46 protein-coding genes (1 of these 46 only partly in view) are annotated in these 57671 nt (G+C 49.7%); 23 read left to right on the top strand and 23 right to left on the bottom strand.

What is annotated here, in order from left to right; all coding sequences use genetic code 11:
• A protein-coding gene (locus K2G41_RS07280; RefSeq protein ID WP_300116841.1) for a DUF177 domain-containing protein crosses the window boundary here: on the bottom strand, positions 1-62 show its start. 544 nt of this gene lie to the left of the window's left edge; 62 of the gene's 606 nt are visible here — the first part of the coding sequence; it begins with the start codon at positions 60-62; the stop codon falls past the left edge of the window.
• 451 nt (positions 63-513) lie between these two features.
• Between K2G41_RS07280 and K2G41_RS07275 the strand changes: the two genes are divergently transcribed.
• Positions 514-1962, top strand: a complete 1449-nt coding sequence (locus K2G41_RS07275) for an amidophosphoribosyltransferase (protein WP_300116839.1) — start codon at positions 514-516, stop codon at positions 1960-1962.
• A gap of 225 nt (positions 1963-2187) precedes the next feature.
• On the opposite strand, the gene K2G41_RS07270 is transcribed toward K2G41_RS07275, so the two are convergent.
• Positions 2188-3396 carry an acyloxyacyl hydrolase gene (locus K2G41_RS07270; RefSeq protein ID WP_300116837.1) on the bottom strand — a complete coding sequence of 403 codons (1209 nt, stop codon included), beginning with the start codon at positions 3394-3396 and terminating at the stop codon, positions 2188-2190.
• A 22-nt stretch (positions 3397-3418) separates the two neighbouring features.
• Positions 3419-4570 carry a hypothetical protein gene (locus tag K2G41_RS07265; RefSeq protein WP_300116835.1) on the bottom strand — a complete coding sequence of 384 codons (1152 nt, stop codon included), beginning with the start codon at positions 4568-4570 and terminating at the stop codon, positions 3419-3421.
• Positions 4571-4885: 315 nt separating this feature from the next.
• On the opposite strand from K2G41_RS07265, the gene secD reads away from it, so the two are divergent.
• The 4 genes from secD to K2G41_RS07245 all read left to right on the top strand — a co-directional run bounded on the left by secD (position 4886) and on the right by K2G41_RS07245 (position 11218).
• Positions 4886-7765: a protein translocase subunit SecD gene (gene secD / locus K2G41_RS07260; protein WP_300116833.1), complete on the top strand. Its 2880-nt coding sequence runs from the start codon at positions 4886-4888 to the stop codon at positions 7763-7765.
• A 248-nt stretch (positions 7766-8013) separates the two neighbouring features.
• Positions 8014-8802, top strand: coding sequence for a pyrroline-5-carboxylate reductase (proC, locus tag K2G41_RS07255; RefSeq protein ID WP_300116830.1), 789 nt, complete (start codon positions 8014-8016; stop codon positions 8800-8802).
• A gap of 16 nt (positions 8803-8818) precedes the next feature.
• Complete coding sequence (gene proB, locus K2G41_RS07250; protein WP_300116829.1) at positions 8819-9907, top strand: glutamate 5-kinase; 1089 nt, start codon at positions 8819-8821, stop codon at positions 9905-9907.
• Between the two features lie 57 nt (positions 9908-9964).
• Positions 9965-11218 carry a glutamate-5-semialdehyde dehydrogenase gene (locus K2G41_RS07245; protein ID WP_300116828.1) on the top strand — a complete coding sequence of 418 codons (1254 nt, stop codon included), beginning with the start codon at positions 9965-9967 and terminating at the stop codon, positions 11216-11218.
• Positions 11219-11393: 175 nt separating this feature from the next.
• On the opposite strand, the gene K2G41_RS07240 is transcribed toward K2G41_RS07245, so the two are convergent.
• From K2G41_RS07240 to K2G41_RS07220, 5 genes are all read right to left on the bottom strand, one after another.
• The gene (locus K2G41_RS07240) at positions 11394-12368 is read right to left on the bottom strand and encodes an acyltransferase family protein (protein ID WP_300116827.1); all 975 of its coding nucleotides are present in this window, start codon (positions 12366-12368) and stop codon (positions 11394-11396) included.
• A gap of 225 nt (positions 12369-12593) precedes the next feature.
• Complete coding sequence (locus K2G41_RS07235) at positions 12594-13586, bottom strand: DUF4249 domain-containing protein (protein WP_300116825.1); 993 nt, start codon at positions 13584-13586, stop codon at positions 12594-12596.
• 48 nt (positions 13587-13634) lie between these two features.
• Positions 13635-16247: a TonB-dependent receptor gene (locus K2G41_RS07230; RefSeq protein ID WP_300116823.1), complete on the bottom strand. Its 2613-nt coding sequence runs from the start codon at positions 16245-16247 to the stop codon at positions 13635-13637.
• The gene (locus K2G41_RS07225) at positions 16247-17056 is read right to left on the bottom strand and encodes a FecR domain-containing protein (RefSeq protein ID WP_300116821.1); all 810 of its coding nucleotides are present in this window, start codon (positions 17054-17056) and stop codon (positions 16247-16249) included. Before K2G41_RS07225 ends, K2G41_RS07230 begins: the two co-directional genes overlap by 1 nt.
• Before the next feature lie 89 nt (positions 17057-17145).
• The gene (locus tag K2G41_RS07220; RefSeq protein WP_300116819.1) at positions 17146-17667 is read right to left on the bottom strand and encodes an RNA polymerase sigma-70 factor; all 522 of its coding nucleotides are present in this window, start codon (positions 17665-17667) and stop codon (positions 17146-17148) included.
• 346 nt (positions 17668-18013) lie between these two features.
• Here K2G41_RS07220 and K2G41_RS07215 point away from each other — a divergent pair, with 346 nt between their 5' ends.
• The 12 genes from K2G41_RS07215 to K2G41_RS12400 all read left to right on the top strand — a co-directional run bounded on the left by K2G41_RS07215 (position 18014) and on the right by K2G41_RS12400 (position 29736).
• Entirely contained in the window at positions 18014-19294 is a 1281-nt protein-coding gene (locus tag K2G41_RS07215; RefSeq protein WP_300116817.1) for a DUF4143 domain-containing protein, read from the top strand.
• A 172-nt stretch (positions 19295-19466) separates the two neighbouring features.
• The gene (gene aspS, locus K2G41_RS07210; protein WP_300116815.1) at positions 19467-21230 is read left to right on the top strand and encodes an aspartate--tRNA ligase; all 1764 of its coding nucleotides are present in this window, start codon (positions 19467-19469) and stop codon (positions 21228-21230) included.
• Positions 21231-21237: 7 nt separating this feature from the next.
• Entirely contained in the window at positions 21238-22050 is an 813-nt protein-coding gene (locus K2G41_RS07205) for a Nif3-like dinuclear metal center hexameric protein (RefSeq protein ID WP_300116813.1), read from the top strand.
• A gap of 34 nt (positions 22051-22084) precedes the next feature.
• Complete coding sequence (locus K2G41_RS07200; RefSeq protein ID WP_300116811.1) at positions 22085-22855, top strand: C4-type zinc ribbon domain-containing protein; 771 nt, start codon at positions 22085-22087, stop codon at positions 22853-22855.
• A 55-nt stretch (positions 22856-22910) separates the two neighbouring features.
• Positions 22911-23474, top strand: coding sequence for a peptidylprolyl isomerase (locus K2G41_RS07195; protein WP_300116809.1), 564 nt, complete (start codon positions 22911-22913; stop codon positions 23472-23474).
• Between the two features lie 60 nt (positions 23475-23534).
• Positions 23535-24101, top strand: coding sequence for an elongation factor P (gene efp, locus K2G41_RS07190; protein ID WP_300116807.1), 567 nt, complete (start codon positions 23535-23537; stop codon positions 24099-24101).
• A gap of 197 nt (positions 24102-24298) precedes the next feature.
• On the top strand, positions 24299-25507 hold the full coding sequence (locus K2G41_RS07185; RefSeq protein ID WP_300116901.1) for an FprA family A-type flavoprotein: 1209 nt from the start codon (positions 24299-24301) through the stop codon (positions 25505-25507).
• A gap of 43 nt (positions 25508-25550) precedes the next feature.
• Positions 25551-26153, top strand: coding sequence for a uracil-DNA glycosylase family protein (locus tag K2G41_RS07180; protein WP_300116805.1), 603 nt, complete (start codon positions 25551-25553; stop codon positions 26151-26153).
• 305 nt (positions 26154-26458) lie between these two features.
• On the top strand, positions 26459-27097 hold the full coding sequence (locus K2G41_RS07175; protein ID WP_300116900.1) for a DedA family protein: 639 nt from the start codon (positions 26459-26461) through the stop codon (positions 27095-27097).
• Between the two features lie 58 nt (positions 27098-27155).
• Positions 27156-27809, top strand: a complete 654-nt coding sequence (rpe, locus tag K2G41_RS07170; RefSeq protein ID WP_300116899.1) for a ribulose-phosphate 3-epimerase — start codon at positions 27156-27158, stop codon at positions 27807-27809.
• Positions 27809-29041: an S-adenosylmethionine:tRNA ribosyltransferase-isomerase gene (locus K2G41_RS07165; protein ID WP_300116898.1), complete on the top strand. Its 1233-nt coding sequence runs from the start codon at positions 27809-27811 to the stop codon at positions 29039-29041. The genes rpe and K2G41_RS07165 overlap by 1 nt, the downstream gene beginning before the upstream one ends.
• Positions 29042-29169: 128 nt before the next feature.
• Positions 29170-29736: a transposase gene (locus K2G41_RS12400; protein ID WP_366145407.1), complete on the top strand. Its 567-nt coding sequence runs from the start codon at positions 29170-29172 to the stop codon at positions 29734-29736.
• 181 nt (positions 29737-29917) lie between these two features.
• On the opposite strand, the gene K2G41_RS07160 is transcribed toward K2G41_RS12400, so the two are convergent.
• From K2G41_RS07160 to K2G41_RS07130, 7 genes are all read right to left on the bottom strand, one after another.
• Complete coding sequence (locus tag K2G41_RS07160) at positions 29918-30559, bottom strand: hypothetical protein (RefSeq protein WP_300116803.1); 642 nt, start codon at positions 30557-30559, stop codon at positions 29918-29920.
• A 51-nt stretch (positions 30560-30610) separates the two neighbouring features.
• Positions 30611-31660, bottom strand: a complete 1050-nt coding sequence (locus tag K2G41_RS07155) for an MBL fold metallo-hydrolase (RefSeq protein ID WP_300116801.1) — start codon at positions 31658-31660, stop codon at positions 30611-30613.
• A gap of 6 nt (positions 31661-31666) precedes the next feature.
• Positions 31667-32371: an SAM-dependent methyltransferase gene (locus tag K2G41_RS07150; protein ID WP_300116897.1), complete on the bottom strand. Its 705-nt coding sequence runs from the start codon at positions 32369-32371 to the stop codon at positions 31667-31669.
• A complete protein-coding gene (sufB, locus tag K2G41_RS07145; RefSeq protein ID WP_300116800.1) occupies positions 32371-33840 on the bottom strand; it encodes a Fe-S cluster assembly protein SufB in 1470 nt (489 codons plus the stop codon). Before sufB ends, K2G41_RS07150 begins: the two co-directional genes overlap by 1 nt.
• Positions 33841-33848: 8 nt before the next feature.
• The gene (locus tag K2G41_RS07140) at positions 33849-34463 is read right to left on the bottom strand and encodes a CvpA family protein (RefSeq protein WP_300116798.1); all 615 of its coding nucleotides are present in this window, start codon (positions 34461-34463) and stop codon (positions 33849-33851) included.
• A gap of 583 nt (positions 34464-35046) precedes the next feature.
• Positions 35047-38169: a hypothetical protein gene (locus tag K2G41_RS07135; RefSeq protein ID WP_300116796.1), complete on the bottom strand. Its 3123-nt coding sequence runs from the start codon at positions 38167-38169 to the stop codon at positions 35047-35049.
• 797 nt (positions 38170-38966) lie between these two features.
• On the bottom strand, positions 38967-39200 hold the full coding sequence (locus K2G41_RS07130; protein ID WP_300116794.1) for an XRE family transcriptional regulator: 234 nt from the start codon (positions 39198-39200) through the stop codon (positions 38967-38969).
• Between the two features lie 833 nt (positions 39201-40033).
• On the opposite strand from K2G41_RS07130, the gene K2G41_RS07125 reads away from it, so the two are divergent.
• The 6 genes from K2G41_RS07125 to K2G41_RS07100 all read left to right on the top strand — a co-directional run bounded on the left by K2G41_RS07125 (position 40034) and on the right by K2G41_RS07100 (position 46494).
• Positions 40034-41251 (top strand): OmpA family protein, encoded by a 1218-nt coding sequence (locus tag K2G41_RS07125; RefSeq protein ID WP_300116792.1) that lies wholly within the window; start codon positions 40034-40036, stop codon positions 41249-41251.
• 1071 nt (positions 41252-42322) lie between these two features.
• The gene (tsaD, locus tag K2G41_RS07120) at positions 42323-43339 is read left to right on the top strand and encodes a tRNA (adenosine(37)-N6)-threonylcarbamoyltransferase complex transferase subunit TsaD (protein ID WP_300116790.1); all 1017 of its coding nucleotides are present in this window, start codon (positions 42323-42325) and stop codon (positions 43337-43339) included.
• Positions 43340-43386: 47 nt separating this feature from the next.
• Positions 43387-44646: a CinA family nicotinamide mononucleotide deamidase-related protein gene (locus tag K2G41_RS07115; RefSeq protein ID WP_300116788.1), complete on the top strand. Its 1260-nt coding sequence runs from the start codon at positions 43387-43389 to the stop codon at positions 44644-44646.
• Between the two features lie 159 nt (positions 44647-44805).
• Positions 44806-45108 carry a thioredoxin family protein gene (locus K2G41_RS07110; RefSeq protein WP_300116786.1) on the top strand — a complete coding sequence of 101 codons (303 nt, stop codon included), beginning with the start codon at positions 44806-44808 and terminating at the stop codon, positions 45106-45108.
• A gap of 139 nt (positions 45109-45247) precedes the next feature.
• Entirely contained in the window at positions 45248-46294 is a 1047-nt protein-coding gene (locus K2G41_RS07105; RefSeq protein WP_300116784.1) for a vitamin K epoxide reductase family protein, read from the top strand.
• 38 nt (positions 46295-46332) lie between these two features.
• A complete protein-coding gene (locus K2G41_RS07100; RefSeq protein ID WP_300116782.1) occupies positions 46333-46494 on the top strand; it encodes a hypothetical protein in 162 nt (53 codons plus the stop codon).
• 160 nt (positions 46495-46654) lie between these two features.
• Here K2G41_RS07100 and K2G41_RS07095 read toward each other — a convergent pair whose 3' ends face one another.
• From K2G41_RS07095 to K2G41_RS07060, 8 genes are all read right to left on the bottom strand, one after another.
• The gene (locus K2G41_RS07095; protein WP_300116780.1) at positions 46655-48112 is read right to left on the bottom strand and encodes a glycoside hydrolase family 57 protein; all 1458 of its coding nucleotides are present in this window, start codon (positions 48110-48112) and stop codon (positions 46655-46657) included.
• A gap of 64 nt (positions 48113-48176) precedes the next feature.
• Complete coding sequence (locus tag K2G41_RS07090) at positions 48177-49436, bottom strand: glycosyltransferase family 4 protein (protein WP_300116779.1); 1260 nt, start codon at positions 49434-49436, stop codon at positions 48177-48179.
• A gap of 13 nt (positions 49437-49449) precedes the next feature.
• Positions 49450-51384 carry a glycogen debranching enzyme N-terminal domain-containing protein gene (locus K2G41_RS07085; RefSeq protein ID WP_300116777.1) on the bottom strand — a complete coding sequence of 645 codons (1935 nt, stop codon included), beginning with the start codon at positions 51382-51384 and terminating at the stop codon, positions 49450-49452.
• A 374-nt stretch (positions 51385-51758) separates the two neighbouring features.
• Entirely contained in the window at positions 51759-51908 is a 150-nt protein-coding gene (locus K2G41_RS07080) for a DUF4295 domain-containing protein (RefSeq protein WP_123614064.1), read from the bottom strand.
• 11 nt (positions 51909-51919) lie between these two features.
• A complete protein-coding gene (rpmG, locus tag K2G41_RS07075; RefSeq protein WP_107033239.1) occupies positions 51920-52108 on the bottom strand; it encodes a 50S ribosomal protein L33 in 189 nt (62 codons plus the stop codon).
• A 4-nt stretch (positions 52109-52112) separates the two neighbouring features.
• A complete protein-coding gene (rpmB, locus tag K2G41_RS07070; protein ID WP_123614065.1) occupies positions 52113-52373 on the bottom strand; it encodes a 50S ribosomal protein L28 in 261 nt (86 codons plus the stop codon).
• 1069 nt (positions 52374-53442) lie between these two features.
• Positions 53443-56784 (bottom strand): pectinesterase family protein, encoded by a 3342-nt coding sequence (locus K2G41_RS07065; RefSeq protein ID WP_300116774.1) that lies wholly within the window; start codon positions 56782-56784, stop codon positions 53443-53445.
• 152 nt (positions 56785-56936) lie between these two features.
• A partial coding sequence (locus K2G41_RS07060) for a hypothetical protein (RefSeq protein ID WP_300116772.1) occupies positions 56937-57671 on the bottom strand: 735 nt, incomplete at its 5' end.

The raw sequence follows: 57671 nt of genomic DNA, 5'->3' as shown, positions 1-57671 counted from the left end.
AATTCCTGAACACCTTCCGGGATGTTTTTCAAGGGGAGACGGAATTCTGAAAATTTTCCCACGACAATATTGGTTGAAAAAACTGCGCAAAGGTAGGCAAAAAGTTTTAGAAATCAAAACAAAAACTCGCTAAAACATAAATTTAGAGTCCGTTTGGCCATAAAGATGTCCCGCACACCACATCATTACGTCATCCTATCATGTTTTTTCAATAATGGATCTTGTGTCAACACGGACACACAGGTCATCGCCGCCGAGCGATATGTTCCACATTATTATATAGCATCATGCACCATCAGGCACGGTGATTAGCCCATATACTCCCGGACGGCCCATACAGACATGCCTGTCGCTGATTTCTATGACCCATATCAGAGACAAAGCCCGGAGAAAATCCATCGGAAAAATTCAAAAAAATTCCCTCATTTTACACCCCGCCCGGAATCATGCTCGAAATTTTTTCTTACCTTTGCACTTTCATTTTTCAAAGCACATTATTAAGGACAATCCACTATGGGAGGTTTCTTCGGCTCAATTTCGACCAAACCCTGTGTCAATGACCTTTTCTATGGCACAGACTACCACTCTCACCTCGGAACCAAACGTGCGGGCTTGGTTACATTCGACCCTGAACATGGTTTCAACCGCACTATCCACAGTCTTGAACGCGACTATTTCCGCTCCAAATTCGAGGATGAACTTGACCGCTTTGTCGGCAATCAAGGACTCGGAGTGATCAGCGACACTGATCCCCAACCAATCATCGTCAACTCCCATCTCGGTCGCTACGCGGTGGTCACGGTTGCAAAGATCAACAATCTGCGCGAAATCGCCGCCGAACTCCTTGAAGAACGCATGCATCTCAGCGAGCTTTCGGCCAATACCATCAACCAGACCGAAGTGGTGGCACTGCTGATCAACATGGGCAAGGATTTCATCGATGGCATCAATCTTGTCTATAAGAAGATCAAGGGATCTTGCTCGATGCTCATACTGACAGAAGACGGGATTATCTGCGCACGCGACTATCTGGGACGCACGCCCATCGTTATCGGCAAGAAGGAGGACGGCTACGCTGCCGCCAGCGAGACATCAGCATTCCCCAACCTCGGTTACACGACTATCCGCGATGTAGGTCCGGGCGAGATCATACGTCTCCGCGCCGACAGCATGGAAGTGCTTCAGGCTCCCGGCCCTCGCAAACAGATTTGTTCCTTCCTTTGGGTATATTACGGCTTTCCGGCCAGCGACTACGAAGGAATCAACGTCGAGGACATGCGCGAGGAAGCCGGACGCAAGATGGGCGAGGAAGATCAGACGGAAGCTGACTGCGTATGCGGTATTCCTGATTCAGGTGTCGGCCACGCTTTGGGCTATGCCGAAGGCAAGGGTATCCCCTATCGCCGCGCCGTCCTGAAATACACTCCGACATGGCCCCGCAGCTTCACTCCGGGCAATCAGTCACGACGCGATCTTGTGGCTAAGATGAAACTCATCCCCAACCGTGCGATCCTCAATGGCAAACGTGTGGTGTTCTGCGACGATTCCATCGTGCGAGGAACACAGCTCCGCGACAATGTCCGCATGTTCTACGAGTGCGGTGTCAAGGAAGTACATGCCCGTATCTCCTGTCCGCCCCTTGTTTATGGCTGTCCTTTCATCGGTTTCACATCATCGAAAAGCGATCTCGAACTGATCACCCGACGCATCATCCGCGATTTCGAAGGTGATGACAAAGCCAAACTCGACCTCTATGCCACTACCGGAACTCCGGAATACGAGCGCATGGTCAAGGAAATAGCCAAACGTCTTGAACTCTCCACTCTACAGTTCAGTAAGATCGAACATCTTATCGAGAGCATCGGCCTCCCCAAATGCCAGCTCTGCACCCACTGCTTTGACGGTACAGGCTGTCAGCCGGACGAAGCTTGGCGTCAGGACCACCCTGAAGAGAATGCCTGATGTGAATGGCAGTAGAGTATAGAGTATAAAGTATAGAGTATAGATAATACCAAGGTCAGGGTTCTACGGACTCCACGAATCGTTGAAGCATGATATTCAAGCTCATGCAACTCGATATTAACATGGAAACCGCCAGAAATCCTGACCTTGGTATTATCTATACTCTATACTTTTATACTCTATACTTTTATACTCTATACTTTACTCTCTATACTTCAAACCAAATCACCTCTTGTCATGGAAACGGTAGCCAAGGCCGATCATCAGGTTGTTGGGGTTCTTGAAGCTGTTGAGTTGATAACCGATATGGACATAAAAACTCTTGGCAAGATGAATTTTAAGAGCCAAAACCTGATAAAAGTTCTTGGTATCGTTGTTGCCTATGATGTTATAGCCCATTCCGGCATTGATCGAAAAGATCGGCATGACAAGTTCACCGCGAGCCGACAGACCACACGACACCTGATCAAAAAACGACGGACGATAAAACTTTATGTAATCTCCTACCGAACCTTCGACCCAGTGTTTAGCTAAATCAGAACTTTCGTCATACTGCACGTCGAGCGACACGCCCGCACGCAAAAAACGATTGAAGTTATACATAGGTGTGAAATTCAGACCTGCAATACCGAAATGACCCGGAACGACCTCAGCAAAACCGTTGAGATTCACCACCTTTTTGCGCACCGCTCCGTAAGCTACAAGATCATAACTTATATGTGGGCGGAATGATCCCGCCGACGAATTGTTGACAAGCGTACGCAGGGCGTGGTCGCTATCAAAAGTGCGTGCCACCCCGACACGTCCTCCAATACTGTTGACACCCGGATTCGGGAGCGACGTATTGCCGTTGGAATAGTGAGTGAGATCAATTCCCGCCGTAAGACTCCAGTTGCGGTCCAACCTGTAAGTCAGGAGAAATCCAAGATTTATATAGGCGTTGACGGGCGATCCAACTATCAGATTGACCGGGGGATACAGGTCATCGTTGTATTTTTTCCAGCCGGCCGCTACCCCGAAATTCCATTCGTAGCCAAACGTCAGATTCGGCGCAAGCCTGACTATCGGTGCGCCCTGAAAGAGATAGGCACTCACGGGCATCCCGGTGCGGGAATTATCGAAAAATGTAGTGCCACCCACCCCGACGCCTTGATAAGCACCCGGATACAAGCGTCCCTCACGGCTTGCCGAAGGATAGGTGAATGAATATTTTATGTGAGCTGATGCACTCACATCACGGGCGGAAGAACTTAAATAAGTATTCTCAACGGCACTGCGTGCTGGAGCTATATAAGCCACGCGCAAATCCGCACCGAGATGATGGATATATCTCTTTGCCGAGTCAGCTGGCTGGGTTGCGGAAGCTATCACCGCAGACACCAATATTACAGTCACCGCTATCATCACACGAAAGCAGGCATTGCAGATTTTCATATAATTTCCGGTTTTAATTGATTTATTCTTCAAGATCAATTCTCTCATAATCCATTCCATAGAAGTATGGTTGATTGACAATCACATCAACCGGGATAAGGAATTCATTGGCTGAGACCGCATTCCTCGCTTTCAGCTTCCCCCTGACGCGGTCGGTAATCCTATCTACATATAGATAGGCTCTGACACCGACATGAGGTGACAGTGTAAACCCATATTCATGCTCAAAACTATAACCTATTTCACGAAGTCCCGGTGATATAGCAGAATCAAGCCCCGGCATGACCACAGTCTGCCATGAGAAAGGTATCATGGTCCCGTACAGACCTGACGCGCCATAACTAAGGTCTTCATTATACGTTATCCACTCATAAGTCGGAATCTCAACCTCAACTTCCGACTGACCGGAATCGAACAGGGGAACCATCTCAGGATTAATCCTGAAATCAGTGAACATCTGAGAATACGGTGCAACCGGGAGTACGACCCGAAGTTTATCATCCCCATAGTTGAATGCCTCAAATGGAATCGTATCCCTCGAATGGGTTTCTATCCTAAAGATATCCTTCTCATACTCAATCCCCGCCACGACATATTTACCTGCCTCCGTAAGCATTGTAGATCCACCCGTCACATTGACCACATCCTCCTTATATCTGTAATCGAAACTAAGGACACACTTGAACGCCGAGTCCGTCAGATTATACATATTTTTAATCTCAACCCTTCTCTCCGGCTTAATTTCAAGACCAAGCTTCACAAATGCATTTTCCACAGTCACACTTCTGCAAAGCTCAGTATTTTCCGTGAAAACCTCCAGCCATCCGCCGTATCTCATAACGACCGTGTCGCATCTACCGGAATCATAGCTGTATCGGCAAATGTAACTGAAATCTTCTCTTCCGTAAGTCGGATATCCCTCATACGGCTTGTCGTGCTCCCATGGGTTACCGTCATTATAAGCCGGATCGTTCATCTGACTGAATGTCGGCAGAAGGAGCGCAATCTCCCACAGATCCTCTCCCTGATAGTTAATCTCTCTGACGCCACCCGGCTCAAGAGTGACATCGGATACCGTTGGAACTTGGTCAGCACCTATAAAAATATCGCTGTTGCAGCCGGCGGTGATGAGGAGAATAACCGGCAGCAGCCATTGCATACGTAATACGTTCATTTCTCAACTATTTACTGTATTTTCATTTCGGCTACTCCGTCACCGGAAAAGTGACGCGCGCATGACAAATGCAAAAATAACTAATTCCGCTATACGCCATGCTATTCATTAAACATTTTTAGCTTATTTAGTCGTACATCCTGAGCCACAAAACCGTAAAGTGTCAAAAATGAGCCAAAAAGTTCACACAAATGCCTCTAATTAAAAGAAAATTCGTATATTTGCAAGCTGAAATCGGGGGGCAATCCCCGATTCTCCATGAAAACCAATCTCAAAATCATTTACTAACTAATTTTAATACATCACTTAACCACAATGCAAAGCAAAGGATCTTTGGGAAGTGTTGTCGCAGGCGTAATCGCCATCTTTATGGTGCTTATCTGCTTGTTCTACCTTTCTTTCACCTTGGTAACCAACCACTATGAGAAGAAAGCTTCGGAATATGCAGCCATCGAAGCAGCCAAGGACAACAACAGCCCTGAAACTAAACGTAAAGCCTACAGCGACTACATCAAGAACATCGCTAACGAGAAGGTTTATTTAGGCTATACCTTTAATGAAGTACAGAAACTCGGCGTAGGCCTCGGTCTTGACCTCAAGGGGGGTATGAACGTCACCCTGCAGGTTTCAGTCCCTGACATCCTTCGCTCTATGGCCAACGCAGAGGGCAATCCCTACTTCGACCGCGCCGTAGCAAACGCTGACTCAATCACCCGCGCAAACAAGAGCAACGATTTCATCGATGTGTTCTGCAACGAATACCGCAAGCTCGATCCTCAGGGCGACCTCTCAGTCGTGTTCAAGGATCAGGTTAAGCGCGGCGACAACCTTGATGCCATCAAGAATTCACTCCGTCAGGAAGTGAAGGACCGCGTCAGCAGTTCGACCAACGTGCTCCGTACCCGTATCGACCAGTTCGGTGTGGTTGCCCCCAACATTCAGGAACTCGAAAAGGACGGTCAGATCCTCCTCGAACTTCCCGGTGTGAAGGAGCATGATCGTGTGCGCGAGCTTCTCAAGTCAAGCGCGAACCTCGAATTTTACGAGACCGCACAGTTCGCCGACATCGCTCCGATGCTCCAGAACCTTGACAACGCTCTTCGCAACGACAGCACCAACAACGGCAAGGGTCTTTTCGACTACTTCCTTCAGGTAGGTGGCCCGACCATCACTGTCGGATCGGCTCTCGACACCGCACGTGACACCATCAACGCTATCCTTGCATCGCCCGTCGCAAAGGGAATCATCCCCGCAAATATCAAGCTTGCTTGGGAATTCAAGCCCCAGACCGTTCAGATCGATGACTCTGTACGCGGTAAGCGCAATGTCAACATCTACCAGCTCGTAGCTCTCAAGACAGCCAACGGCAAGGCAGCCCTCAGCGGCGACGTCATCACATCGGCTACCAGCGACTATGACGCAATGCAGGGTGGTAACTATGTATCGATGAACATGAAGCCCGATGCAGCACGCCAGTGGGCACGCATCACCGCAGCCAACCTCAACAAGCAGGTGGCCATCGTGCTTGATGATCAGGTTTATTCCGCACCTAACGTGAATTCAGTAATCGAAGGCGGACGTTCGCAGATCACAGGTAACTTCACTACAGATGAAGCGAAGGACCTTGCCAACGTGCTCAAGAGCGGTAAGATGGCTGCTAAGGTCGATATCATCTCTGACACCGTGATCGGTCCGTCACTCGGCGAGCAGGCTATCAAGGACGGTATGTGGTCATTCGTTGTGGCCATCGTGCTCCTCATGATCTTCATGTGCCTCTTCTACGGCTTCATCCCCGGCCTCATCGCCAACATCGCACTCGTCTTCAACATCTTCTTCACCTTCGGTATCCTCGCTTCGTTCCAAGCAGTCCTCACCCTTTCAGGTATCGCCGGTATCGTGCTTGCCCTCGGTATGGCGGTTGACGCAAACGTGCTTATCTACGAGCGCACCAAGGAAGAACTTCGTGCAGGCAAGAGCATCCGCACAGCTATCGCTGACGGTTACTCCAACGCATTCTCTGCCATCTTTGACTCGAACCTCACCTCTATCATCACCGGTGTGATCCTCCTCCTCTTCGGTACAGGTCCCATCAAGGGCTTCGCCACCACCCTCATCATCGGTATCATCTGCTCGTTCTTCACTGCGGTTTATCTGACACGCCTCATCTACATCATGTGTGCCAAGACCAAACCTTTCGAGCACCTCACCTTCACCACTCCCCTCTCGGCCAAGATGTTCTCCAACACTCACATCAACTTCCTCGGCGCACGCAAGGTCAGCTTCGGCATCGTCGGTGCAGTTGTAGTCGTAGTGATCATCTCGTTCTTTGTCCGTGGTCTTAACCAAGGCATCGACTTCTCCGGTGGCCGCAACTATGTGGTTCAGTTCGATCATCCCGTCAAGACTCACGAACTTCAGGCACAGCTCGCACCCCTCTTTGACGGTGCACAGCTCAGCGTCATCACCATCGACGATGACACCAAAGTCCGTATCTCGACCAACTACAAGATCGAATCTGACGAAGAAGGTATCGACAACGAAATTACCCAGATCCTCTACAAGGGTCTCGAAAACCAGCTCAACGGCATGAGCATCGAGGACTTCTCGACCACTAACGAGAACATCGGTATCATGTCATCACAGAAGGTTGGTCCGACCGTGGCTAACGACATGCGTACCGACGCCTACATCGCCGTCATTCTCGCGCTCCTCGCCATGTTCTTCTACATCCTTCTCCGTTTCCGCAACATCGCCTTCTCACTCGGCGCACTCGCAGCCGTTGCGTTCACCGCATTCACCATCGTTGGTTTCTACTCGCTCTTCTGGGGCGTATTCCCCTTCGCAATGGAAATCGACCAGTCGTTCATCGCCGCTATCCTTACAGTGATCGGTTATCAGATCAACGATACCGTGGTTGTGTTCGACCGTGTACGTGAGAACGTAGGTCTCTATCCCAAGCAGAATTTCTACACCACCATCAACTCTTCAATCAACTCGACACTCGGACGTACGATCATGACTTCATCGTCAACCCTCCTCGTACTTCTCTGTATCTTCATCCTCGGTGGTGACGCTATCCGCTCATTCGTATTCGCAATGATCTTCGGTGTGATCATCGGTACACTCGCCACAATCTACGTGGCAGCTCCTGTGGCTTACCTCACCGACGCTCGTCGCAATGCAAAGAAAGCCTGATAGAAACAGACTGAAATAATCCTAAAAAGGAGTGTCCGGTTCGGGCACTCCTTTTTTCTTTCCAAACTCTCATCAACACCATAAATAAAACGATGGAACCGTAAGTCCGCGTCAAAATGTGATTGGCCGCAATGACTGCATGGAAATTATCACCCATGATTTGACGATTATTTCATAAATCTCCGTATCTTTGCCGAAAATGCAAATGTCATTCCTAAGTAAAAAGGAATCAAGAAATTCATACGATCATGAGAATAGCAATCATCGGAGCAGGTGCAATGGGTAGCGCAGTGGCATCCGGCCTGCTGAAATATGGCAACGGTAATTACGTCATCAGCGTCTCGAATCCCTCCGCCGCTCCATTAAAACCACTTGAGGAAGCGGGAGCACAGACCATGCACGACAATAAAGCTTGCGTCAAGGATGCAGACATCGTTATTGTGGCCGTGAAACCGTGGATTGTCGAAAGCGTACTCAACGAAATCAAGACAGCTCTCGATTACTCATGTCAGACAGTCGTCGTAATCGTGGCCGGAGTGACTGGAAAGCAGATGGAAGCATGGCTCGGAAAGGACAACGGAGACAAGGCCAAGCTTCTGATAGCCATGCCTAACACCGCCATGTCCGTCGCTCAGTCAATGACTTTTATCGTACCCGTGAATGCATCCGCGGATACCACTGCCGATGTTACTGCCTTGTTTGACTATCTTGGCGAGACTATGGTTATCGACGAGGCCCATCTTCCGGGTGCAACCGCGCTTGCATCATGCGGCATCGCATACGCCATGCGCTATGTCCGCGCGGCTTCCGAGGGGGGCGTGGAGCTCGGATTCAAGGCATCCGCCGCTCAGAAAATGGTGCTCCAGACCTTACGCGGAGCCATTGAGCTGCTGTCGGTCGAAGGTGCACATCCGGAGGCTGAGATCGACAAAGTCACGACCCCTGGGGGTATCACCATCCGCGGCCTCAACGAGATGGAACACGCCGGTTTCACCTCTGCCGTGATCCGCGGTCTGAAAGCATCAGTCAAATCTTAAAAACCACACTCAAATAATGGCACAGGAAAATAAAACCTTACGCATAGTGGTCAAAGTGGGAAGCAACGTGCTCACTCGCTCCGATGGCAAGCCGAACGTAACTAATATGTCGGCTCTTGTGGATCAGATAGCGGCTCTCCGCGCTTTCGGTCATGAGGTCATCCTCGTGTCGAGCGGTGCGGTGGCCTGTGGACGCGGTGCGTTGCAGCCGTCACGCCAACTTGATGCCGTCGCACAGCGACAACTCTTCTCATCAATAGGCCAGATCCGCCTGATAAATATATACAACACTCTCTTCAGCGAATATGGCTACGTGGTCGGACAGGTACTGACCCAGAAAGAGAATTTTTCGTCCCGTACATCCTACCTCAACCAACGGGCCTGCATGCAGACCATGCTCGAAAACGGAGTCATACCTATAGTCAACGAAAACGATACGGCGAGCCTGACCGAACTGATGTTCACCGATAATGATGAACTTTCAGGACTCATCGCAGCCATGATGGATGCCGACATGCTCGTTATCCTCTCGAATGTCGATGGTATCTATGACGGCAACCCTTCCGATCCAGAGTCTAAACTGATCCGGTGCGTATCACCCGGCGAGGATGTAAGCACCAATGTTGTTGCTGTCAAAAGCGGTTTCGGACGCGGAGGCATGGGAACAAAATGTGGCATTGCCCGCAAACTTTCGGAAGAAGGCGTCAGCGTCTATATCGCACGCGGCGACCGTCAGAACGTACTCGTGGATCTCATCACCAAACCGGAATCCACACCACACACCCTATTCGAACCACGCCCGGAACCGCTGAGCAATATCAAACGTTGGATTGCCCACAGCGGCAGTTTCGCCAAAGGAATAGTTCGTGTCAATGACAATGCGGCCTCCGCCCTACGCAGCGACCGTGCGGTAAGCCTGCTCCCGATCGGCGTGACCGGCATCGAGGGCGAATGGGAGGAAGGCGATATCATCACACTTACTTCCGCCGAAGGCGAGATCATTGGTTTCGGCCGTGCCTCACTCAACAGCGACGAGACCGTTGCGGCTCTCGGTCAGCGTGGAGGTCGCCCAGTGATCCATTACGACTATCTTTTCATTGAATAAGCGACCGACAGGTATCGTTGTCAAATCATACAACTTCCTCTACATAGTATCTGAATAATGGAAACCAATCTTAATGATATATTCAAAGCCGTCCGGAAGTCATCGCGCATCATATCCGCCATGACTGACGCCAAACGCGCAGAAGTATTGATGAAATTAGCCGCTGCAGTAGATGCTTCACACTATGAACTTCTTGAAGCAAATGCAGCTGACCTGCAACACATGGATACCGCTAATCCTCTCTATGACCGTCTGCGCCTTACCCCGGAACGTCTCACGGCTATTGCCGACGATATCCGCCATGTGGCACAGCTCCCCTCACCGGTCGGAGAGGTGATGGAGGAGCGTGTCCTACCCAACGGACTGCAATTGCGTCGCGTTCGCGTCCCCTTCGGTGTCATAGGCGTGATCTATGAAGCGCGCCCCAATGTGACTTTCGATGTATTCTCGCTCTGCTTCCGCAGTGGAAATGCCTGCCTCCTCAAAGGAGGCAGTGATGCATCCGCATCCAATGATGCAATTATACGCCTGATACATGATGTGCTTTCCGAATGTGGCGTCACGACTGATTGTGTGGCTCTGTTACCCTCGACCCACGAGGCAACAGCCGCGCTGCTGAACGCCGTGGGCTATGTCGATGTCTGTATCCCGCGTGGCGGTCGCCAACTGATAGATTTTGTGCGAGACAACGCTCGCGTCCCCGTCATTGAGACCGGAGCTGGAGTTGTAAGTGCTTATTTCGACAAAGATGGCGACACTGCTATGGGTCGTGATATAATCACAAACGCGAAAACGCGCCGTGTGAGTGTCTGCAACGCTCTTGACACACTGCTGATTCACCGTGACCGTCTCACAGACTTACCGGCCCTATGCGAAAACCTTGCGGAAAAGGGTGTTGAAATACATGCGGATGAAGAATCATACCGGGCATTGGAAGGCCACTATCCCGCCTCCCTACTAAAAACCACGGATGAAACCACATACACCACAGAATGGATGGACTATAAGATGGGATTACGCACGGTAGAATGCCTTGAAGACGCTTTGGAGCATATAGCCGAATACGGATCAGGACATAGCGAATGTATAATCACAGACAATCATGTTACGGCCGAACATTTCCAGCAATCGGTGGATGCAGCGTGCGTCTATGTCAACGCACCTACAAGCTTCACTGACGGCGCACAGTTCGGCCTCGGAGCTGAGATCGGTATCAGCACGCAGAAACTCGGTCCGCGAGGTCCGATGGGACTTCGTGAGATTACCACTTATAGATATTTGATAAACGGAAACGGTCAGACGCGACCCTAACGAATAATTTCAAAACTATATATAACGAATAAGGCTGTCATCCCGACAGCCTCAATTCGTTAATAAACCAATCATTATCACATTTCTTGCAATGGAAAAAGTTATTTTTCTTATATTTTTATAACGCCGTGACGGCAGAAAGGTTCATCGTGCAATAATTTTTTTCGCATACTCATCAGTAAGAATATTTCAACCAGCTGAAAACTCTATTTTTCTGAGCCTTGATTATCAGGAATGATTCTATAGTGCAAATGATTAGCACAATGATAAGATATTGATACTTTTCCAACCCTCCCATTACTGAACGTAATGCCATGAGGAGCGTCAGATGACTACAATAATATATCGTACTCATTTTTCTCAGATTCACTGCAAACTCTTCCCTTATATCGATTGAAGGTAGTTTCAGTGCCATCATGACCATTGCCGGAGCCAGCACAGAAAGACTGAAGTAGGCGTCATCAGCCCTACCGAAACCAAAATATTGAATGAGTCCATTTTCCATATATAATAATACAATACCGACAACAAGCATAAAAGTAATTGTACCAAGTCCGGAATCGAGCCAACCCTTCAACTTCATTCCCATGTAGATATACAGTAATCCCATAGGAAAACTATTATACATCTCATAATTATCCGTCCACTTCTGCAACACATCTCCATAGGGCACATAAGCCAGTAGATAATAATAATTTGAAGTGAGGCAACAGATCATAAACGTAATCACTCCTATTGTAAGGAGCACCCGATCATGTTTACGGAGCATACACGTTATCACTATTCCTATAATATAGGCCGATATATACCATGAGGCCGGAAAGGTACTCCTTATCAATACGCCCAAGATGATCTTTTCGATAATTTCCCCGACGCCTAATCGATACCAGTCCCTGATGATAAAAGTCGTCGGGAGCAATACGACAAACCAAAACAGATAAAGCATGGATGCTCGTTTAAGGAATTTCATCAATGCTTCACGCACCATTCCATCATCCTCAGGTAATCTTGAAAAGAAAAGATATGACGATAGGATGAAAAAAACGGGTACAGCCACGCGTAAGAACGGGATCTCGTAAGAATAACCGGCGTGAATCATTACTACGAGAATACTCATCAAGTACTTCAATACATCTATATTTTTCAGCATAACGTAACGAGAATGGAGTGCATAAGTGAAGGACCGAGCAGATCATTTGGAAATAATAACGATTGATCAGCGGCTTGCCATGCAAAGGTAATACTTCAACATGAGGTGCACAACATGAATATTACGCAAACCTTATTTTTACTGTTTATTAGATCGAACGCAAAGTCAAGCCGGACTTTATCGCGCGTCTGCTGGAAGTCTGCACATCAGACAATTACATCAAAACTATGTGCCCCATACCGTAGAATTACCTTCAACGGGACTATCAAGCCACGGCGATTCTGAAATCTGACATCCTCCAACCACTCCGAAACCATTGCTGACATTCGTGTAACTCCCCCTGAGAGGGGCAAAGCCATGCAGACCGAGGTTATTGTTCGCAATATCGTTGACAGATTTCAGGAAACTGTAGAACTCTTTTGTCAGACGGTAAAGATAGATTTTATATCTGTAATAGACTTTAGCCGTGGTTACATTACCGTCCCAATTTGTATAACTGAATTCTTCCGGTGTCAGATACGATGTGTCCATTCGCAAAGTGTATGTCCGTCCTTGGATCTCTGTATCGGTCCAGATATACAGGTAATCATAGTAATCATAATCGAAATTCAAGGCTGCATCAAGTCCCACCTTATTATTGAAGATCGGCTCATCATCGAAAGCGAAGTCACAGGTCACGATATTTCTATAAGCCACATCGGTCACCACATCGCCTACCGACTCCTGAAAGACTTCCTGACGAACCATCTTCACCCCGAAATAATCATCTGAACCGACAGGGTCGGTAAAAGTCACGCGAACCTGCATACCGACATTTTCTCCCGGCTTACATGTCAGCTCAACTTTCTCTACCGGAAAAGATTGAGGAACCACAGTTCTGGACGTAGCCTTAGGTAATCCTTTGTAAGCCGCTTCCACTTCTATCACATCACCAGCCTTTATTTTAGCTACGGAGTAGTAACACATCGGTGGTAAAATACCCCTGCCCTCCTCATTCCATAAAACTTCCTTCGCCTCTCCGTTGACATTGAAGTTAATCTCCGCTCCGGCAAGACCGAATGTCGGCAACCCGCTTCCGCCAAGCGTCACACTCTTGGATAGTTGTATCACAGTCGTATCCTGTCCGGCTACCGGCAGACAATACACCACGAGCTGTTCCTCGGAATCCAGTTCACCTACTTCAAAATAAGAATCGCATGATGAGATAAAAACTGCCAAAAGGACGCATATTATAGTTGATTCAAAAAACCTCATACTGATTTTGATTTAGAATTTTAGTGTATAACTGAACGACAACATTATCGGAGATAAAGCCGTAGCCCTTCCGACATACGATCCGTCGTCCCTGATCTTTATGCGTGCATAGAGCGGATTCATACGACTATACACATTATATATACTCACGTTCCAGATGCGCTCACGGCCACTTTTGCCGGTCTTACGGAAATTTACTCCCAGATCCAGCCTATGATAGTCGTCCAACTTGATATTATTAGGTTTATCATATACCCACACGTAATCGGTATCATATCCTGATTGCGGACCGGGCAATATCGGGCCTACGGCAAGCTGTTGAGGCACAGTCATGCGGTTTCCGGTATGATAGACCCAACCGACATACAGATCCACACCTTTGGATACCTTACATGAAAGATTGATGTTGAATTTATGGCGGTTGTCAAATTTGTCGGGATACCATCCGGCATAATACTCAGGGAAATTTCTTTCGCTCCATGAAAGTGTGTAGGCTGCATCAAGACTGACGCGCTCATTGCCGTAACTGCCTTCGATCTCGACTCCATAGCTCCGTCCACGGCCCTGACTCACATTGCTCTCCCAAGCCTCGTATGGAGGGGTGAGATTGTTACCGCCGTCATACTCAAGCAGATTCTTCGTGGTCTTATAATATCCCTCGACACTGAATCGCAGATTGTGAGGAAGCATCATATAAGCACCTGCCGCATATTGGCGTGAACGTGAGGGATGAATCTGCTTGGTGGATGGGACCCATATATCCATTGGCAGATTCAGGTAGGTGTTTGACAGCTTATGCATGAACTGGCTCATCTCCGTAAAGGAAGCTTTCAGAGTCAGACGATCGCTGCACTGATACCGCGCGGCAAATCTCGGCTCAACGGAGGTGTAGGTCTTGCCCGGAATATTGAATAAAGTCAGATGCAGTCCTGCATTGATCCGCAATCTCCTGCTGAGGGCTATATCATCTTCCGCATAAATGGATACTTCATGTCCTCGGAAAGAATGTTGAAGGTGACGCACGACGGTATCAATCATACTGTCGTCACCATGAATGCTCTCCGAAAAATAATTCTGCGGTCTGAAAAAGTGCATTAGGTAATTCGACCCCATCCTGATATGATTCCGACCGTCGGGACGGTAGTCAAACTCCATGCGGTAGCCTCCGTCATTAATCGTGGCATGGTTGGAAGTGTTCCATCGAGACATGAATGTAGTTTCATCCCCCTCAAACCGTTTGTCATCCAGAGAGTAGTCATTAATTGAATGGTTGTAGGTGTATAAACCGGTGAATACTCCGTAGAACTTCGATGAAAACTGATATTTCCAGTTGATGGCGGCAGTCAGACAGCCCCAACGGAGATCTATCTTCTCATGTTCATTACCGATAAGTGCCACAGGTTCAGGCGACAGTCGCTCGGTCTTCATTTCGTCCGTTATCTTGAAAACATCCTCACCGGAATAGATACTTATGTCGGCACGGCTCCGGTCTGAAAACACATGTGTGATCTTCGCATTGAAATCATGAAACGAGGTGCGGAAATAGTCGTCCGACGACCGATTCTTTCTGAGTTTCTGTAGTGGTGTCGTGATCAGATCCAGCCATGATCTTCGCAAGCCGACGTTGAACGAAGTGCGGTTTCTGACTATCGGGCCTTCGAATTGCAGACGGCCGTCCAGCAGCCCAATGCTGAATGTGCCGTGATAATCGGTCATATTGCCGTCACGCGTGCGGACATCAACCACTGACGAAAGTCGGCCTCCATAACGGGCCGGAAAACCACTCTTGTAGAAGTCGATGTTCTTAATCATATCGGTATTGAATGATGAGAAGAGTCCTCCCACATGGTTAACCTGATAGAGAGGCGTACCGTCAATCATGAAAAGATTCTCATCGTGACCGCCTCCATGCACATACAGTCCTGATATCAGCTCCGTCCCGGCGGCAACTCCTGAACGGGTCTGCAATGTCTTGACCACATCCGGCGAACTCAGCAGTGCAAATTCACGTCCGAGATCCTTGGGCGTAAGTGAGATCTTTCCGGTCGGAGTGGTGTGATGCGGAGAATTTAGATCGGCAGTAACCACGACCTCATCAAGCTGCTCACCACCATGAAGCAAGATGTCGTATCTCCGATCTGATTTAAGATCCACATCCACAGTTTCTTCCGGGAAACCGATAAATGAATAGCGAAGAGACCGCTTACCTTCAGGGAGTGTAAGGCTATAGAAACCATGCTCGTTCGTAAGCGTCCCCAGACCTGAGGCCGTATCGCGGACGGTAGCATTGATCACCGTCTCGCCATCCTCCTGCGTGACATAACCGCTCACAGTATGGTACTTTTTCGGAAGGATGACCACATAGTCGCCATTACGTTCCCAGCGCAACCCATTCCGGCCCAGAAGCAGCCTCAGAGCCTTGTCAAGACTCCTGCCCTCCAACGATGGTCCGGAATATGGCACATCAAGATCGAGAGATGAATCATAGACGAATTTCACGGAATATTCCTTTTTAAGATATTCCATTTTCTGCGACACTGTGTCAGCAGTCCTGCCCGCTACCGGTGAAGGACTCAGGAGGGAGAGTATCACCGACACTACACCCACGATGAATATCCTGCGCATCACTTCTGACGTTTTTCAATTTTTACATTCAGTGATTTCTCGATCATCTTAATGATCTCGTCAAGATCGTCGGTCTCGAATTCAGCCGTAAGTATCTTACCTTTAGCCTCACACGAGAGATCGACATTGAAATGTTCCGACAGTTCCTTTAGCACAGCGGCAAGCGGAGCGCGATTAAACACGAATCTGTGTGCCGATGCCTCAACAACGTCAGCCGTAGCAATGATCTGTGGCATCGTCTCACCTGATTGCAATGATGCAATCATTCCGGCCGTCAGCTCCACTCCTTCAGTCCGATCCTTGGCCCTGAAGAGCACTTTACCGCTCCTGACACTTACAGAGGTGACAGAATCACCCTGCAACTGCTCAACCGTGAACTCCGTACCAAGAACTCTGACCGAAGCATTTGAGTCCATGACGGTGAAGGGGACTTGAGGATCTTTATAGACCTTAAATTCAGCCTTACCCCTCATATCCACATCACGATGACCGTCACCGAAACCCGCACGCTTATAAGAGAGAGAAGAATGAGGATACAATACGACCTCCGAACTGTCTGGCAACAAATAGCTGACAGCTGCATCAGAAGCATAAAGACACACGGTCCGGTCAGACATATTGCGCACGAGAAGGAAGCAGCTAACCGCAGAAAGCAATAATGCCACGGCTACCACAGCCGCATATCTCTTCCAAAGCGACAGTTTCACCGGATGGTCCGATCTATATGTAGCCAATGCCCGGCGCGTGTCGAAGCGTCCGGGTGCGTAATACTTCAATACGAAATTAAGATGTCTGTTTTCTCTGTCCATAGGATTGAGTTTATCTGTTGTTTTTTATACCTACGACGGAGAGACTTTCCAAAAGTACTATGCCCACAAAAAAAATTTTCAACGCATACCTATCCAAAGAAAAACATATAGATACGATGACAACCATCCTTCAGTGCTTTCAGTGCCTTGCTCACCTGATTACGAACAGTATTGACCGAGATGCCCAGCTCCTCCGCAATCTCCTCGTATTTGAGACCGTCACGTTTACTCATCAGAAACACTTCACGGCAACGCTCCGGCAGGGAGTCGATCGCTGTCCACATCCGGGCTTCGATGAATGATGCCTCCTCGTAGTCCTCATCATCGTGACGCTCCTCGAACTCCTCAGGTGTATGTCCGTAATCTATCCTGTTGTCACGTCTCAAGATATCAAGACAGCGGTTGCGGACCATCATGTAGAGATAGCCCTTCACCTGCCCGATGGAATTCAAACTGTCTCCTCGTTCGAGAAAATCCGTCAGACAGTCCTGCACCACGTCCTCGGCATTCTCCGGAACACGGAGGTAATGAAGGGCGTAGAGACAGAGCGGACGGTAGTACCGCCGGAATATCTCATCGGCATCTATGGCCTTGGAGAGAACGTAGGTCATGGCTGTTTCTATGAATGGAGTTCTGATCGAAATTAGTCCGGTTTTCGATTTTTTCAGTCGCAAATGTAGGGAATAATTTTCATGTCAGGATAAAATCAGAGACAAGAATCTACATTGTCAGTAGAAAATTTTATGAAATACATAGATATTTCCGGCCAATCCGGGTATCAAAATAGCCTGTCCTTAAAACACGCTTCAGCCAAATTTGGTAATGAAAACCGGCCAAATCAGGTAATGAAAACCAGCCAAATTGGGTAATGGAAACCAGCCAAATTGGGTAATGAAAACCGGCCAAATTTGGTAATTACAATATAATTCATTAATTTTGTGGAAAATATAAGTCTTCATGGAAAATATATATCGCCACAGAATAATAGATACCGAAGTAAGCAGACGATTGAAAAGCGTCGGTGCAATCGTATTGGAAGGAGCTAAGTGGTGTGGGAAATCAACTACAGCCGAGCATCATTGTAAAAGCGCGATATTTTTATCCGACCCCAAACGCAAATCTCAGTATCTCCTATTTGCTGAGGAAAATCCGGAACTAATTCTTGACGGAGAAATCCCTCGTCTAATAGATGAATGGCAACTTGCGCCTGAACTTTGGGATGCTGTCCGCTACACGGTTGACCACCGTAGGCAACGCGGCCAGTTCATCCTGACAGGCTCGGCAAAACCGGCAGATCGGACAAAAATAAGCCATTCCGGGACAGGAAGGTTCGCTTGGTTAAGAATGAGACCAATGTCACTCCATGAGTCAGGAGACTCATCGGGTGATGTCAGCCTTGCCAAACTGTTTGAAGATCCGGACTACCGGATAGGATGTGAAGCGAATGCCGACTTAAAAAAAATTGCTTTTCTGATATGCAGAGGTGGTTGGCCGGTAGTGACTGATCTACCGGAAGAAGTCGCCCTTGATCCGGCACAAGACTACTATAATGCTGTGGTAAACATAGATATCCGTGAAGTTGATGGAGTAGATCGTAGTGTGGAGAGAGCTCGAAGACTCATGCGTTCCTACGCCCGTTTTCAAGGCACTCAAACCTCGGTTAGACAAATTGTTGAGGATATGAATGGCGGAGATCCGAATGTGATGGAGGACAAGACGGTACGCAACTATCTTGACGCGCTTCGCTCGATGTTTGTAATCGAGGATATGCCTGCTTGGAATCCAAACCTGAAATCGAAAACAGCGATACGCAGTACGGATACACGCTACTTTGTCGATCCGTCAATAGCCACCTCAGCCTTAGGTATCGGACCGGGGGATCTTCTTAACGATCTTAAAGCATTTGGCCTTATCTTCGAGACTCTTTGCGCACGCGATCTACGTGTTTATTCCCAACCTCTCGGCGGAGAAGTGTACCATTACAGGGATAAAAATGGTCTTGAATGTGATGCAGTCGTACATCTTCCTAATGGTCAATACGGACTGATAGAAATCAAACTTGGTGGTGATGCCCAGATCGAAGCTGCTGTCGATAGTCTTAAATCTTTAGCCTCAAAAATCGATCTGGAACGTATGAAAGCTCCCTCATTTCTTATGGTGCTGACAGCAGTCGGTTCATTCGCCTACCGTCGCAGAGACGGTGTCCTTGTTATCCCGGTCACAACTTTAGGGGCATAAACAACCTCAACGAACGCTATGCACTAAAATTATTTTTTGATTTTCTATCTGATTCTTTGTAATTTTGCGGATTGAAGGGGCATACGCTGTATTGACAGCAATCGCTCCGCATGAAAAACAATTGAAACAGAATAAAAACAACCATTAAATATATAATAAGCAAAGTTCTGCTATGTATAGGACCAAAACATGCGGCGAACTCCGACTCAGCGATGCGGGTCAGGAAGTGACCCTCGCCGGTTGGGTGCAGCGCGCCCGCAAGATGGGTGGTATGACCTTTGTTGATGTGCGTGACCGCTACGGCATCACTCAGGTGGTATTTAATGTCGAGAACGATGCGGCTCTCTGTGACGCCGCCAGTCATCTCGGACGTGAATTCGTGATACAGGTGACCGGCAAGGTTGCCGAGCGCACAAGCAAGAATCCGAATCTTCCGACAGGCGACATCGAGATCATCGCCACTGACCTCAAGGTGCTCAACCGCAGCGACGTTCCTCCCTTCACCATCGAGGACGATACTGACGGCGGTGACGATCTCCGCATGAAATACCGCTATCTCGACCTACGCCGTAACTGCGTGCGTGCCAATCTTGAACTCCGCCACCGTATGGCATTCGAGATCCGCCGCTACCTCGACTCCAAAGGTTTCCTCGAAGTCGAGACTCCGGTGCTCATCAAATCAACACCCGAAGGAGCACGTGACTTCGTCGTGCCCTCACGCATGAACCCCGGCGAATTCTATGCCCTCCCCCAGTCACCTCAGACATTCAAACAGCTCCTCATGGTCAGCGGCTTTGACCGTTACTTCCAGATCGTGAAGTGCTTCCGTGACGAGGACCTCCGTGCCGACCGTCAGCCGGAATTCACACAGATTGACTGCGAGATGTCGTTTGTCGATCAGGAGGACGTGCTCAACATGTTCGAAGGACTCGTGAAACACATCTTCAAATATGTCAAAGACATTGATTTCACCGAACCCTTCCCCCGCATGACATGGGCCGATGCCATGCGTCTCTACGGATCAGACAAGCCCGATACCCGTTTCGGCATGGAATTCGTGGAGATCAAGGACCTCACCGGCGGCAAGGGCTTCGCCGTGCTTGACGATGCTGAATACGTCGGCGCGATCGTCGCTCCCGGATGCGCCGACTATACCCGCAAGCAGCTCGATCAGCTCACCGACTTCGTCAAGCGTCCGCAGATCGGTGCAAAAGGCATGATGTGGGTCAAGGTTGAAGCTGACGGCTCGATCAAATCATCCGTATCAAAATTCTATACTGAAGATGAGCTCCGCGCATGGGCTGACCGCTGCGGTGCAAAACCGGGCGACCTCATCCTCATCCTTGCCGGCCCGACAATGAAAACCCGCAAGCAGCTCTGCGAACTCCGTCTGGAAATGGGCTCACGCCTCGGTCTCCGCGATCCGCAGAAATTCTCCTGCCTCTGGGTCATCGACTTCCCCCTCTTCGAATGGGACGACGAAACACAGCGTTACTACGCCATGCACCATCCCTTCACCGCACCCAATCCTGACGATATCGACCTCCTCGACAGCGACACCGGTGCAGTGCGCGCTACAGCATACGACATGGTGGTCAACGGCAACGAACTCGGCGGCGGATCAATCCGTATCCATGACGCAGCCCTTCAGGACAAGATGTTCCATCTCCTCGGTCTTTCCGAAGAGGACGCACGTTACAAATTCGGCTTCCTGATGAACGCATTCAAATTCGGCGCACCCCCTCACGGCGGTCTTGCATTCGGATTCGACCGTTTTGTCAGCATCCTCGCCGGACTTGACTCGATCCGCGACGTCATCGCATTCCCGAAGAACAATTCAGGCCGTGACATGATGATCGATGCGCCCTCGGCCATCGATGACTCTCAGCTCGATGAGCTCTGCATCCGTCTCGACCTCAAGGACGAAAAGAAATAACTGGATCATGAGCGCGAAGCAATCCGTGACGCTTGCCGATATTGTCGGGTGCATTGAAGACTTCGCCTCTCCCGGCCTTCAGGAGAAGTGGGACAACACAGGCTGGCAGCTATGCCCGCACAGCCCCTCGTCGCCATGCACCGGAGTCATGCTCTGTCTCGACGTGACCCCCGAAGTAGTCGCTGAAGCAGAGGCGGAAGGCTGTAACCTCATCATTTCCCACCACCCCTTGATTTTCAAAGGTCTAAGGCAGATCACCGGCGCTTCACCAGTGGAGCGTGCGGTGATCTCCGCTATTTCAGGGGGTATAGCCGTCTATTCATCCCATACAGCCCTTGACTCCGCAAGCCTCGGAGTGTCACACAAGCTCGGCACTATGCTCGGACTGGAGGATATGAGCGTGCTCGCACCACAGCCCGGCAGTCCGCTCACCGGACTCGGTGTCATAGGCCGCTTTGTAGCTCCGCTAACGACCGATGCATTCATCCATCGTGTGAAAGAGGTCTATGGTGCACCGGTGATCCGCCGTTCGGCCGGCCCGGAAGGGATGACTGAAGTGAGTCGCGTGGCACTCTGCAGCGGTTCCGGAGGTGAGTTCGTCGGCACTGCCATCGGGAAGGAAGCCGATGCCTATATCACATCCGACACACGCTATCATGACTTCGTTGACTTCGGAAAAAAGATCCTGATGATAGATACCGGCCACTTTGAGAGCGAAATCTGCACTAAATCAATTTTTTCGGCCATAATTTCAGAAAAATTTCCTACCTTTGCAGTCCGGCAGTCGCGCGCCGAACAAAATCCGGTGCGCTACGTCTGACAAAGAATTATAAAAATTCTACTATAACACATATATGGCGATAGAGCAAAATAAAACCGAACAGTCACTGTCAGTAGAGCAGCGTCTCCGCGCCCTCTACGAGCTCCAGACCATCCTCTCCGAAATCGACCGCATCAAGACCATCCGCGGTGAGCTCCCTGAGGAAGTGCGTGACCTCGAAGACCATATCGAAGGTCTCCACACCCGCATTGACAAATTCCGTGCCGAAATCGAAGAGCTTCGTGTGAAATCGGCAAAAGAAAAGAGCAACATCGAGCAGGCTCAGGCACAGATTGCCACTTATAAGCAGCAGCTCGACAATGTCCGCAACAATCGTGAGTTTGATTTGTTATCTAAGGAGATAGAGTTCCAGACCCTTGAGATCCAACTCTCTGAAAAGCGCATCAACCAGTATGCACGCGAGATGGAAAACAAGAGCGCCGACATCGCCGCTGCGGAGGAAACTCTTGCTGACCGCAACCACATCCTCGTGGATAAGCGTCATCAGCTTGAGGAGATCGTCTCCGAGACCAAGAAGGATGAGGAACGCCTCCGCCTTCAGGCCAAGGAGATCGAACCCAAGATCGACCCCCGCACACTCACTGCATTCAAGCGTATCCGCAAGAACGCACGCAACGGTCTCGGCGTAGTCTATATCCAGCGTAACGCATGTGGCGGGTGCTTCAACCGCATCCCCCCGCAGAAGCAGATGGAGATCAAGATGCACAAGAAAATCATTGTCTGCGAATACTGCGGACGCATCATGATCGACCCCGAACTGGCCGGTGTGACTGGAGAGGCTTAAGGCTCTGCCCGCTCAACAGTTAACATTATCAACCGGATTAAAAACAAAGTAAATTATGGAAAAGATTCTCCCCGGCAAATATGTCGAAATAAGCTATGACCTCTATGAGGTCGCTCCCGACGGGACTGAAAGCCTCGTCCACAATGTCATTGACGAAGAACCCGAACGCTTCATTTTCGGAGTGACAAAGGGTCTCATCCTTCCGCTTGAGCGCGCGCTCGAAGGACTGGAAGCAGGACAGACGTTTGACGTGCCTGTCGCTGCCGGCGAGGGCTTCCCCTATAATCCTGATGATGTGGCCAAGCTCGACAAGAGCATCTTCATGGTCGATGGCAAATTCGATGCCGAGACCATCAAGAAAGGAGCTTACATCCCCATGATGACCGGCGAAGGTTTCCGCATCACCGGCAAAGTTGTCGAAGTTACCCCTGACCATGTGGTCATGGACTTCAACCATCCCCTCGTAGGCAAGGACCTCCGCTTCAAAGGCAAAGTGGTCACTGTCCGCGACGCTACCCCCGAAGAACTCCATCCCACCTGTGGCGGCGGATGCTGCGGCGGTGGCAACTGTGGCGACGAATCGGGCTGCGGTGGCGGCTGTGACGGTTGCGGAAACTGATGACAGTCATCGATTTCTTTAACGCTTAAACAACAAACACAACAACACCATTAACAATCCATGGCAACAACTGCTGACTTTAAAAACGGTATGTGCCTCGATATCGACGGCAACTACTTCTTTATCGTTGAATTCCTCCATGTAAAGCCCGGTAAAGGCCCGGCTTTCGTGCGTACAAAACTTAAAAATGTAAAGACAGGCCGCGTGCTTGACAAGACTTGGAACTCCGGTGTAAAGGTCAACGAAGTCCGCATCGAGCGTCGTCCCTACCAGTACCTCTACAAGGATGATATGGGCTACAACTTCATGCACACCGAAACTTTCGAGCAGGTAGCACTCCCCGGCGAGAGCATCGACGGCGTGCAGTTCCTCAAGGAAGGCGACATCTGCGAAGCTATGGTTCATGCAGAATCTGACACCATCCTTACTTGCGAAATGCCCACCAGCGTGGTTCTCGAAATCACATATACCGAACCCGGTATCAAGGGTGACACCGCCACCAACACCCTCAAGCCCGCAACTCTTGAGACAGGTGCTGAAATCCGTGTGCCCCTCTTCTGCAACATCGGTGACAAGGTACGTGTCGATACCCGCGACGGTTCATACGTTGAACGCATCAAGGAATAATCACCTCCGGTCGATGTAGTCACGACGCTTATTCATAGAGAGTCAATCCACCACATCATCCGGGAAAAGACGATAACTCCACAAAAAGGCCGCGGTCAGTCCGTGGCCTTTTATATTTTGGCTATGCCGCAAGGCTGACCATAAAAAAAGTCTAAACGACTATAATTATCACTCCTCAACTAACTTATTGATATGATATAATGAAAGTAAGTCGAATTTCAGAACGTGTCCACTATATTGGAGTCAACAACCGAACATCGGAACTTTTTGAAGCAATGTGGCCGATCCCTTACGGTGTCAGCTATAATTCATATCTTGTCTCCGGCTCTGAAAAGAGTGCCATCATTGACGGCGTGGATGCCAATTATGCCCTGCGTCAGATAGACCACATATATGAGCTTGACGGTGGCCGTCATCCCGAATATCTGATAATCAATCACATGGAGCCGGATCACTCCGGTGCCATCCGTATGCTCCGCAATGCTTTCCCGAACATAACGATAGTAGGCAATGCCCAGACCCTCGCAATGGTGAAAGGCTTCTACGGCGTAGATACAAACACTCTCGCAATCAAGGACGGCGATACCCTCTCGCTCGGTGACGGAACGACACTCAGGTTCGCACTCACACCTATGGTCCACTGGCCTGAGACCATGATGACATTTCTTGAGGAAGAGAAAACCCTCTTCTCAGGCGATGCCTTCGGATGCTACGGAGCACTCAACGGTGCGGTGGTCGATACTGATATGAATACAGACCATTACTTCCCTGAAATGGTCAGATATTACAGCAACATCGTCGGTAAGTACGGTCAGTTTGTTCAGCGCGCTCTTAAAAAACTTGAAAATCTTGAGATCAGCACAATCTGCACTACCCACGGACCCGTATGGCGCAGTCGTCTCTCCGAAGTGGTGGATCTCTATGATAAGTTGAGCCGCTACGAACCCCTCGACAACGGTGTGACGATTATCTACGGATCAATGTATGGCAACACCGAGGCCATGGCAGAAAGAGCGGCCGAGGCTTTCGCCGAAGCTGGCATACGTGACATTGCCGTCCATAACGCCTCCATGGCAGACCTCAGCTATATGCTGGCCGATATATTCCGTCATCGCGGACTCGTCATAGCCTCCCCGACATATTCCGACACGCTTTTCCCCCCGATCAGAAACGTTATGGAAGCCATCGTGACCCGTGGCGTTAAAAATCGTGAAATAATGATGGTAGGATCATGCTCATGGTCGCAGCAGGCTGTTAAAGTAATGTCGGGGTATCTCGACGCTCTCAACACTTCCTGCACAGTCGATCCTCTTACAATCAAACACGCCCCGACATCCGAGCAGATCGAGCAATGCCGAGAAGCTGCAAAAACTCTTGCCGGAAAGCTTCTTGACAAAGAGGATTGATATCCCGGATTTCTAACACGTAACTCCTAATCTCTTCCGCATCATGACAGCAGATTCTTCACAACTTCCGTTGGAACGGCATCCGTTCCCTCCGTTCATACCCTCGGATGCAAAAGTGCTCATCATGGGCACCTTCCCTCCGAAACCGATCAGATGGTCCATGGAGTTTTACTACCCCAATAAGACCAATGATTTCTGGCGCGTCATGGGAATAATTTTCTATGACGACGTCAACCATTTCCGGCTTCCTGACGGAACATTTGACGAGCCTCTGATCCGAAAGTTCCTCGAAGAGAAAGGGATTGCGCTTCACGACACCGGGGCAGCCGTCAGGCGGCTTAAAGACAATGCCTCCGATAAGTTTCTTGAAATTGTCGAACCGGTGGATCTAAACGCGCTGCTTGAGAAGATGCCTGATTGCCGTTACATCGCCACGACCGGCGAGAAGGCTGCTGGAGTGATCGCAATGATAACTTCATCATCCGTCCCGAATATCGGTGAGTGGATCGAAGTGACATGGCAACCAGACGGCAGACTGCTGGAGATGACGCGTATGCCATCTACATCACGCGCCTACCCGCTTGCTGTCGAAAAGAAAGCTGATGCGTACCGCGAGCTTTTCCGAAGGGCAGGATTGCTTGACTGATCTGCTCGTGATTGTCAAAAAAATAATCCAATCGGTTGTAGGGTCTGCGCTTGCGCTGACCCTACAACCGATCTAATTTTGTCTTTTTCCCCACGTATTTTTCACACTCCACAAATCCAACGATCTACAGGCGTAATTTTGATATTAGTCAGCAAATATGTAATTTTGCATAGTGAACCTTTCGAGGGTGTTGTGTATTTTACACTTGTCTCTCACTCGGTTTCATTTACTAATCAATCACCCCCCGAAAAGAAAAAATGTTTGACCTCATACCGTTGCTTGCCATCTTTGATCCTGCGGGGATCATGGCAAAATTTCTTGTTGCCGATCCTATGACAGTCTATTTGCTGGTACTCGGCTTCATGATTGTCGAAAGCTCATTCATTCCGTTTCCGTCTGAAGTAATCGTTCCGCCGGCAGCATATCTTGCCTGTACCAAAGGCGATGTCGATATCTACACCGTCATTGGACTCGCCACCGTTGGTGCGATCATAGGTGCGCTCATCAATTATTATCTGTCCGTCTGGATCGGAAGACCGATCGTCTATCGCTTCGCCAATAGCCGCTTAGGTCATGCCTGCCTGATAGATGAAGCGAAAGTGCGCCATGCCGAAGAGTATTTCGACAAGCACGGAGCGATCTCCACTTTCATAGGCCGTCTCATCCCCGCTGTCCGTCAGCTCATTTCCATCCCTGCCGGTCTGGCCCGGATGAATGTCGGCAAATTCGTTATTTTCACAGGTCTTGGCGCATTGACATGGAATATTGTCCTCGGTGTGCTTGGCTACTGGCTCGGAAAGATGGTCCCGCAGGATCAACTTTACGCAAAAGTAGAGGAATACAATGATTATCTGACATATATCGGAATAGGCATCGGTGTCATCTGCATAGCCGTCATCATCTGGAATGCGTTTAAGCCCCGCGCCAAGACTCCCGCTGCCTGATCATCCGATCAATTGTGACCATTTTAAGTCAGCCAAACCAACAACAGGCATTAATACCATCATGATACAAGTAGCACCTTCACTTCTTTCAGCCGACTTCACCCGTCTCGGTGACGCGGTCAGAATGGTCAACACGAGCCGTGCATCAATGATCCATATTGATGTTATGGACGGTATGTTCGTGCCCAATATCACCATCGGATTCCCGGTCATAAAAGCGATCCGCGACGTTGCCGAAAAACCGCTTGATGTCCACATGATGGTCATGGATCCGGGCCGTTATGTCAGCCGTGTGCGCGATGCAGGGGCAAGCATAATGAATGTGCACTGGGAAGCCTGTACGCATCTCGACCGTGCGATCCACACCATCCGTGATGCGGGAATGCGTCCGGCCGTCACCCTCAATCCGGCAACTCCGGTGATGCTGCTGCGCGACATCATCAGTGAGCTTGATATGGTTCTGCTCATGAGCGTCAATCCCGGTTTCGGAGGACAGAGCTTCATCTCCAATACTCTCCGAAAGGTGCGTGAGCTGCGCGCACTCATTGCTGAAGCCGGTTCGGATACAGTGATCGAGATTGATGGCGGAGTAAATCTCACTACCGCCCCGGAGCTGATCAAGGCCGGAGCAGACGTGCTTGTTGCCGGAAGCTATGTCTTCGGTGCAGCTGATCCTCATAAAGCTATTTCAGATTTAATAGACCTCGGATGATGGATATACGCGACATAAGGATAGAAGCGTTTGACTATCCTCTCCCTGACGGACGGATTGCCAAGCATCCGCTTGCCGAACGTGACCGCTGCCTACTCCTTTTCAAAAATGAAAATGGCGAAGTAAGCACAAGGATTTTCCGTGAACTGCCGGATCTGCTTCCGGCTGATTCCATGCTCGTCTATAATAATACGCGTGTCATCAACGCGCGTCTGCGTTTCCGTAAGGGTGAACACTGCGACGGCGCACTGATTGAAATTTTCTGTCTTGAACCGGTTGTGCCGGCTGACTATGCATGCAATTTCGCTTCGGATTCCCGCTGCTCATGGACCTGTTTTGTAGGTAACTCCAAACGTTGGAAGGACGAACCTCTGCGCATGGCTCTCGATATCGACGGTGAGAATCTTACACTCACAGCTACCCGTATCGCCCGTGAGGGCAATACCTCGGTGGTTGAGTTTTCGTGGGACAACACTGCAGTCACGTTCTCACGCATTATTTCAGCCGTCGGAGAGATCCCGATTCCGCCCTACCTCAACCGTAATACGGAGGAAAGTGACTCCAAAGACTATCAGACCGTCTTTTCTCATATCGACGGATCGGTGGCTGCCCCGACCGCCGGACTTCACTTCACGCCTGAAGTGCTTGCCGACATAGACAAGCGTGGCATTCCTCGTCGTGAACTCACGCTCCACGTCGGCGCAGGAACTTTTCAACCGGTGAAATCCGATGTGATCGGCGAACATGATATGCACAGCGAATTCATAGCTGTCAGCCGAAACCTAATCGAAGAACTTTCGCAGAGTGACCGCAGGGTGATAGCCGTCGGGACAACTTCAGTCCGCACTCTCGAAAGCCTCTACCATCTCGGTTGCCGGCTTGCCGACGGACTTCCCGCCGATACTCTTCCGCAGTGGTATCCCTACGACCCGTCACACCCACAGCTAAGTGTGGATAAAGCGATGCAAGCCATACTTTCACATCTTGACTCGACCGGTGAAGATACGTTTGTCGCTTCGACACGCCTAATGATCGCTCCCGGTTATAAATACAGGATAGTAAAAGGGATGGTGACTAATTTTCATCAGCCGCGATCCACACTCCTGTTACTCGTATCAGCTTTCCTCAGCTCAAATCAGGCCAATCCCGACTGGCGGACCATCTATGACTACGCTCTTGCCGATCCCCGTTTCCGCTTCCTCTCCTACGGTGACGCATGCCTGTTTTTGTAATTCACGAATCGCATTTTATCAATATAGAATTTTGGCCCTGTAGGGTCGCATTTCAATGCGACCGCAACACTAATACATTTAGCCAATATACAAATTACACGTAATAAATCAGACTTTAATCACCAATCATGACAATTATGCAATCCAGTGAGAATAACGTACCTATTCCCAAAAGGAAAAGAATTAGAGCAAATTGGCATGATTACAACTCCGGTGTATTTTTCATAACGATTTGTACCGACAACCATATCCATTATTTCGGTTCTATTGCCGACTGTATATTCAGGCCATCTATTATCGGCACGATAGCGACAAAACAATTATCGGAACTTTGTTCACATTTTCCATTCATCGAGTTATGGAACTATGTCGTTATGCCGAACCATATCCACGCCATTATCTACCTTTCTCCAGAAACACATGTACAATCTAACACGCTTGGCTGCCTAAAACCGCCAATGCACAACGAAATCGAAAATCCGATTTTCCATTATCAATCACGTTTGAGTATCGTCCTAAGAGCATTCAAGGGAGGCGTCACGCGAGAAGTCAGGAAAAAGGGACTTAAATTCAGGTGGCAATCAAGATACCATGATCATATTATAAGGTCATCAGAGTCTTATGAAAATATCATGAACTACATTGATCATAATATTGAGAATTGGCAGACTGATTGTTTTAATAAATCCCTGTAGGGTCGCATTTCAATGCGACCACAACTGAAATACATCATTAATTGGAATTTACATTTAGACTGCGATCGTGTCATTTACGATAACAATGTTTTAATCATTCCATGATATAATTTCGTATCGTGATATGATTTTATTTGTTCCGTGATGCAGCCGCATTAAAATGCGGCCCTACAAGTAATCATTATTGTCTATTATGCATCATGTCGTCGATCAGGCGGTCATAATATGCGACGACGGCGGGATCCATTGTGGCGTTGACAAGATCACGCGCGGTGTCAACGAGGCTGCGGGCACTGTCGGTCCGCAGATATTTCACATCCAGTCCCCAGCGGCCGAGACGCCAGCGGTCAAGCGCGTCGGCATCCTTGAAAATCTCATAAAGTTTCTCGACACGCCCGTAGCTGTCAGGAAAACCCTTGCGAATGGCCTCACGACCGATATTATCGTCAAGATCATGATAACGCATCAGATACGCAGCCTCAGGATGAAACGTCACCGCCCCGTCTGACTGACGACAGTAATCCTCATAATAGACAGCCGCACGCGCTCCGTGACCTACGTCCTGATATTCATCCTGACGGCGTGTGTCATGAAACACCGATGCATGTGCCAGAATCTCCAAAGCCTCCATGTCGTCATGGCCGATTTCAAGCACACCCATGGCAAGCGCATGAAACAGCACCCGTTCGCAATGACCCATAGCATGGAGTTTGCTGTCGGGCATATTGAACGTCACGTCATTCCACAGAAAATCGCCCCATTTAAGGAATAATTCACGGGCCGTGGCAGGAAGAGATTCATAGAAGCGGGATGGTGTGATCATAGCGGTAAAAAAAGTAATAGGTAAAACGAAAAAGGCTGATTCGCCCGAAAACTACGTCAAGGGATCAAGCGGATAGAGCAGCGATGCATCGTAACGCGGAAGAGCCACCAGATGGAGCTGCGAAGGGGGCATTCCGGGTTCATTCATCGAATCGAAACCGTTGCCGATACGGGTGACACCGATACCGGCAAGAGCCGTTGCCACCTCACCGAGAGCTTTCTGAGGCGTGTTATTGTCATGAGAGAGGTGACAGAGGAACACGTTGCGCAAGCGCGGAGTGTAGATATCGGCGAGAAATTGAGCCGTCACCCGATTATCCAGATGTCCGTTAGCAGCTTCGATACGTGCTTTCAGATACTCCGGATAACGGCCCTCACGCAACATCTGGAGATCATAATTGGCCTCGATGACAATGTGAGTCGCACGGCGCATATAGTAATCCACGCGTTCGCTTATGCAACCGAGATCTGTCGCGACCGCAAAGCGGACGTCGCCATGCGTGATGAAATATCCGGCATTGTCGGCACCGTCATGCATGACATCAAAAGCCGTGATCTCGAAATTACCGATACGGAACGGAAATTCCTTATAGATCGGAGCATGGTAATCCTTGATACGGCGCGACACGTTGTGACGGCGCAGAATACCGTTGAGAGTCTTCGGAGTGCAATAGACACGCAGATGACGGTAACGGCGCAACAGTCCATAGACATCCCTGATGTGATCGCCGTGGTCATGCGTGAGACAAATACCTTTCACACGCTCCATCGACACACCATTACGCCGCAGACCATCGACAACCTTGGCTACTTCAACTCCGGCATCGATCAGGAATCCACCCTCACGGTCACCGACATACGAGCAATTGCCCGAACTTCCACTGCCGAAACTCATGAAAAACACCTTATCGGCCACTTTCATCGGCGGAAGCTCATCGATCACATCCTCCTCGCGGTTTTCCTTGGCCATCCGGCGGGCTATCTCCTCCATCTTTCCATCCGGAATTATACGGAAGTCACTGCCGGCTTCTGCTGAGAAGTCGTCAAAACCGTCAAAGAGACCGGGGATGCGCTGCGGGGATGTTTTGCGGAATTTAGCCAATGGAGATCAGTAATTTAGAAGAAATATGGTAGGGATCTTGTCGTAATCATATTTACGGTGTGCCCATTTTGAGAGCGGGAGGGTCACGATCGACTGCTGAGGACCAGTAATGTCCGAGGCGACACAGAGCTTCAGCCCACCGGGGAGAGTCGATGCAAGTTCGGCTATCAGACGGTTGTTGCGATAAGGGGTCTCTATGAAAATCTGTGTCTGCCCCTCACGTCTTATACGCTGTTCGAGCTCACGCAGACGCGTGGCGCGCGCCTTGGCCTCGTGGGGGAGATAACCGATGAAAGCGAAGCTCTGACCGTTGAAACCCGAACCCATGAGCGAGAGAATGATGCTCGAAGGACCGACGAGCGGCACCACCTCGTAGCCCCTCTCCTGCGCGATAGCGACAAGATCAGCACCCGGATCGGCGATGGCCGGACAGCCGGCCTCGGAGATCACCCCCACCGGCTGTCCCTCGGCGAGAGGTGCGAGCATGGCCGGAATATCTTCCTGACGGGTATGCTCGTCAAGCACGGTGAAAGTCAGTGAATCAATGTCGATCGTCCGGTCACAGCGTTTTAGGAAACGGCGCACGGTCCTCACGTTCTCCACCACGAAGTGCCTGATGCCACGGATCACCGCGAGATTTCCGTCAGGGATCACGTCGGTCACCGGAGCATCGCTCATGGTGGATGGTATCAGGTAGAGCGCGGTTTTCATCATCCGACAGAGCCTTCGAGAGTTATCTGCAACAGGTTCTGGGCCTCGACAGCAAACTCCATCGGGAGCTTGTTCATCACCTCCTTGGCATAACCGTTGACGATCAGCGCGATGGCCTCTTCAGTGGGGATGCCGCGCTGATTGCAGTAAAACAGCTGATCCTCGGAGATCTTGGATGTCGTGGCCTCGTGCTCGACGATAGCGGTGTCGTTGAGCACATCGATATACGGGAAGGTATGTGCCCCGCACTTGTCGCCCATCAGCAGTGAGTCACACTGAGTGTAGTTTCTGCATCCGGTAGCATCCTTGGCCACCTTGACAAGACCGCGGTAGGAATTCTGCGAGTGACCGGCGGAAATACCCTTCGAGACGATGGTCGATGATGAATTCTTGCCTATATGTATCATCTTCGTGCCGGTGTCGGCCTGCTGGTAGTTCTTGGTAACGGCCACGGAGTAGAACTCGCCACGTGAGTAGTCACCCTTGAGCACACACGAGGGATATTTCCACGTGATGGCCGAACCGGTCTCCACCTGAGTCCACGACAGCTTGGAGTGATCACCCCGGCAAAGACCGCGCTTGGTCACGAAGTTGTAGATACCGCCGCGACCCTGAGCGTCGCCGGCATACCAGTTCTGGACGGTGGAATATTTCACCTCGGCCCTATCCTCGACCACAATCTCCACAATGGCGGCATGGAGCTGATTCTCGTCACGCATCGGAGCGGTGCAGCCTTCGAGATAGCTCACGTAGGCATCGTCGTCGGCCACGATCAACGTGCGCTCGAACTGACCCGTGCCCGAAGCATTGATGCGGAAATAGGTCGAAAGCTCCATCGGGCAGCGCACGCCCTTGGGGATATAGACAAACGAACCGTCGGAGAACACGGCCGAGTTGAGCGCGGCAAAGAAATTGTCGCGGTAGCTCACCACAGAACCGAGATACTTCTTCACGAGATCGGGATAATCCTTGACGGCCTCTGAGATCGAGCAGAATATTATGCCCTTCTCGGCAAGCTTCTCGCGGTGGGTGGTCTTGACGCTGACGGAGTCCATCACCGCATCCACGGCCATACCTGCGAGAGCCTTCTGCTCCTGCAGGGGTATGCCGAGACGGTTGAACGTGTCGAGGAGCTGCGGATCCACCTCGTCGAGGCTCTCCGGACCTTTCTTGGCACGCGGCTCGGCGTAATAGCTGATGGCCTGATAGTCGATGGGCGGAATGTCGAGATGCGCCCATTCGGGCATCTTGAGAGTCTCCCAGTAGCGGAAAGCCTTCAGGCGGAAGTCAAGAAGCCATTCCGGCTCACCCTTTTTGGCCGATATGAGTCTCACCACCTCCTCGTTGAGACCGACGGGGATGATGTCGGTGTCGATGTCGGAGGTGAAACCGTATTTGTATTCGTCGGACGTAGCGTTCTTTATGAGCTGATCGCTGTCCTTGGGATTATTCTTATCTTTTGTTTCCATTTGTTTCTTCATTCTTTAAATGAAAGAGGGAGATTGCACAGGATGGATGTTTCCTCTGAAATAGTGGCCCGCGCAGTGCAGTCCTCATCAGTCTGTTCCTTCCCGCCATCCGCATCCTTGTCACAGGGATGGAGCGTGTCAAGGACAGCTGGTGCGAACCCTATCACCCACCCGACGGCCCTACCGCCGGCAAGCCGCGAATCGGCTATGAACTTCGAGTTCGGGAAGAGGACTATGCAGAGATTGAGCAGCAGGCTCACCACCAGACCATACTTGGCCGCCGAGAAGACCGCGCCCGCTATATGATCGACAGGAGCGAGGAGCACCACGTGGCTCATCTTATGAAGCAGACGCGCTATAATGATCACGCCATAATAGGCCACCAGATAGATCACGGCGTTGGCCATGATCGAGACACCGTAGCGCGACAGCCATGAGCCCGTCTGCCAGTCGGGATTACTGTCGAGCAGCAGCTCGGCAACCGTCCCTCCTAACATACGGCACGCGATGATCGCCACCACTATAGCCGCAACCGATCCGAGCTGCACGATGAATCCCTTGCGGAATCCGAACCACGCTGCAAGGATGAATATCAGGAGTAAAACAATGTCGATAGCTGCCATGATTGTCAGTATAATGCCTTTGACGCCACGACGGGATCAATCCTACCGCCGACCCCTCCGTAGGAAAAAGGATATTCGATGCAAATTTAACAAATTATTCCCTAACTCTGTTGAAAAACATCCATAAATTAACTTTCGCATTGCAGTACGGACGCGGCGCGCCGGGATGAATTTGCGGGGATAGGGCGTAGGGATGAATTTGTAGGGATATTGAGTACGGGATGGATTTGCAGGGATATTGCGTACGGGATGGATTTGTAGGGACGCGGCGTGCCGCGTATGCCAAATGAAATAGTGTTAGCCTCGCCATTAAGCTGATACATAAACCCCAACATTTGGCAAATACATTGTCCCCACCGTTTGACAAATGCATTAACTCAAATTCATTGGATAACCCTATTTCATCCGGCATACGCGGCACGCCGCGTCCCTACAAATTCATCCCGGCACGGGTGGTCCCGCAAATTCATTCGGCATACGCGGCACGCCGCGTCCCTACAAACCGCCATATATTGTCCATATACAACAAAAAGAAGCCGGGGCTTGCGCTCCGGCTTCAGTTGGATTATAGGCTCAAATTTGATTATTTATCAGTATTGATAGTGAAATCAAATGTGCAAGTTACCTTAGAAAGAGTACCGATTGTAACGGTAGCCTTAACCGGGAAGGTGAATGACTTAACGAGGTCAGAACCGAGGTTCTCCCAAGTGATCACACCAGTGTTAGAATCGATCTTGAAGGTAGATCCACCATCCTGATTGAGCTTGTCGAGCTGGCTGGTGAAGGCCTTGTACTCAGCATTTGCAGTATCGAATGCGTAAGTTACAGACACGTCAGCATCAGTGAGCTTGTAACCGCTCTTAGCGAGGGCAGAGACAATGAGAGCATTTGTCTTGGCATCCCAGCTATAGATGGCGTTGTTATTTCCGTTCTCTGTCACGAGGACTGAAGGAGCAGCCTGTGCAGTCTGCACTGTGCGTGCATTACCCTTCAGAGAAATAGCCTTGCCATTGCCGGCAGCAAACGGGTTATTGAAGATCACATCAAACAGCTGGGGAGCACACTTCTCACCGTTGACGAGAGTGATCACATACTGCATGTGAGCAGTCTTCGACGTAGTGGTCAGAGGAGCGTTGAGAGCAAGAGCACCGGTATTGGCATCGTAAGCTACACCGGTCTGTGCAGGCTTAGTAACGAGTGAGAACTCAATATTAGTGGCATTCTTATTCACCTGATTATAGTAAGAGAATACGTTCTGGCCATTGATCATCTCGAATACCTCAGAAACATTCATCTCAAGTACCCAAGCACCGTTAACGATCTTACCCTTGGTTACGACTGCCGAGAGTGCATCATTGTAGTAGTTAGGATTGAACTTGAATTCTGAGCAAGTTTCCTTCACATAAACCTTCTGGCTTACAACAACGTCACCATACTTAGTCTTATCAGTTGACGGGATAGTCAGAGTGATAACGTATTCAGCACCCTTGTTACCGACATCCTTACGTGATTCTGACTGCTGAGTGAGGATTGCATTATATACACCAAACTGTACAAGTGCTGTCTGCGTATCGCCTGAGCCAAGGACTACGTTAAAGTTTATACCATCCGCCTTACGAGTGTAAGTATCGTTATAAGCAATTCTTGTCTGCTCAAAGACAGTTACTGGCTTATCCTTGTCATCAGTAGAGGTAACCTTAATATCGTAGTAACGGCTATACCAGTTCCAGAATGAAGTAGAAGTAAGGCCATTAGCACCATAAATCTGGTTGTTGATCTCCTGCCATCCAAGCTTACCAGTTTCCGTCATGTTACCAGTAAGGTTTGCATAGTTCACTTCCTTATCAGCAAGAACAACATTAACATTATCCTTTTCTTCTGTGCTTGGCTCTTCTGCGACAATGCTAACCTTGATATAAGCGGAGGCTACCATATAAGAAGCACCGGCATTATCGGTAAGATATGCGTCAACACGGACAACAGGTGTACGACCGACTGCGGGAGTAAGACCATCAGTAAGATTTGTCTTATTTGCAGAAAGGACGCCGTCGTTGCTAAGAGTTACGAACCACTGCTGATTAGTCTTCTGAGCATCATTTGACTGATAAGTTGCCGGAAGAGAGAACTTGTAGCTCATACCGGTGAAGCCAAGATCCTTGATGAAGGTAGCCTTCTCTGTTGAGTAGAGACCGGGAAGCTTCTTGAGATCAAGAGTTCCGTCATATAACATCGTAACGTTAGCAGCATCAGCAAGAGTCACAAACTGCTTGATGAATGCATCATTTTCAGGATGTGAAGAAGTGATGGCCTGATCACGATTGTAGAATTCAACAGCTTTCTTAGCAGTCTTGGTTGCTACGCTGTCAACAAGGGTAGCGTTGATCTTTGTAGAACTAATGGCTACATAATCAGAAGTAGTCCAGTTGGTCTGACCATTCTTGAGCTGGAATGCAACGATGTCAGCCTTATTGCTTGAAAGACGGCTTCCGTTAAGGGTAGCTCTGACAGTAAGTTCACCATTGTTGTTGGTGAAGTACTTGTTTTCAGTCTTTCCGCCTTCGCTGATCACGGGAGTAGTGACCACGTTGAGAAGATTCTTCGAATCATCAGCTGCACGCGAAGTCACGCTGCGGTTAAGGAACTCAGCCTGTGCATATTCATAAACGAATGCTCCTGAAGGATTGACGCGATACTCGAAGTCAACAGTATTTGACTTGTTGAGGTTGGTCTGAGTAGCGAACTTGAAAGTGCTGCTATTGAATTTAGACTCCGAGATGTAATTGGTAATGTGGAAGAACTCAGAATCGGTAGTGGGATACGACACAACTGAGCTCATCACTGAAGGAATGAAGTTGAGTGATCCAACCATGTTACCGATCACGATATCAATAGCACCATAAACGGGGTTGCCCTGCTCATCAGTACCAGTCTGTACGTTTGCAAGCTTGAGGGTATTGCCGTCATAGAATGCAGTGAGAGGCATTATGCCCTGAAGGCTTGAGGGAACCCAGCTGATATTGGTATGCTCAACGAGCTCGCCATCCTGATAGATGTCGAAGTTACCGTAGTTGTCAGTGGTATTAGGCACATAGTATGCACCGTTCTTACCTGCAACACCTTGTTCGCCCTGAGGACCTTGAGCACCGGTTGCACCTGTAGCTCCAGTTGCGCCAGTCTCACCCTTTTCACCTTGAGGACCCTGAGCACCGGTTTCACCCTTTTCGCCCTGTTCTCCCTTTTCACCTTGGGGACCCTGAGCACCGGTTTCACCCTTTTCGCCCTGTTCTCCCTTTTCACCTTGGGGACCCTGAGCACCGGTTTCACCCTTTTCGCCCTGGGGGCCTTGCTCACCCTGATCGCCCTTCTGGCCTATAGCGATGTAGTCGGTTTTCTTTCCGTTCTCGTACCAGTAACCGTCAGAACCGATGGTCCATGAGTTGCCCGGCTCGCCTTTTGCACCAATGTTGTAAGTAGCGCCATCGCTAAGAGTAATGGCAATACCTCCATCAGCATTAGAAACGACATTCTTCACGAGAAGGCCGCTCTTGATTTTCTCCGTCAGTTCACCGAGCTTGCCGTTGATATCGTCAATCTGATTTTGCAGACTGTTGATATCATCGTCGTAGTCGGTACAGGAGGTGAAAGTTCCTGCTGAGCTCGCAATGAGCGAAGCACAGAGTAACCCGTTGATGAATTTTTTGTTCATAGATTAAAAATTTAAGTTATAACTTTAAACTGTGTTTAAAAAAAATAATTTACTTATATTTGATTGATTATTAGAGAGATTTTCGACTGACACGCAGGACGGTGAGCCACAAGCTGACTCAACTCCGATCCGCGTAGGGTCAAGAGATTTATTATAGGTTTTTGAAATGGTTTGACAATGCGGTTTTATATTATCAGAAATTTTACACAAAGGTAGAGCAAATATTTATAGCATTATCAATCAGCATATTGCACGTATGACACACTTGTGTTGCAAACATTACACATCCGGCAGTCACGCCGCTGCCGCTGACCCTAAGCAAGGCGCACATCCATCACCCACACCTATTATAATATATATACATATCAACCATTGACGCGCACTCAACAGACAATGACGAGGAGAAAAAAAATATCCTGCACGGTATCTCAACGACGGCATGCAGGATGAGCGGTTGTTGGCTTTAATGGGATACAACCTTTCTTAATTGACTATTGAAATTACAAACGTTAAGCTTTGAGACCTTATGTGTAAGCGTTACGTTGCTTGGGATATAACATTGTACTTTATGCTTGTATGGTTTTCACTAAAGTGTTATGATTTCTATTTGAGATTACCAAATTTACCAAGAGAGAGGGAAATGAAAGAAACGCAGAATTTTCTTCACAAAAGTATAAAAAATCAATCTAACAGTCCTGCAAACAATGTCGCAAAAGCGACATATAAGCGTTGCGGATTTCTCACACCATCCTTCGCAGTCGTCCCTCCGCGCAGGCAGAGCAATTTAAAACCCGGCCTTACTCGGCTGCGCGCTCTTCCTTGTTGTTGAGAGGCAGATTACCGCTGAGTTCGGCGAAAAAGTCGCGGTTGAGGATCACGGATATGCGCATGAGCAGTGCAGTGTCTATGGAATGTTTCTGGAACAGACGATAGACGTTGGAACGGTCACAGCTCAGTTTGCGGGCAAACCATGAAATCGTGCGCTCCTGACGCATGAGCTCGTCACGGATGATTGTGCCGATGGGTTCCATAATCGGAGAAGAAATGAATTACCGGCCGCATCCCGAAGCCTGAGGGTGAGAAAAAAACTGGAGTCAATCTTACTTATGTACGAAAACGTGGGATGCCGAATTTTTCCTCTGCTTCCTCATCCAAGGCCTTCGCAATACCCACGTACAAGAAGCAGAGACATCCGCAGCCCACGTGGAGATATATACCACCCACGCCGCGGCCCGACATACATCCCTCCCCACTAATACATTGTGGGGGATGGACATATACGCCAAACCACGGCGATAGTGAATACACATCACCGTGGACGTCTAAACGGAAGTCTCACCTGTTGTACTTAAAAAGTTTGCGAAGCTTTTGGATGAACAGAATGAAACGCTGTTAAACGTCGTCGAACATAATTAAACCGGAAATCTGCGCTCCCGCCGCTGCGGATGTTGTTAATTCGGCACAGATAGCCCGCAGGAACGCGCTCTACTGTGGCAAACCCGGCAGATTCCGGAGTGCAAATTTAGACATTATCCGCGAAACTTCATACGCCCCATCCAAATTTATCCCACCCGCGTCAGGGTGCTCACGACGCACCACAACGGGTTTCCGTGGGTAACACATATATTTATAAGGAGTATTTTGAGCCTGTAAGCATCATCACTCCGATTAACATTAAATTCTTAAATTTAACATAAACGTTAAAAACTCACTGTTTTTCGCCCCGATTGAACAAACAAAACTGTAGCAATGTTATTAAATCAAAATCCAGAGTGAAAGACACACGCTTGGGTTTAAATAAAAAACACACACTTAAAAAATTTTTCTACTAAAAAACTTGTTTCATCTTTAATTTGTGAGAGAAATGAAAAAAAATTTGTTAATCGCAGCAGCTATGGGCGGTATGCTCTGGAGCGCAAATACAGCAAACGCACAAGAAACTGTCACCGGTGTCGTGGTTGAGGAAACTCCCGTTCTTGTTCAGGAAGTTGATTGCAAGAATTACTATACACCCGGTTCTTGGAAAAATAACTGGTTCATCCAGCTCGGCGCAGGTATCCGCTCGCCTTTCGTTGAAAATTCAGCGACAAAGAGCACAGATGACCGCCGCATCACGGCAATCTATAATCTTGGCGTAGGCCGCTGGATCTCCCCCTATCTCGGATTCCGCTTCTCAGGTTACTACGGAGCGATGCACTGGAATCAGGGTGTGACCGCCAAGGCACGCGTAGCCAACCTCAACGTTGATTTCATGTGGGATATGTTCAACTCCATCGGAGGCTACAATCCCGGACGCGTATTCTCGATCGTGCCTTACGTCGGTCTCGGCGGTTCTTTCGTCTATGACTACAAACCCGCTCTCGGCAACATCTCTGACCGCGACGGCAAGGGCACAAAGTCAAACCAGTGGCTTCTCCCCGTATCGGCCGGTCTGCAGCTCCGTTTCCGTCTCAGCGAATATGTTGACCTCTTCGCAGAAGGCCGTGCACAGTTCTACGGCGACAACTTCAACAACGAGGCTTACGGCCGTCCCGTCGATATCGACCTTTCGGCAATCGGTGGTCTTACTATCCACTTCACCGGATCTAAGTTCAAGAGCTACAATCCCTGTGACTACGTAGATTATCTCAACAACGCGAATGCACAGATCAACGAACTCCGTGGCGCACTCGCTACCACTACCGCAGCTCTCGCAGCAGCCGAGGCTCAGCTCCCGTGTCCCGAAGTGTCGGAGACCGTCATCGAATCTACTACAACCGCAGTCCTTCCTACCGTTCGCTTCAAGATCAACTCAGCTTATGTAAGCTCAGAGGAAATGGTCAACATCTACAACATGGCCGAATACATGAAGGCTAATCCCGATGCAACTATTGTGGTTCGCGGTTATGCTGACAAGAATACCGGTACATCTGCCTACAATATGAAGCTTTCAGAGCGTCGCGCTCAGGCCGTGGCCGACATCCTCACCGGTGACTACGGTATCAACCCCAACCGTCTCGTCCTCGAAGCTGCAGGCAGCAACACTCAGATCTACGATACCAACGACTGGAACCGCATCGTGATCTTCGCAATCCCTGAATAAAGATTCCACGGACAGACATCGACAACCGGAACATGGATTCCGGTTCGAGAAATAAGAATATCAAACGAACAAAAATCAGAGTTTTTTCTGTTCAAAACAATAATTGACGCTTGCGACCCGGAGCTATCCTCCGGGCCGCTTTCATTTTGTCTAAATGTGTAATAACGTGTAATATAGTGACGTAATAACGTGTAATATATGATGCAATATTTAATATATTATAGTGATGTGATATTTAATATATTGATGTAATATATTGAAACGAGAAGAACGCCCAATAGAAGTGAAGAATACCCCCATCAGCTAAACCATAAAGCCATGAGGCAATCGACGTCCCCGTCAGCTAAACCGCGAAGCGGTGATGCTCTCATAGCCCCGCCACGACCGAGCAGAGGCAAACCAAAAATTGACCGTAGGGAAATTTTTGGGCTTGCCGAAGCGAGGGAGGTGCGGGGTAAAATAACAGGAATATAATATGGGCGTCGAAGACGTCCGTCAAAGGTTTAAAAATCATTTCTCACCTGCAAAATAATCATTTGCTATTGATACCTATGCCCTTGACGGACATCTTCGATGCCCTTGATCGCTAAATCAAACGTTACCCCACGCCTCCCTCGCATCGCAGGGAAAGACAAAATTTCCCTACGGTCAATTTTTTACTGTCCCTGCTCGCTCAGTCGTGGTGGGGCTATGAGAGCATCACCGCTTCGCGGTTTAGCTGACGGGGACGGCTATTGCATCACCACAATTTAACTGGGGAAAAATGCTGTTGCATCATGGGAACGACTATTGCATCACCACAATTTAATTGATGAAAAATGCTGATGCATCATGCGGTTTAGATGACAGGATGACGGTTGCATCATCACGATTTAACTGGGGAAAAATGCTGATGCATCACGGCGGTTTAGCTGACGGGGTTAACGTTGCGGTCTGCTTCGTGGTTTTCGGGACTACTTTCATTACCCCCACCTATCCCTTTCATTTACCATATAATTATTCCTTGCCTCCCGTGAGGGTGTTTTCATGGGAATTTGCTAATTTTGCGGTAAAATAGAGCAATCAACACTTATGAGTATAATCATATTAGGCATCGAGTCGTCATGCGACGACACCTCGGCGGCTGTGATCCGTGACGGTGTGCTGCTGAGCAACGTGATAGCTTCGCAGGAAGTACATGCAGAATTTGGCGGCGTGGTGCCGGAACTTGCCTCGCGCGCCCATCAGCAAAACATAGTCCCGGTTGTCGATACAGCCCTGAAACGTGCCGGCGTCCGTAAGGACGAACTGACGGCCATCGGTTTCACGCGCGGACCGGGTCTGCTCGGATCGCTCCTCGTCGGGACAAGTTTCGCCAAAGGCATGTCGCTCGGCCTCCGCATACCCATTGTGGATGTCAACCACCTCCACGGGCATGTGCTCTCACACTTCATCCGTCGAGAGGAGAATGACCCCGTGCCCGAATATCCGTATATATGCCTACTCGTATCCGGCGGAAACAGTCAGATCATCCTCGTCAGGAACTACAACGACATGGAGATCCTCGGCCAGACCATTGACGACGCTGCCGGTGAGGCATTCGACAAGTGTGCGAAAGTAATGGGTCTCCCCTATCCCGGCGGCCCTCACATAGACCGCCTTGCAGCCGAGGGAGACGCTACGCGCTTCAAATTCGCACGTCCGCATATTCCGGGACTGGACTACAGTTTCAGCGGACTGAAAACGTCGTTTCTCTACACCCTGCGTGACGAGCTCAAAAAAGATCCTGATTTCATCAGTAAAAATCAAGCTGACCTCGCCGCATCGCTGCAAAAGACCATCATCGATATCCTCATGGACAAGCTTGACAAGGCAGTGAAGCAGACAGGTGTGAAAACGGTGGCGATCGGTGGTGGCGTATCGGCCAACTCCGGAGTGCGCGACGCCGTAGCCGGATATTGCAGCCGACGTGGACTGACAGCTTTCATTCCCCCACGGGTATTCACCACCGACAATGCAGCAATGGTAGCAATCGCCGCTTATTACAAGTATCTCGACCGCGATTTCTGCCGTTACGATGCCGTCCCTTACGCCCGCGTGCAAGTGTAGTGTCTATTTTAGTTTATAGATTAGATAGAGATTTTTAGTATAGAGCAATGCAACTCTCAATAATAGTCATCGGTGATGAACTGCTGCTCGGTCAGGTGACCGACACTAACTCCGGAGAAATAGCCCGCCACATAGCACCCTACGGCTGGGAAGTAAACGACGTACAGGCCGTAGGCGACGAGGCCCACGAGATACGCCGCGCTATTGACCGTGCGTTTGAACTGAGCGATGTCGTTATAACTACCGGCGGCCTCGGCCCGACCAAAGACGACATCACCAAGACCGTCCTGCGTGACTATTTCGGAGGTGAACTCATAGAAGATCCCGAAGTGCTTGCCAATGTCAAGAACGTGGTAAGCTCAAAGGGTTTCAAGCTCAACGACCTGACGGCTGCGCAGGCCATAGTACCCTCGTCGTGCCGCGTGATTCAGAATCGTGTCGGGACGGCACCCATAATGTGGTTCGAACGCGACGGGAAGGTGCTTGTCGCCATGCCCGGAGTCCCTTTTGAAACCCGTGAGATGTTTCAGAGTGAAGTGTTCCCGCAACTTCGTGAGAAATTCCACACCGACGTGGATATCGAACATGCCGTGCTCATGGTCACGGACTATACCGAAAGTGGACTTGCGGAGTACATTGCCGAATGGGAGGAAGCCCTCCCCCCGCATCTGCATCTCGCCTATCTGCCTAAACCGGGACTGATACGTCTGCGCATCGATGGCTCGCATCTCGACAAGGACTTCATCACTTCGGAGGTCAGGCGTGCGGCTACCGAACTCAACCTGATGCTTGGCGATGCCGTGATAGCCACCGAGGATCTGACACCGGCACAGATTCTGCTCAAGGAATGCGGCCGGCGTGGTCTCACCCTCGCTTCGGCCGAAAGCTGCACCGGAGGAAATATCGCTCACGAACTGACCCTCATCCCCGGATCGTCTGAAGTGTTTGTCGGCTCGGTGGTCAGCTACAGCAATGACGTGAAGACAGGTGTGCTCGGAGTAAACCCGGAAACTCTCGCTGCGAACGGCGCGGTGAGCCTCCCGGTGGTACGCGAGATGGCCGAGGGTGTGCTGCGCGTGACAGGTGCACGGGTGGCCGTGGCCACAAGCGGAATCGCAGGGCCCGGTGGAGGAACAGAGGAGAAACCCGTGGGGACAGTCTGCATTGCCGCAGCCATGCGGACAGAAGAGGGCATGGTCTTATGCGAGGCCGAGACATACCGCTTCGCGGGAACTCGCTCACGCGTCATCGAGTCGGCCACGACACGCGCGCTGATCAAGGCCATAAAACTTCTACGCAACGTCTGACGGTTGATTCATAACGTCTGACCGGAGATGGAGTCAAACACAGATTCCGTCACACGGTCAGTAATACGTTAATCGTTCTTAAAACGTTCAACCCGAAAGGGGATTCAGGTGTTTTAGATACAGAAATTTTAATCTCTGACTATCTAAAACACTATACTCATGACTTTCAACGAAGCAATCAAAAGTTCACGCGTAGTCCTCGTGGAGTTCTACGCCTCATGGTGTCCTCACTGCCAGCGCATGATGCCGGTCGTAGCACAAGTCAAGGAACTGCTTGACGGAAAAGTACCTGTATTCCAATATGACATCGATAAGGAAACCGCAGCCGCCGATGAGGCCGGTGTAAGATCCATCCCTACATTCATCATCTATGATGACGGTGTGGAACAGTGGCGTCACAGCGGTGAAATCGACGGTGAAGTCCTCCTTACGAAGGTCGATTCATTCAAGGATAAGTATTGATCCTATATTCTAAAACTAATCCAATATCCTGAATCCCTGACGCGGGAGTGGCAGATTTCACCTTCAACGAAACTCAGCCACTCCCACGCCTTTTAGGACAGAATCAACGTAAAAACCATTTCCAAAGACTTCTGCAACGATGACGACCGACGGCACAAATACTATTTTCAGCGATTTCCTCCGGGAACTCGGAGTGAAACATACAGAGGACTATTCGGATTCACGTTTCTCACAGATGCCGTTCAAAACACTGTTCGGCTTCTCGAAACTACTTGAAAGTTACGGCATCGAGAATGAGACCATGCGTATCGGTAGTCCCGAAGAGTTAAACTCACTCCCGATCCCTTTCATCGCTCATACCGGGGCAGGCTTTGTGATCGTGACATCCATCACACCGGAAAGTATCACCTATCTCACCCAAGGTGAAAGCGAAACCGTCAACACGGAGGATTTCAAAGAGGCTTGGGATGGCGTGGTGCTCCTCGCCTATCCCGATGATAAGTCAGTCGAACCTGACTACGGCTCACATATCCGTGACAGGTTCATTACCAAAGCCAAGGCATGGGTACTTGCAGCAGGCATCGTGGCTCTATTCGCCTATCTTTTCATATCCAACGATCTTTACCGCCATCTCTCGCTATGGGGAGTGGCTGCTGTTGACATATTCGGCCTGTGGCTCACCTACATGCTCGTCCAGAAGTCTGTCAAAATAAAGAATGCCGCGGCTGACCGCGTGTGCGGTGTCCTCGAAGCCGGCGGTTGCGACAGCGTACTTGAAATGAAAGCGTCGAAATTCTTCGGGATATTCGGATGGAGCGAGGTCGGGTTCGCATATTTTTCCGTCAGCTTACTCACACTGCTGATGTTTCCTGAATGGATCAAATATCTTGCTGCCTGCAACGTCTGCTGTCTGCCTTTCACATTCTGGAGCATCTGGTATCAGAAATTCCGCGCAAAGGTGTGGTGTACACTCTGCGTCAGCGTGCAGGCATCGCTGTGGCTACTGTTTTTCTGCTACTTGGGAGGCGGATGGCTCAAAGATATCTTCCCGCTTAAAATCGAGTTCTTCGTTCTCGGTGTGACCTATCTGACCGTCCTGCTCGGTCTCAACCGGCTTCTGCCATTGATTGACCGCTCAGAGGATACTCATGACAACGATAGTGCCGACAGCCTCTCGTCCCGTTAAGCGATAATTGATTCCAAATCAGCAAATCCTATCGAATTATGAAAACTATCACACGCCCAAACCTCAAGAGTGCCGTAAAGCTCTCCGCACGCGAGATGAATGCCCTGCGCTTCTCTCAGAAACACACTGTCCTCACTCCCGAACAGCTTGAGACCATCGCCGCATCGAAAACCACGACGGCAACCGCCTACGCAAAGTAAGCACCACGCCACACTGCTAATTCAGAATCCATATATCCGAAGATAAAAATTCGGATAACGATATAAAACCAATTTGTCAAAATAAAAATCCCATCCGGCTACTGAATCTTTAGCCGGATGGGATTTTTATTTTGACAAATTGTCCTTTTCAGTTGAACGATCAGGCCTCGGCTGCATCATCGGCCGCTTTTGCCTTGCGGCCACGCTTTGCCTTGGGAGCATCATCAGCCTTCTTTGCCTTTGATGCACGCTTTGCGGATTTTGCATCCTCAGCGTCGTCCTTACCGGCATTTTCACGGAGAAGATGCTCCTCATTGAAATGCTCGATGTTCTTACGCATTGACTCAGCCTCCTTGTTGAGATGCTCGATCTCGCGCTCCTGATTACGGATGGTGGTGAGGAGCGAGCTGAGTTCCTCATTGTCGATCGACATGGGGTACTGCTCCTCGACTCGTACGATGAAGTCAGCAAGTACATTCATGTAGTTGGTGAACGCATCGAAAGGAGTATCGTAGGGCGAGAACTGGGAGTGAACCGAACCATCGTGCATGTTCTTGGTGGACATGTAGAAGAAATGATCGGAAGCCTGAAGATAATACCAGTCCTGCTTCAGACGGCGGTCCTCACAGAGACGGACACGTTCGCTGACAGAATAGAGCTTCTGGAAAGCCTCGTTCTGAAGCTTGTTGCCGAGCCATGCGGAAGTGTCGCGTGCCTCGTCGGCCCATGAGATAGGATGGAGAACTGAAAGCTCTGCGACGGGTTTGAGCTTGCTGACAGCTGTTGTGGGAGTCCAGAACTCTACGCCACGCTCCTCAGCAAAACGGGGAAGTGCTTCGAGGAACTGGAAGATACCGGTCTCGCGAGGCTGGAAATCGCCGAACACTTCAAGATTCATGAAGAGGTTGACGATCTGCTCCTCAGCGGGAGTGGATGCGATCCAGTCGATATACTTATCGGCGGTGAGGGGATATTCCTCCCATGAAGTATTCGAGAAATTGTCGGCGATATCGGATGAGAACTTGTCATTCTTGAGAAGGATCTTGAGCTTGGGTGCGGAAGCTGCACAATATACATAGTTGGGCGACTTCCATCCGAGGATATGCTTGGCACCTTCAGTGATCACACCCTTGTAGCCCATAGCGAGGATCTGCGGGGCAAGCTCGTCGCTATAGATAAGCTCTGTATTGCGGAGTACCTTGGGAGTCTGGCCGAAAAGCTCCTTGATCTTCTCGTCATGAACTTTCACCTGATTTACAAACTCATCGGGATCGGCGAGCGATGCCAGTGAGTGAGCGTAGGTCTCGGCGAGGAATTCAACGCAACCGGTGTCGGAGAGTTTCTTGAGAAGGTCGATAAACTCAGGAACATACTGCTCGAACTGTTCGAGGGCGGTACCGGTGATAGAGATAGCGCATTTGAACTTACCGTTGCTCCCCTCGATCATGCGGAGAAGAGTCTCGGCTGCGGGGATGTAGCTGCGCTGAGCTATGCGGGTGACGATGTCATCGTTAGCGAAATCGTCATAATAGTAGTGGTCGTTGCCTATGTCGAAGAAGCGATATCTTTTCAGACGGAATGGTTGATGGATCTGAAAATAAAAACAAATTGCTTTCATGATTTATGTCTGTATAATTGGTCGTGGGGCTACGAAACGTTGCTTTTTTATCTCGCCACCACTATTATTTATTTAACACCTTGTTATATATATCTATGACCTTACGTCCGGCCTTGTCCCAAGTGATCTGGTTGACCTCGGCTAGACCGTCCTCGCGCAGTTGCTGATACATGGCGGGATAAGTGACGATCGAGTTGATGGCATCGGCCATAGCGTCGATGTCCCAATAGTCAGTCTTGATGACGTTGGTAAGGATCTCTGCACAACCGCTCTGCTTGGAGATGATGGAGGGAACACCCATCTGCATCGCTTCGAGCGGCGAGATGCCGAACGGTTCTGAGACGGAAGGCATGATATAGACATCCGACGCCTTCAGCATTTCATAGACCTGATTGCCGCGCTGGAATCCGGGGAAGTGGAAACGGTCCGCGATACCGCGCTCGGCGGCAAGAAGGATCATCTTGTCCATCATGTCACCGCTACCGGCCATGACGAAGCGCACGTTCGGATTATTCTTGAGCACCTTGGCGGCTGCTTCGACAAAGTATTCAGGGCCTTTCTGCATGGTGATACGTCCGAGGAAGGTCACGACCTTATCCTTGCTCTTGTGCTCAGGCACATTGAGCTGTTCGGGGGTCAGCGGGGTCACGGCGTTGTGGACCGTGGTGACCTTGGCCGGATCTATACCATAATTATTGATCACGGTGTCGCGTGTGAGGTTTGACACGCAGATGATATGGTCAGCATGTGTCATGCCGTCCTTCTCGATACCGAACACAGTGGGATTGGGCTTCCCTCGTGAACGGTCGAACTCCGTAGCGTGAACGTGGATCACGAGCGGCTTGCCCGACACCTGCTTGGCGTGGATGCCGGCGGGATAGGTCAGCCAGTCATGCGAATGGATGATGTCAAAATCAATCGTGCGCGCAACGACTCCGGCACAGATGGAGTAATTGTTGATCTCCTCGACAAGATTGTCGGGATAACGGCCGGAAAATTCGATGCAACCGAGATCGTTAGTGCGCATATAGTTGAAATCGGCATATATATGGTCACGCAGACGGAAATAGAGATCCGGATCCATGACATTGCCGATGCGCTGCTCGACATAGTCGCGGCTTACGTCGCGCCATGCGACGGGGACTTGCGACATGCCGATGATATGGGCGAAGTGCTTCTCCTCATCGCCGAAAGGCTTGGGTATTACAAAAGTGATGTCCATATCGCCACACTCCCACATACCCTTAGTGAGACCGTAGCTGGCAGTACCGAGACCGCCGAGGATGTGAGGGGGAAATTCCCACCCGAACATTAAAGCTTTCATGGGGGTGTGAAGATTAGTCCATTATAAATTTCTTGAGTGTAGTGAGCGTACGGAGCACTTCGGCCACATTGGTCACATGGCTGATGGCACCGCGGCCTGTGAAGGGAGGATTGGCATCGTAGAGCTGCGAGAGCGAACCGATACAGCCATTGGTCATCTCGTCCTCAAATCCAATGAGCATACGGTCGATGTAGCTGACACCGCTCATGCCGAACACCTTCAGATAAGCATCGGAGTAGAAGCCCATGAGCCAAGGGCGGGCAGGTCCGTTGTGGAGAGCCATCTCGCGCTCTTCGGGCGATCCGAGGTAACACGGACGATAGCCGTAGCTCTTGGGTGAGAGCGTGCGCAGACCCTTAGGAGTAAGGAGCTCGCGGGTGACGATATCGAGCACTTTCTTGCGCTGACGGCGGTCGAGAGGCGAGTAGTCGAGACCGATTGCGATAGCCATATTGGGACGGACAGACGGATCGGCGTACGTGCCGTTCACGTAGTCGTAAAGATAACCGTAGTCATTGAGGAAGGTGTTCACGAAAGGTGCTGCCATCTTCTCGGCCATGTCGCGGAACTTCTCTTCATCAGGCGTACCTTCGGAGAGTTTTGACGCGAAGATGAGTGCGTTATACCAAAGAGCATTGAACTCGACGAGCAGACCTGAACGCGCTACGATGGGGCGGCCTCCGAGCGAAGCGTTCATCCACGACATCGGTTTGTCAGTGCCTTCGGTGACGAGCATACCGTTGTCATCCACCTTGAGGAAGGGATGATTCTGACCGAGTATATAGTTGAGGATCTCACGGATTACGGGGAGATATTTTTCCTTTGCCTCATCGCGACCGTAAGCCTTGGCATACTGCTGGAGTGCCCACACAGCCCACAGGGGGACGTCAGGGAGATCGATACCGATTATACGCTTGTCGTGCTCGCCAGTGGCCATGAAATGTTTCAGAGCCTTGAGGGCGGTATCGGTGATCCTGTGGAAATCGTCGCGGTGATTGATGGCGATAGTCGCACCGGGGACGGCCATGAAAGTGTTGCGGGCGAGAATCTTGCCCCACGGATAACCTGAGAGCAGATACATCGAGTCCTTCTCGCGGAGGTAACACTGCTTGACAGCATTCTTCAGACAGTTGAAGAACGACGTGCGGCAGGTGCGCTGTGCGATCTCAGCCTCATACATCTTGGCGAGCGAGCGCGGAGCCACCTCGCTGAGTCCGGCCGAGAAGATGATTGACTCACCCTTCTTGATGGGCACTTCGAAATAACCGGGCACCCAGAGATCCTCGCAGTAAGGCACACCGCGTTCGAGATCCTTGACATACTCGAAGCCATTGTACCAGTTGGGCTCGTAAGTCCACGTTGGTTTGTGGCTGAACTGCATGTAGAGGCGGGGATAGCCGGGATAGAGACAGGCCGAGACACCGTTCTTGATCTCCGGGATGGTGGGATCAAGCGCATTGTTGGCCACACAGAGCTCGTTGGCGTCACGGAACGCAAGCACCGGGCGGAAACGCAGAGTCGTCGGCGAATGTGCCTCGACGAGAGTGTAACGGATGAGGATGCGGTTCTCGTTGGAGATAAATATTTTCTCCTTGGTGAGAATGACACCTCCGACACGATAGGTGGTACGGGGGACGCTCTCGCAATCAAACTCACGGATATACTTATGTCCGTTAGGGCTCATGACACCGCCGCGGTAGCGGTGGAGAGCCAGATTGAAGGGAGCACCGTGCTGATAGACCGTCAGGTCGAGTGACGATAGCATGACATGCCATGAATTGCCCAGCTCCGGGACAGGGACCACGAGGAGTCCGTGCTGCTTGCGGGTATTGCAATCCACTATCGTCGTGCAGTGATAAGCACCCGACTGATTAGTGCGGAGCATTTCCTTCGGGAGTGACTGCTCCAAGTTAATCATGAGGTTTTTATCAAATTTAAGATAGCTCATGTAAGGGTAAAGTTTATTTGATTGTTAGATTCGATAGCGATTAATTATTAGAATTGAAGCGGCTCTGTCGAATGGCCGGAGAGATGAAGAGAAGATTATAGCTTGACCGTCGGGAAGATCGCCGTTATCAAGTCACGAATTTATACTTTTATTCCGATAAAAGCAAACTTTGCGCGTGAAAATTAAATAATGTTTTGCAGTCCTGCTGTGGGGCTATGTTACACAACACAAAGTCGTGTCATTTTAACAGTTTCCGGAACTTTCGTCGTAAATCATGAGGCTTAACATACGAAAATCCCCGAACCGACATCGAATGCCGGTCCGGGGTATATTTTTCGTCACAATAGTGTCGTGGATAGAGGTGGGGATGATCCTTATTTAAGGATATCCTTTACAGCATCGTTAGGAACCATCTGTTCCTGAAAGGTGTATGCACCGGTCTTTGCCGACTTAACGACTTTGATGACCTTGCTATAGGTGCGGCCTTCGCCTTTTTGCAGAGATGCAACGGTTTTCTTTGCCATGAGTCAGTAAATTATTTAATTTCTTTGTGAACGGTAACTTTCTTGAGGATGGGGTTGTATTTCTTCAACTCCAGACGCTCAGTAGTGTTTTTGCGGTTCTTCGTTGTGATGTAACGCGAAGTGCCGGGCATGCCTGATGCCTTGTGTTCGGTGCATTCGAGGATGACCTGAACGCGATTTCCTTTAGCTTTCTTTGCCATCTTCTTATAAAATGTCTAAGTATTTGATTTCAGTTATATAACCCTTTGCGGCTGCTTCTTTGATAGCAGCATCAAGACCCTTCTTGTTGATGGTGCGAAGGCCTGCGGCTGAAATGGTAAGGGTGATCCAAGCTTGCTCCTCAACCCAGAAGAATTTCTTGTTGAAGAGATTTACATCAAACTTGCGCTTAGTGCGACGCTTTGAGTGCGACACATTATTGCCCACCATTGCTTTCTTGCCTGTGATCTGACAAATTTTTGACATGGCTGTTGGTTTTTATCTCTTTGTTATTAACTAATAATATAAGTCACAGCGTCTTGTGGCCGCCATCTCCCTTCTCATATCAGGGCTAAGTGCATCATTCAAAGCCCTTTTCCAAGGATGTGCCACAAAACTCGGCTGCAAAGTTAAGCATTTATTCCCGCTTGGCCAAAGTTTTTTCACTCTTTTTAGCTATGACTCACATATTTTTACTTCATCTCACTCGGTGAAGCGACTATTCCGCATAGCATACGAATTTCATCAGACTAATATGGTCTGTAGGATACGTTGTTTATCACAAATATCTACAGACCATAAATTTCCAATCGGTTCGGTTCATTGAAAACGTCCCCTATTATTCATCATATATCGGATTATTCGGGAAAATATCCCTGAATGTATAGCCGAATACATAATGCATCAGGAGAAGAACCACCAGCCATAAGATAGCAATTATCAGTAATGCCAGCAATTTCTGCACAAATGCGTTATGGGGAGGACACGGATAATACACTTTCGAATATTTGTTAACTATCATACATATAATAGACAACAATGAAACTGCAAGCAGATTCGGAAAGGTAAGGATGAATTTTAGAAGGATCATGGCTTATAAATAGTTACATTAATGCACTTCACCGGTTTAAGCACCTGATGAGATAACTTCCAAGACGAAGAAAACATAGGCACTTCTCATGACAAACAAATCATAAGATTAACGGCATTTATTTTGTAAAAAACAAGCAAAAACTTATACTTTCGCAAATATATTAATTTTTTATCATTTACAATAGCTTTTAGTTAAAAATCTATCATTCGGCATATTTTTAATTACATTTTTTCATCATCGCATCTTTTCGAGTAAGTTCCGACACTAACTTTGCAGGAGTTAAGAGAAAGGGATCAAAACTGCATTAATCAAAACTGCATTATTAATAAAACCAAAGAACTCCATGAAATACAGATCTATGACACAGATTTAAAGGAAAAAAGCAAAAGGTGCACGCAACCAATCGGCCACGTACACCTTCTGGGAAAATACTATGTACTGTTTAAAACAGAAACTGTACCATCAGAGAACCACTTTTACGGCCTCACACTTGCCATCGGCAGATGTGGTCACCTTTATGGCTATACCTCTGTAGTCCGCACTGACACGTATGCCCTGAAGATTGAAGTATTCGACATTGACAACGTCACCGTCGGCACTAATCCCGGCAATACCCGAATTAGAGATGTTGACCTCGGTAGCCTTTATGCTTAGACCACCCATATCATTGGCAGAGCGGAGAGTGTAGATGCCATCGCCTTCAGGCACGAAGCTTGATTCGGAAGTATTGGTGAGATACTTGCCGTCCTTGAAAATCACAGTCGTGCGTACCTGCGGATTCTCACTCCAAGTGATCTTGCCGTCGGCAAGGCTTGCGTCAGGAGCCTCGGTAAGCTCCGTATAGTCAGTCGGAAGCCAGCCGTCAGTACCGCCGAGGACATTGGTCACGGTGAAGCGTGCAGCTTCTTCCTCGCTCAGCACGGGTGAATAGCTGTTGGTGCTCGTCGGAGAGTTCTTGCGTTCGGAGAGATCAAGGAGCTTGCCGTCCTTATCAGTAGAGCCGAACTCATAGAAATGGGTGGGAAGAGTGCCCATACTTGTCCATCCGGCAGATGCGGGGAGCACATTCATGCGGGTGTTGATGTAGTAGATACGGGGTTCGTTCTGCCAAGGGCGTCCGAGATGATAGCTACCGTCAACCACTTCCTTCGCACCATCCACAGCCGAGATGGTACAGTTGCTGAACACGTAGCCCCAGCGGAGTGATGCCACGGAATTGGGAGCAGCGATCACATTACCGTTGCGGTCCTCAAGCACGAGGTCACAGTGGTCATAGAAGTTATCGCCGCCGCCACAGATGAAATCGACAGTACCGTGGATCTCGCAACGGTCAAAGTATGCACGCTCTCCGGTCACCTGAGTGTCCTGATTGCCGAGCATGAGCACATTCTTCATGATGGTCTTGTTGCCGCCATAGACAGCCACCGCCTGACCGGAATTCTTATCGGCCATGCCGTAGTTGAAATCATTGCGGAGGGTAAGATCCTGAAGATAGAAGCCGGAACGGTCACGGAGGTTAAGGACAGGGTTGGAGATACCGTTGCGTGTGCCGCGGAGCACTACTCCGTCACGGCTCTCACCGATAAGCGACACGTTGTAGCACTGGAAACGCTGCTCTACGCCTTCGAAATTATAATCACCGTTGAGGATGAAGATGATCTTGCGCTCGGAATCAACCGATTTATTAGAAGCATTGACAGCAGAGAGCGCGGCCTTGAATTCATCGACAGTAGAAACGACATAGTCGTAAGCCTGCTTGGTAGCCACAGGACGGTCAGCGGTGACGATCTCGCAGACGATGGCTTCGGGATTGGTATTGCCGAAGAAGTCAGAGGCAGCCCCGGCGGCAACAGTGAATGCGTTTGTCGAATTATAATCCAGATTCCATACACTGAAGTTGAGAACAGTAGCTCCGCCTTCGGCCGAGACCTTGGTGCCGTTGACTGTTGCCTCGGTGTCACGCATCTCGCGGTCGAAAGTCAGCGTCACTACTGCGTGATTGTTATTTACCTTGACATCCTTGCCGACAAGCTGCGGATTAGTACCGGGATTGGTCTTTTCGATGACAAGTTCGATAGCGGCATAGGGCTGGTTGCCTCCGGTAAGCACAAATTCGATCGGAGCACCGGGCTTATGGTCCTCAAGCATGCAGACGAGATCATAAAGCTCACCGCGCACAAAGTTGTGACGCGAAGGCACATAAGCAGTCGCGCCCTCACTCTTGAGAGAGGTCAGACCCTCGCCGTTACCGTAGTTGGCCGAGAATCCTGACAGGATGAACTGCTTGACGATCACTCCGGCAGGTACTGATAATGTATGGTCAGTCGAATTGAATTTGAACTTCGTGCCGTTCCATCCGTCAAGACTTGCACATTCGAGAGTATAGAGGCCGTTGCTCCATCCGGTACCGGTTTTTCCGTCAGTAGTGTAGTTGATCACCACACGCTCATCCTTCTCACCGGGATTGTAGATATGCACACCTTCAACAGTAAGAGTGAACTTACGGCCTTCGGATTCAAGCGTATAGACAACCTTGCCGGATTCAATGCTCGATGTCACAGCGGGGATCGAACCGTCGGCCATAGTAGCCTTGAGCTCCGGAACAGACGTATAGACATTCCCGCTGAATGTAGCAGCGAAGGCATCGGCGGTGTTGAGCTGCTTCAGGATCGCCGCAGAAACGGGTGTATTGTCAAGCGAAAGAGAAGCGACCTGCGCCTCGCCGAGATGGAGGACGCGGAGTGTATATCGGCTCTTCAGGGCTACAGCTCCCTCAGTCGGCTTGATATTGAATGTCAGGAAGCTGGACTGATTCGCACGCGGAGTGCGGATGGTGTAGCTGCCGTCCTCATTGTCCGTGATATCGATCTCGTCACCGTCGATATCCTCACCGGTGACACTGACAACCGCATTCTCGACATTCGGGCGGATAGTGACCTTAGAGTCCGTATAATCGATGGGGAGTTTGCACTCATAGTCATAATCAACGCCTTCCGAAGCGGCGAGATCACCCACAGTGAATCCACCGATCTTTGCCACCGGCGCATCAAGAGTGGCGTAGAGATACACGTCGTCAAGATTGAACTGATTATCCTGACTGACACTTGCGCCCGGACCTTTCCAAGTCGAGGCGGGGAAGATACGGATGGCGACGCTCTCCTGTCCGGCCACGGGGAGATCAATATCAGTCACGACCCAAGTCTTATAGGACGCACCGGCAAGATAGCTGTCACCGGCAAGAGTCCAGTTGTTTCCGTCGGTGGAATAAGCCACGGCGTAGTACTGCGTCGGGCTGTTGTGACCGGCAGCGTTCACCGAAAGACGGATATCCTTGTAGCCTGCGGTGGAAGTCCGGATCTCATAATAGTTGTAGGGATTCTGATACGAATAGGAGTTTCCGTCAGGAAATGCCTCGGTCTTGTCGCCCCACACGTATGAAGCGGATAGCTCTTTGGGCGTAGGGACAGGACTTGTCAGGTGGATCGCACATCCGTCGCAGCTGATCGCACCTTGCTCAAGATACGCACCCTTGTCATCCTGCGCTGCCACTTGACCGGTGCGGGTCTGACGCCAAGGCATCAGCCATGTGTCGGACGATCCGGTCTGTTCGTTGGGTTTGAGTTTGAGTCCGTGGAGGTTGGATGAACTTGAAGCAGCCGTAGCCGTAGGGGTGGCCACGTCATCGGTAACAGAATATGTATTGTTGAACGACCAATGGGCAAGAGTGACAGCGGTCTGTGCAGCGCAAAGCTGGCTCACCGCTATTAACGCACCCATGCAGGTCAGACTTTTTAATGTTTTCATTGTGTACTGATTTTAAGTGGTGAATGGTGAATTGACTGGACTTTTTTTGAAAAACGGGTGTGACAAGCTTAAAAAGTTGACACACCCTTTCCAATCATATCTATTTTACCCTACTCTCTCAATCATTTGTGAAAGTAGCTGAACGGACTGTCTTAACGCTTGATGAACTTCTTACCGTTCATGATGACAAGACCGCGGTAGTTCTCGTCAACACGGATACCCTGAAGATTGTACATCACACCGTCTTCCATTACGGGACGTGCGATCTCGACATTCTCGATGCCTGATGTGGGGAGCTTGCCGAAAGTCACTTCAAGCACGACGCAAAGCTGCTCACCAGTGTTCTGGAGCTGAACTGAAGTCAGGTTGGGGAGAGCGACCTCAACCTTGTCAGGATTGTTCTTATAGGCGGGATCAGTCTTGGCGTTATCGCTGTAGTCCTTGAGGATTGTTGCGGTCTCCTCAGTATAGGTAGTCTCGCCGATCTGTTTCCAGTAGCATACACGGCCTTCGCTGCCCTTGGCCACACGGTCATAATTGATGTAGCTGTAGATTGCAAGCTTGTTGATCGCATAGCCTTCGGGAGCATGGAGAGTGTTCATGGCACCGTTTGAAAGCTTGATGGTCTTGTATGATTCCTCGTTGATGAGAATGCTTTCTGCACTTGAGTAAGACTTGTCGGTACGTTCGAGAACGAGGCTCATGCCGTTGGTCCACTTGATGAGGTTGCCGTCGCCCATTTTGCCATCCACTTCTGCATTGCCGGTGTCGCCATACTCTGCGTCAGCGGGCCAGTAGCAGAGTACAGTAGATTGCTCCTCAAGCTCACCTGCCTGATCGCTACCCTCTGATCCGCCATCAACGGCTGTGAAGGCGATGTTGCGGAT

The organism is Duncaniella sp., assembly GCF_029056165.1.
In the GTDB taxonomy this organism is placed as follows: Bacteria; Bacteroidota; Bacteroidia; order Bacteroidales; family Muribaculaceae; genus Duncaniella.
This window is presented reverse-complemented; position numbering and strand designations above follow the sequence as displayed.

Bases quoted from the DNA above. Each gene is read 5' to 3' on its own strand.
- K2G41_RS07275 (WP_300116839.1), top strand. From the start codon at position 514: ATGGGAGGTTTCTTCGGCTCAATTTCGACCAAACCCTGTGTCAATGAC.
- K2G41_RS07270 (WP_300116837.1), bottom strand. From the start codon at position 3,396: ATGAAAATCTGCAATGCCTGCTTTCGTGTGATGATAGCGGTGACTGTA.
- K2G41_RS07265 (WP_300116835.1), bottom strand. From the start codon at position 4,570: ATGAACGTATTACGTATGCAATGGCTGCTGCCGGTTATTCTCCTCATC.
- secD (WP_300116833.1), top strand. From the start codon at position 4,886: ATGCAAAGCAAAGGATCTTTGGGAAGTGTTGTCGCAGGCGTAATCGCC.
- proC (WP_300116830.1), top strand. From the start codon at position 8,014: ATGAGAATAGCAATCATCGGAGCAGGTGCAATGGGTAGCGCAGTGGCA.
- proB (WP_300116829.1), top strand. From the start codon at position 8,819: ATGGCACAGGAAAATAAAACCTTACGCATAGTGGTCAAAGTGGGAAGC.
- K2G41_RS07245 (WP_300116828.1), top strand. From the start codon at position 9,965: ATGGAAACCAATCTTAATGATATATTCAAAGCCGTCCGGAAGTCATCG.
- K2G41_RS07240 (WP_300116827.1), bottom strand. From the start codon at position 12,368: ATGCTGAAAAATATAGATGTATTGAAGTACTTGATGAGTATTCTCGTA.
- K2G41_RS07230 (WP_300116823.1), bottom strand. From the start codon at position 16,247: ATGCGCAGGATATTCATCGTGGGTGTAGTGTCGGTGATACTCTCCCTC.
- K2G41_RS07225 (WP_300116821.1), bottom strand. From the start codon at position 17,056: ATGGACAGAGAAAACAGACATCTTAATTTCGTATTGAAGTATTACGCA.
- K2G41_RS07220 (WP_300116819.1), bottom strand. From the start codon at position 17,667: ATGACCTACGTTCTCTCCAAGGCCATAGATGCCGATGAGATATTCCGG.
- K2G41_RS07215 (WP_300116817.1), top strand. From the start codon at position 18,014: ATGGAAAATATATATCGCCACAGAATAATAGATACCGAAGTAAGCAGA.
- aspS (WP_300116815.1), top strand. From the start codon at position 19,467: ATGTATAGGACCAAAACATGCGGCGAACTCCGACTCAGCGATGCGGGT.
- K2G41_RS07205 (WP_300116813.1), top strand. From the start codon at position 21,238: ATGAGCGCGAAGCAATCCGTGACGCTTGCCGATATTGTCGGGTGCATT.
- K2G41_RS07200 (WP_300116811.1), top strand. From the start codon at position 22,085: ATGGCGATAGAGCAAAATAAAACCGAACAGTCACTGTCAGTAGAGCAG.
- K2G41_RS07195 (WP_300116809.1), top strand. From the start codon at position 22,911: ATGGAAAAGATTCTCCCCGGCAAATATGTCGAAATAAGCTATGACCTC.
- efp (WP_300116807.1), top strand. From the start codon at position 23,535: ATGGCAACAACTGCTGACTTTAAAAACGGTATGTGCCTCGATATCGAC.
- K2G41_RS07180 (WP_300116805.1), top strand. From the start codon at position 25,551: ATGACAGCAGATTCTTCACAACTTCCGTTGGAACGGCATCCGTTCCCT.
- K2G41_RS07175 (WP_300116900.1), top strand. From the start codon at position 26,459: ATGGCAAAATTTCTTGTTGCCGATCCTATGACAGTCTATTTGCTGGTA.
- K2G41_RS07165 (WP_300116898.1), top strand. From the start codon at position 27,809: ATGGATATACGCGACATAAGGATAGAAGCGTTTGACTATCCTCTCCCT.
- K2G41_RS12400 (WP_366145407.1), top strand. From the start codon at position 29,170: ATGACAATTATGCAATCCAGTGAGAATAACGTACCTATTCCCAAAAGG.
- K2G41_RS07160 (WP_300116803.1), bottom strand. From the start codon at position 30,559: ATGATCACACCATCCCGCTTCTATGAATCTCTTCCTGCCACGGCCCGT.
- K2G41_RS07150 (WP_300116897.1), bottom strand. From the start codon at position 32,371: ATGAAAACCGCGCTCTACCTGATACCATCCACCATGAGCGATGCTCCG.
- sufB (WP_300116800.1), bottom strand. From the start codon at position 33,840: ATGGAAACAAAAGATAAGAATAATCCCAAGGACAGCGATCAGCTCATA.
- K2G41_RS07140 (WP_300116798.1), bottom strand. From the start codon at position 34,463: ATGGCAGCTATCGACATTGTTTTACTCCTGATATTCATCCTTGCAGCG.
- K2G41_RS07135 (WP_300116796.1), bottom strand. From the start codon at position 38,169: ATGAACAAAAAATTCATCAACGGGTTACTCTGTGCTTCGCTCATTGCG.
- K2G41_RS07130 (WP_300116794.1), bottom strand. From the start codon at position 39,200: ATGGAACCCATCGGCACAATCATCCGTGACGAGCTCATGCGTCAGGAG.
- K2G41_RS07125 (WP_300116792.1), top strand. From the start codon at position 40,034: ATGAAAAAAAATTTGTTAATCGCAGCAGCTATGGGCGGTATGCTCTGG.
- tsaD (WP_300116790.1), top strand. From the start codon at position 42,323: ATGAGTATAATCATATTAGGCATCGAGTCGTCATGCGACGACACCTCG.
- K2G41_RS07115 (WP_300116788.1), top strand. From the start codon at position 43,387: ATGCAACTCTCAATAATAGTCATCGGTGATGAACTGCTGCTCGGTCAG.
- K2G41_RS07110 (WP_300116786.1), top strand. From the start codon at position 44,806: ATGACTTTCAACGAAGCAATCAAAAGTTCACGCGTAGTCCTCGTGGAG.
- K2G41_RS07105 (WP_300116784.1), top strand. From the start codon at position 45,248: ATGACGACCGACGGCACAAATACTATTTTCAGCGATTTCCTCCGGGAA.
- K2G41_RS07100 (WP_300116782.1), top strand. From the start codon at position 46,333: ATGAAAACTATCACACGCCCAAACCTCAAGAGTGCCGTAAAGCTCTCC.
- K2G41_RS07095 (WP_300116780.1), bottom strand. From the start codon at position 48,112: ATGAAAGCAATTTGTTTTTATTTTCAGATCCATCAACCATTCCGTCTG.
- K2G41_RS07090 (WP_300116779.1), bottom strand. From the start codon at position 49,436: ATGAAAGCTTTAATGTTCGGGTGGGAATTTCCCCCTCACATCCTCGGC.
- K2G41_RS07085 (WP_300116777.1), bottom strand. From the start codon at position 51,384: ATGAGCTATCTTAAATTTGATAAAAACCTCATGATTAACTTGGAGCAG.
- K2G41_RS07080 (WP_123614064.1), bottom strand. From the start codon at position 51,908: ATGGCAAAGAAAACCGTTGCATCTCTGCAAAAAGGCGAAGGCCGCACC.
- rpmG (WP_107033239.1), bottom strand. From the start codon at position 52,108: ATGGCAAAGAAAGCTAAAGGAAATCGCGTTCAGGTCATCCTCGAATGC.
- rpmB (WP_123614065.1), bottom strand. From the start codon at position 52,373: ATGTCAAAAATTTGTCAGATCACAGGCAAGAAAGCAATGGTGGGCAAT.
- K2G41_RS07065 (WP_300116774.1), bottom strand. From the start codon at position 56,784: ATGAAAACATTAAAAAGTCTGACCTGCATGGGTGCGTTAATAGCGGTG.